Origin of the sequence: Pseudomonas sp. DTU_2021_1001937_2_SI_NGA_ILE_001 (assembly GCF_032463525.1) — a bacterium.
GTDB lineage: Bacteria > Pseudomonadota > Gammaproteobacteria > Pseudomonadales > Pseudomonadaceae > Aquipseudomonas.
On record NZ_CP135971.1, the window covers coordinates 5,101,225 to 5,157,723 of the forward strand.

General features: G+C 63.0%; 51 protein-coding genes and 1 pseudogene (2 of these 52 cut by a window edge). 35 read left to right on the forward strand and 17 right to left on the reverse strand.

Features of this window, described 5'->3' with window-relative positions; translation table 11 throughout:
• Positions 1-119 carry the 3' portion of a 5-guanidino-2-oxopentanoate decarboxylase gene (locus tag RRX38_RS22380; protein ID WP_315960708.1) on the forward strand. Its footprint begins 1,474 nt before the window's first position, so only the last 119 of its 1,593 coding nucleotides appear in the window; its start codon lies beyond the left edge, outside the window; the stop codon is at positions 117-119.
• Between the two features lie 200 nt (positions 120-319).
• On the opposite strand, the gene RRX38_RS22385 is transcribed toward RRX38_RS22380, so the two are convergent.
• Positions 320-1,768, reverse strand: a complete 1,449-nt coding sequence (locus RRX38_RS22385; RefSeq protein ID WP_315960709.1) for an alanine/glycine:cation symporter family protein — start codon at positions 1,766-1,768, stop codon at positions 320-322.
• Between the two features lie 165 nt (positions 1,769-1,933).
• Here RRX38_RS22385 and RRX38_RS22390 point away from each other — a divergent pair, with 165 nt between their 5' ends.
• The 3 genes from RRX38_RS22390 to purT all read left to right on the forward strand — a co-directional run bounded on the left by RRX38_RS22390 (position 1,934) and on the right by purT (position 4,585).
• Positions 1,934-2,746 (forward strand): helix-turn-helix domain-containing protein, encoded by an 813-nt coding sequence (locus tag RRX38_RS22390; RefSeq protein WP_295478961.1) that lies wholly within the window; start codon positions 1,934-1,936, stop codon positions 2,744-2,746.
• Positions 2,747-2,832: 86 nt separating this feature from the next.
• Positions 2,833-3,300 carry a VUT family protein gene (locus RRX38_RS22395; protein WP_315960710.1) on the forward strand — a complete coding sequence of 156 codons (468 nt, stop codon included), beginning with the start codon at positions 2,833-2,835 and terminating at the stop codon, positions 3,298-3,300.
• A 103-nt stretch (positions 3,301-3,403) separates the two neighbouring features.
• Positions 3,404-4,585 carry a formate-dependent phosphoribosylglycinamide formyltransferase gene (purT, locus tag RRX38_RS22400; RefSeq protein ID WP_295478958.1) on the forward strand — a complete coding sequence of 394 codons (1,182 nt, stop codon included), beginning with the start codon at positions 3,404-3,406 and terminating at the stop codon, positions 4,583-4,585.
• Positions 4,586-4,708: 123 nt separating this feature from the next.
• Here purT and RRX38_RS22405 read toward each other — a convergent pair whose 3' ends face one another.
• The 3 genes from RRX38_RS22405 to RRX38_RS22415 all read right to left on the reverse strand — a co-directional run bounded on the left by RRX38_RS22405 (position 4,709) and on the right by RRX38_RS22415 (position 8,332).
• Positions 4,709-6,016 (reverse strand): MFS transporter, encoded by a 1,308-nt coding sequence (locus RRX38_RS22405; RefSeq protein ID WP_315960712.1) that lies wholly within the window; start codon positions 6,014-6,016, stop codon positions 4,709-4,711.
• A 287-nt stretch (positions 6,017-6,303) separates the two neighbouring features.
• The gene (locus tag RRX38_RS22410; RefSeq protein WP_315960713.1) at positions 6,304-7,506 is read right to left on the reverse strand and encodes a transporter associated domain-containing protein; all 1,203 of its coding nucleotides are present in this window, start codon (positions 7,504-7,506) and stop codon (positions 6,304-6,306) included.
• A 13-nt stretch (positions 7,507-7,519) separates the two neighbouring features.
• Positions 7,520-8,332, reverse strand: a complete 813-nt coding sequence (locus RRX38_RS22415; protein WP_295478952.1) for an inner membrane protein YpjD — start codon at positions 8,330-8,332, stop codon at positions 7,520-7,522.
• A gap of 276 nt (positions 8,333-8,608) precedes the next feature.
• On the opposite strand from RRX38_RS22415, the gene ffh reads away from it, so the two are divergent.
• The 11 genes and pseudogenes from ffh to RRX38_RS22470 all read left to right on the forward strand — a co-directional run bounded on the left by ffh (position 8,609) and on the right by RRX38_RS22470 (position 20,043).
• A complete protein-coding gene (gene ffh / locus RRX38_RS22420) occupies positions 8,609-9,985 on the forward strand; it encodes a signal recognition particle protein (RefSeq protein WP_295478950.1) in 1,377 nt (458 codons plus the stop codon).
• 252 nt (positions 9,986-10,237) lie between these two features.
• Complete coding sequence (gene rpsP, locus RRX38_RS22425; protein WP_295478948.1) at positions 10,238-10,495, forward strand: 30S ribosomal protein S16; 258 nt, start codon at positions 10,238-10,240, stop codon at positions 10,493-10,495.
• Positions 10,496-10,500: 5 nt separating this feature from the next.
• On the forward strand, positions 10,501-11,040 hold the full coding sequence (rimM, locus tag RRX38_RS22430; RefSeq protein WP_295478946.1) for a ribosome maturation factor RimM: 540 nt from the start codon (positions 10,501-10,503) through the stop codon (positions 11,038-11,040).
• A gap of 5 nt (positions 11,041-11,045) precedes the next feature.
• Complete coding sequence (gene trmD, locus RRX38_RS22435) at positions 11,046-11,813, forward strand: tRNA (guanosine(37)-N1)-methyltransferase TrmD (protein ID WP_315960714.1); 768 nt, start codon at positions 11,046-11,048, stop codon at positions 11,811-11,813.
• A gap of 29 nt (positions 11,814-11,842) precedes the next feature.
• Positions 11,843-12,193 (forward strand): 50S ribosomal protein L19, encoded by a 351-nt coding sequence (rplS, locus tag RRX38_RS22440; protein ID WP_295478941.1) that lies wholly within the window; start codon positions 11,843-11,845, stop codon positions 12,191-12,193.
• Between the two features lie 115 nt (positions 12,194-12,308).
• Complete coding sequence (gene xerD, locus RRX38_RS22445; protein ID WP_315960715.1) at positions 12,309-13,205, forward strand: site-specific tyrosine recombinase XerD; 897 nt, start codon at positions 12,309-12,311, stop codon at positions 13,203-13,205.
• A 314-nt stretch (positions 13,206-13,519) separates the two neighbouring features.
• Positions 13,520-14,260: a thioredoxin fold domain-containing protein gene (locus tag RRX38_RS22450; RefSeq protein WP_295478934.1), complete on the forward strand. Its 741-nt coding sequence runs from the start codon at positions 13,520-13,522 to the stop codon at positions 14,258-14,260.
• 79 nt (positions 14,261-14,339) lie between these two features.
• On the forward strand, positions 14,340-15,644 hold the full coding sequence (locus tag RRX38_RS22455; protein ID WP_295478931.1) for a homoserine dehydrogenase: 1,305 nt from the start codon (positions 14,340-14,342) through the stop codon (positions 15,642-15,644).
• Positions 15,645-15,749: 105 nt separating this feature from the next.
• Positions 15,750-17,159, forward strand: coding sequence for a threonine synthase (thrC, locus tag RRX38_RS22460; protein ID WP_315960716.1), 1,410 nt, complete (start codon positions 15,750-15,752; stop codon positions 17,157-17,159).
• Between the two features lie 178 nt (positions 17,160-17,337).
• Positions 17,338-19,557, forward strand: a pseudogene (locus tag RRX38_RS22465) (transporter substrate-binding domain-containing protein); the annotation flags it as partial.
• Between the two features lie 189 nt (positions 19,558-19,746).
• Complete coding sequence (locus RRX38_RS22470; RefSeq protein ID WP_295478925.1) at positions 19,747-20,043, forward strand: DUF3509 domain-containing protein; 297 nt, start codon at positions 19,747-19,749, stop codon at positions 20,041-20,043.
• 162 nt (positions 20,044-20,205) lie between these two features.
• Here RRX38_RS22470 and RRX38_RS22475 read toward each other — a convergent pair whose 3' ends face one another.
• Positions 20,206-21,036: a TIGR02285 family protein gene (locus RRX38_RS22475; RefSeq protein ID WP_410524929.1), complete on the reverse strand. Its 831-nt coding sequence runs from the start codon at positions 21,034-21,036 to the stop codon at positions 20,206-20,208.
• Positions 21,037-21,248: 212 nt separating this feature from the next.
• Between RRX38_RS22475 and RRX38_RS22480 the strand changes: the two genes are divergently transcribed.
• Both RRX38_RS22480 and recJ read left to right on the forward strand, forming a co-directional pair.
• The gene (locus tag RRX38_RS22480) at positions 21,249-21,791 is read left to right on the forward strand and encodes a YaeQ family protein (protein WP_295478922.1); all 543 of its coding nucleotides are present in this window, start codon (positions 21,249-21,251) and stop codon (positions 21,789-21,791) included.
• A gap of 222 nt (positions 21,792-22,013) precedes the next feature.
• Positions 22,014-23,723, forward strand: coding sequence for a single-stranded-DNA-specific exonuclease RecJ (gene recJ / locus RRX38_RS22485; protein ID WP_315960717.1), 1,710 nt, complete (start codon positions 22,014-22,016; stop codon positions 23,721-23,723).
• Between the two features lie 14 nt (positions 23,724-23,737).
• Here recJ and RRX38_RS22490 read toward each other — a convergent pair whose 3' ends face one another.
• From RRX38_RS22490 to RRX38_RS22510, 5 genes are all read right to left on the reverse strand, one after another.
• On the reverse strand, positions 23,738-24,661 hold the full coding sequence (locus tag RRX38_RS22490) for a GGDEF domain-containing protein (RefSeq protein ID WP_315960718.1): 924 nt from the start codon (positions 24,659-24,661) through the stop codon (positions 23,738-23,740).
• 217 nt (positions 24,662-24,878) lie between these two features.
• Positions 24,879-25,619, reverse strand: coding sequence for a YciK family oxidoreductase (locus tag RRX38_RS22495; protein ID WP_315960719.1), 741 nt, complete (start codon positions 25,617-25,619; stop codon positions 24,879-24,881).
• Positions 25,620-25,632: 13 nt separating this feature from the next.
• Positions 25,633-26,304, reverse strand: coding sequence for an N-acetylmuramic acid 6-phosphate phosphatase MupP (mupP, locus tag RRX38_RS22500; protein WP_295478910.1), 672 nt, complete (start codon positions 26,302-26,304; stop codon positions 25,633-25,635).
• Between the two features lies 1 nt (position 26,305).
• Positions 26,306-27,004: a bifunctional 2-polyprenyl-6-hydroxyphenol methylase/3-demethylubiquinol 3-O-methyltransferase UbiG gene (ubiG, locus tag RRX38_RS22505; protein WP_295478908.1), complete on the reverse strand. Its 699-nt coding sequence runs from the start codon at positions 27,002-27,004 to the stop codon at positions 26,306-26,308.
• A gap of 76 nt (positions 27,005-27,080) precedes the next feature.
• Positions 27,081-28,412, reverse strand: a complete 1,332-nt coding sequence (locus tag RRX38_RS22510) for a TRZ/ATZ family hydrolase (RefSeq protein ID WP_315960720.1) — start codon at positions 28,410-28,412, stop codon at positions 27,081-27,083.
• 202 nt (positions 28,413-28,614) lie between these two features.
• Between RRX38_RS22510 and mtnA the strand changes: the two genes are divergently transcribed.
• The 14 genes from mtnA to RRX38_RS22580 all read left to right on the forward strand — a co-directional run bounded on the left by mtnA (position 28,615) and on the right by RRX38_RS22580 (position 47,250).
• On the forward strand, positions 28,615-29,691 hold the full coding sequence (gene mtnA / locus RRX38_RS22515) for an S-methyl-5-thioribose-1-phosphate isomerase (RefSeq protein WP_295478900.1): 1,077 nt from the start codon (positions 28,615-28,617) through the stop codon (positions 29,689-29,691).
• Positions 29,692-30,003: 312 nt separating this feature from the next.
• A complete protein-coding gene (gene gyrA, locus RRX38_RS22520) occupies positions 30,004-32,637 on the forward strand; it encodes a DNA gyrase subunit A (RefSeq protein ID WP_315960721.1) in 2,634 nt (877 codons plus the stop codon).
• 169 nt (positions 32,638-32,806) lie between these two features.
• A complete protein-coding gene (gene serC, locus RRX38_RS22525; protein WP_295478895.1) occupies positions 32,807-33,892 on the forward strand; it encodes a 3-phosphoserine/phosphohydroxythreonine transaminase in 1,086 nt (361 codons plus the stop codon).
• The gene (pheA, locus tag RRX38_RS22530; protein WP_295478892.1) at positions 33,892-34,986 is read left to right on the forward strand and encodes a prephenate dehydratase; all 1,095 of its coding nucleotides are present in this window, start codon (positions 33,892-33,894) and stop codon (positions 34,984-34,986) included. Before serC ends, pheA begins: the two co-directional genes overlap by 1 nt.
• A 27-nt stretch (positions 34,987-35,013) precedes the next feature.
• The gene (locus RRX38_RS22535) at positions 35,014-37,221 is read left to right on the forward strand and encodes a bifunctional prephenate dehydrogenase/3-phosphoshikimate 1-carboxyvinyltransferase (protein ID WP_315962730.1); all 2,208 of its coding nucleotides are present in this window, start codon (positions 35,014-35,016) and stop codon (positions 37,219-37,221) included.
• Positions 37,218-37,907, forward strand: coding sequence for a (d)CMP kinase (cmk, locus tag RRX38_RS22540; protein ID WP_295478890.1), 690 nt, complete (start codon positions 37,218-37,220; stop codon positions 37,905-37,907). Before RRX38_RS22535 ends, cmk begins: the two co-directional genes overlap by 4 nt.
• Before the next feature lie 123 nt (positions 37,908-38,030).
• Positions 38,031-39,716 (forward strand): 30S ribosomal protein S1, encoded by a 1,686-nt coding sequence (rpsA, locus tag RRX38_RS22545; protein ID WP_295478887.1) that lies wholly within the window; start codon positions 38,031-38,033, stop codon positions 39,714-39,716.
• Positions 39,717-39,989: 273 nt separating this feature from the next.
• Entirely contained in the window at positions 39,990-40,307 is a 318-nt protein-coding gene (ihfB, locus tag RRX38_RS22550) for an integration host factor subunit beta (protein ID WP_295478884.1), read from the forward strand.
• Complete coding sequence (locus tag RRX38_RS22555; RefSeq protein WP_295478882.1) at positions 40,308-40,550, forward strand: LapA family protein; 243 nt, start codon at positions 40,308-40,310, stop codon at positions 40,548-40,550.
• A 508-nt stretch (positions 40,551-41,058) separates the two neighbouring features.
• Positions 41,059-42,039, forward strand: a complete 981-nt coding sequence (locus RRX38_RS22560; RefSeq protein ID WP_315962731.1) for an SDR family oxidoreductase — start codon at positions 41,059-41,061, stop codon at positions 42,037-42,039.
• Complete coding sequence (locus RRX38_RS22565; protein WP_315960722.1) at positions 42,032-43,048, forward strand: glycosyltransferase family 4 protein; 1,017 nt, start codon at positions 42,032-42,034, stop codon at positions 43,046-43,048. Before RRX38_RS22560 ends, RRX38_RS22565 begins: the two co-directional genes overlap by 8 nt.
• Positions 43,049-43,166: 118 nt before the next feature.
• On the forward strand, positions 43,167-45,161 hold the full coding sequence (locus RRX38_RS22570) for a polysaccharide biosynthesis protein (protein ID WP_410524845.1): 1,995 nt from the start codon (positions 43,167-43,169) through the stop codon (positions 45,159-45,161).
• A 148-nt stretch (positions 45,162-45,309) separates the two neighbouring features.
• Complete coding sequence (locus tag RRX38_RS22575; RefSeq protein WP_295478876.1) at positions 45,310-45,642, forward strand: ComEA family DNA-binding protein; 333 nt, start codon at positions 45,310-45,312, stop codon at positions 45,640-45,642.
• A 330-nt stretch (positions 45,643-45,972) separates the two neighbouring features.
• Positions 45,973-47,250 (forward strand): aromatic amino acid transport family protein, encoded by a 1,278-nt coding sequence (locus RRX38_RS22580; protein ID WP_315960723.1) that lies wholly within the window; start codon positions 45,973-45,975, stop codon positions 47,248-47,250.
• Positions 47,251-47,330: 80 nt separating this feature from the next.
• Here RRX38_RS22580 and RRX38_RS22585 read toward each other — a convergent pair whose 3' ends face one another.
• From RRX38_RS22585 to RRX38_RS22595, 3 genes are all read right to left on the reverse strand, one after another.
• Positions 47,331-47,528 carry a hypothetical protein gene (locus RRX38_RS22585; protein ID WP_295478870.1) on the reverse strand — a complete coding sequence of 66 codons (198 nt, stop codon included), beginning with the start codon at positions 47,526-47,528 and terminating at the stop codon, positions 47,331-47,333.
• Positions 47,529-47,641: 113 nt separating this feature from the next.
• The gene (locus RRX38_RS22590) at positions 47,642-48,124 is read right to left on the reverse strand and encodes a GreA/GreB family elongation factor (protein ID WP_315960724.1); all 483 of its coding nucleotides are present in this window, start codon (positions 48,122-48,124) and stop codon (positions 47,642-47,644) included.
• Positions 48,125-48,127: 3 nt separating this feature from the next.
• Entirely contained in the window at positions 48,128-48,511 is a 384-nt protein-coding gene (locus RRX38_RS22595; RefSeq protein WP_315960725.1) for a hypothetical protein, read from the reverse strand.
• A 116-nt stretch (positions 48,512-48,627) separates the two neighbouring features.
• Between RRX38_RS22595 and earP the strand changes: the two genes are divergently transcribed.
• Positions 48,628-49,761 carry an elongation factor P maturation arginine rhamnosyltransferase EarP gene (gene earP, locus RRX38_RS22600; RefSeq protein ID WP_315960727.1) on the forward strand — a complete coding sequence of 378 codons (1,134 nt, stop codon included), beginning with the start codon at positions 48,628-48,630 and terminating at the stop codon, positions 49,759-49,761.
• A gap of 100 nt (positions 49,762-49,861) precedes the next feature.
• Positions 49,862-50,431, forward strand: coding sequence for an elongation factor P (efp, locus tag RRX38_RS22605; RefSeq protein ID WP_315960728.1), 570 nt, complete (start codon positions 49,862-49,864; stop codon positions 50,429-50,431).
• 70 nt (positions 50,432-50,501) lie between these two features.
• Here the strand turns inward: efp and RRX38_RS22610 are convergent, their stop codons facing one another.
• The 3 genes from RRX38_RS22610 to RRX38_RS22620 form a co-directional block, all read right to left on the reverse strand.
• Positions 50,502-50,921, reverse strand: a complete 420-nt coding sequence (locus RRX38_RS22610) for an organic hydroperoxide resistance protein (protein ID WP_315960729.1) — start codon at positions 50,919-50,921, stop codon at positions 50,502-50,504.
• Positions 50,922-51,139: 218 nt separating this feature from the next.
• On the reverse strand, positions 51,140-53,239 hold the full coding sequence (locus RRX38_RS22615; protein WP_315960730.1) for a TonB-dependent siderophore receptor: 2,100 nt from the start codon (positions 53,237-53,239) through the stop codon (positions 51,140-51,142).
• Between the two features lie 188 nt (positions 53,240-53,427).
• The gene (locus RRX38_RS22620) at positions 53,428-53,880 is read right to left on the reverse strand and encodes a MarR family transcriptional regulator (RefSeq protein WP_315960731.1); all 453 of its coding nucleotides are present in this window, start codon (positions 53,878-53,880) and stop codon (positions 53,428-53,430) included.
• Positions 53,881-54,005: 125 nt separating this feature from the next.
• Between RRX38_RS22620 and RRX38_RS22625 the strand changes: the two genes are divergently transcribed.
• The gene (locus RRX38_RS22625; RefSeq protein ID WP_315960732.1) at positions 54,006-54,752 is read left to right on the forward strand and encodes a sulfite exporter TauE/SafE family protein; all 747 of its coding nucleotides are present in this window, start codon (positions 54,006-54,008) and stop codon (positions 54,750-54,752) included.
• A gap of 18 nt (positions 54,753-54,770) precedes the next feature.
• On the opposite strand, the gene RRX38_RS22630 is transcribed toward RRX38_RS22625, so the two are convergent.
• Positions 54,771-56,117, reverse strand: coding sequence for a class II 3-deoxy-7-phosphoheptulonate synthase (locus RRX38_RS22630; RefSeq protein ID WP_295478844.1), 1,347 nt, complete (start codon positions 56,115-56,117; stop codon positions 54,771-54,773).
• Between the two features lie 156 nt (positions 56,118-56,273).
• Here RRX38_RS22630 and RRX38_RS22635 point away from each other — a divergent pair, with 156 nt between their 5' ends.
• A protein-coding gene (locus RRX38_RS22635; protein ID WP_315960734.1) for a spermidine synthase crosses the window boundary here: on the forward strand, positions 56,274-56,499 show its 5' portion. Its footprint extends 530 nt past the window's final position; the window shows 226 of its 756 coding nt (coding positions 1-226); the start codon lies at positions 56,274-56,276; its stop codon lies beyond the right edge, outside the window.

The following is a 56,499-nucleotide window of genomic DNA, read 5'->3' on the forward strand; positions in this document are numbered from 1 at the left end:
TCGGCTGCCAGGCCGAACGCGCCCGCGACCACGCCCACCTGCAAGCCTTGTTGCGCGAAGCACCGCAGGATCGACCGTTGCTGATCGAGGTACTCGAAGCGCCGCCGTTTGCGCCGTGAGATCGGGCTAAGGTCCAGTGCGGTCCGATCAGGTCTTGGCACCGGCTTTGGCTGGCAAGAGCTTCCCGGCTGAAGCCGGTCCTACCGGGATGTCGGCAGGCTGGGGTGTGGCGGCGTTCACGCTGTAGAGCGGCTTCAGCCGCGAAGGGAGGAGCAGAAGTGCGAACGGCCCGTGGAGGGCCGTTCGACTTGCGGGGGACTCAGCGCTGAGGTTGCAGTTGCGCTTCGGTGCGGCTGGCCATCTCGGCTTCTGCCGGTTTGGCGGTTGGCCAGGCGGCGGTGTCGAGGTCCAGGTCGGCGAACTTGGAACCGTCGAACACCGGCTGGTCGATACCGGCGGCGCGCTGGGCGTCGTAGTCTTTCATCACCCGCAGGCCGACCTTGATCAGCAGGGCCAGGGCGGTGAGGTTGACGAAGGCCAGGCAGGTCATGGTGATGTCGGCGAAGGCGAACACGGTGCCCAGGTTCTGCATCGAACCCCAGCAGATCAGCGCCAGGACCAGGGCGCGGTAGCCGATCAGGGCAGTCTTGCTGCGGCCGACCATGAACTGCAGGGCGTTCTCACCGAGGTAGTAGTTGTAGAGGATGCAGGTGAACACGAACAGGCTCAGGGCCACGCTGACGAAGGTACGACCCCAGTCACCGACCACGGCGGCCAGCGAGTTCTGGGTCAGGACGATGCCGTCGCCTTCGAAGCCAGGGGTGTAGAAGCCCGACAGCAAAATCAGCAGTGCGGTGCAGGTGCAGATCACGAAGGTGTCGAGGAACACGCTGAACGCCTGAACCACGCCCTGGGCGGCCGGATGCTTGACCGAGGCCACGGCGGCGACGTTCGGTGCGCTGCCCAGGCCCGCTTCGTTGGCGAACACGCCACGTTTCACGCCCATCACGATGGCGCTGCCCAGCAGGCCGGCAAACGCTGGCTCCAGGCCGAAGGCGCTCTTGACGATGGTCACCAGCATGCCGGGCACCAGCTCGATCTGGGTGACGATCACGTACAGGGTCACGGCGATGTAGGCCAGGGTCTTGACCGGTACCAGCAGGTCCGAAACCGAGGCGATGCGCTTGATGCCGCCGATGAATACCAGGCCCAGCAGCACGGCCAGGGCAATGCCGCTGTACTGCACGGGGATGTCGAAGGCGTTCTGCAGCGAGTGGGTCACGGTGTACGACTGCAGGCCGTTGAAGGCGAAGCCGTAAGTGACCAGCAGCAGCACGGCGAAGACCATCGCCATCCAGCGCAGCTTCAGGCCGTGCTGAATGTAATAGGCCGGGCCGCCACGGTACAGGCCGTCACCGTCGCTCTGCTTGTAGACCTGCGCCAGGGTACATTCGAAGAAGCTGCTGGACATGCCCACCAGTGCGGTGACCCACATCCAGAACACTGCGCCTGGGCCGCCCAGGGTCACAGCGATACCCACGCCCGCGATGTTGCCGGCACCGACCCGGCCGGCGAGGCTGAGCATCAGGGCCTGGAACGAGCTGAGCTGGCCGCCGCTGGCACGCAGCGATTCCTTGAACACGCTGAACATGTGGCGGAAGTGGCGGAATTGGACGAAGCGCGAGCGCAGGGTGAAGTAACTACCCAGGCCGACGATGAGTACGATCAGCACCTTCCCGGACAGGAAGTCGTTCAGTACTTCGAGCATGATGAGAATCCTCGGTTTTTCTTGTGATTGTTCGCACGCGAACCATGACGCGGTATGCGGTGGCTGATTTTTGAACATGACATTTGTAGATACAATTTCGCGGGTCGATACGATGTGATGCGACTTGATGCTATATTCGCGTCACTCGCATCTTCAGAGCCTTCCATGTCCAGTCACCTCGGTGAGAACCTCCGGCTCCTCTGCAGCCATTACCGCTCCATTGCCCTGGTTTGCAGGCAGATCGGCATCAACCGTGGGCAGTTCAACAAGTACCTGTCCGGGGACAGCCAGCCCACCGCCTTCAACCTCAAGCGCATCGGCGATTTCTTCGGCGTAGAGAGCTTCGAACTGGTATTGCCGCCAGAGCAGTTCGCCCGCCTGATCGGCGCCCGTGGCCTGCAGGTCGACGCCTCGGCCCGCCAGGATCCGCTCACGGAGTTGCTCAAGCCATTGCGCGAACGCTCCGGCGACTTGTCGCGCTACTGCGGTTATTACTTCGAATACGCCAACTGCATGTCGGTGCCGGGCACCATCCTGTTGTCGCTGGTGCACATGCGCGAAGAGGGCGGGGTGTTCATGTTCGAGCGTCAGGAACGCCAGGTGCTGGCCGGTGTGGGCCCGGCCGAGGACTCTGCGCGCTGCCGCTATCTGGGCGCGGCGTTCCAGCTGCACGACCGCCTGTTCCTGATCGACTACGAGTCGCTGACCTTCAACGAGGTCAGCCAGACCATCCTGATTCCCAGCTTCAAGAGCCGCATCACCCGTCTCAACGGCCTGAAGACCGGAGTGTCCAGCGGTGACCGGCGTACCCCGGCTTGTACCCGTGTGGTGTGGGAGTTCCTAGGCACGGAGATCAACCGCATCAATGCCTACCGCCAGGTGATGCTCTACCGCCCGGACGACCCGCGCATCGACGAGGACATCCGCCAGATCCTCGCCCACGGCCCGGTGCGCGACGGGCTGTTCGAGGTGGAGTGAGGCGCGGCGCATGCCATAGGAAAACACTCGGGTAAAGGGCGATTCTGTTACCATGCGCGGCTGTCATTACCCGCCGTTCGTGTCCCATGCTCTTTCTCATCGCTTACATTGCCAGCGTCGTGCTGATCAACTTCGCCTTTTCCGCGGCGCCGCATCTGGACATTATCTGGTCGGCCTGGGGCGGCCTGGTGTTCATCCTGCGCGACATGGTGCAGACCCGTTTAGGCCACGGCGCCTTGCTGGCCATGCTGGCGGCGCTGCTGCTGTCATATTTCACCAGCGAGCCGGCCATCGCATTGGCCAGCGCGACGGCCTTCGCGGTGTCGGAGCTGATCGACTGGCTGGTGTTCAGCATCACCCGTCGGCCGCTGCATGACCGGCTGTGGATCAGTTCGGCACTGAGCATTCCTCTCGATACCTTCATCTTCTTCGGCATGATCGACGCTTTTACCGCGCCGGTGCTGCTCACCGCGCTGGGCTCCAAGTTCGCCGGCGTCACCGCCGTGTGGCTGATCATGGCCTGGCGCATTCGTCGCCAGGGCTGCCCGGGATAACCCTGCAGGGCGCAGGGCTTCGTGGTAAATTGCGCGCCTTTCTTCCACGTGGCTGCTCGTGACTGCCGGGCTGCCCTCGACATCTGCTTCACGAGGACCTGAGATGACGCAAATCGGAACCCCACTGTCGCCCACCGCGACCCGCGTACTGCTGTGCGGCAGCGGCGAGCTGGGCAAGGAAGTCGTGATCGAACTGCAACGCCTTGGGGTCGAGGTCATCGCCGTCGACCGCTATGCCAATGCACCGGCCATGCAGGTCGCGCATCGCAGCCACGTGATCAACATGCTCGACGGCGCCGCCCTGCGTGCGGTCATCGAAGCGGAGAAACCGCACTACATCGTGCCGGAAATCGAAGCCATCGCCACCGCCACCCTGGTGGAGCTGGAAGCCGAGGGTTTCACCGTGGTGCCTACCGCGCGTGCCGCGCAGCTGACCATGAACCGTGAGGGCATCCGGCGTCTGGCCGCCGAAGAGCTGGGCCTGCCGACTTCGCCGTACTTCTTCGCCGACACCTTCGAAGACTACAGCAAGGCCGTCGAGAGCCTGGGCTTCCCGTGCGTGGTCAAGCCGGTGATGAGTTCGTCGGGCAAGGGCCAGAGCCTGCTCAAGAGCGCCGCCGACATTCAGAAGGCCTGGGACTACGCCCAGGAAGGCGGACGTGCCGGCAAGGGCCGGGTGATCATCGAGGGCTTCATCGACTTCGATTACGAAATTACCCTGCTGACCGTGCGCCATGTGGGCGGCACCACCTTCTGCGCGCCGGTCGGCCACCGTCAGGAGAAGGGCGATTACCAGGAGTCCTGGCAGCCCCAGGCGATGAGCCCGGTCGCGTTGGCCGAGTCGGAGCGGGTCGCCAAGGCGGTCACCGAGGCCTTGGGCGGGCGTGGTCTGTTCGGCGTGGAGCTGTTCATCAAGGGCGACCAGGTGTGGTTCAGCGAAGTCTCGCCGCGCCCGCATGACACCGGCCTGGTGACCCTGATTTCCCAGGACCTGTCGCAGTTCGCCCTGCATGCCCGGGCGATTCTCGGCCTGCCAGTACCGGCGATTCGCCAGTTCGGCCCATCGGCGTCGTCGGTGGTGCTGGTCGAAGGCCAGTCGACCCAGACCGCCTTCGCCAACCTCGGCGCCGCCCTGGCCGAACCGGACACTGCGTTGCGCCTGTTCGGCAAGCCGGAAGTCAACGGCCAGCGCCGCATGGGTGTGGCCCTGGCCCGCGACGAATCCATCGAGGCCGCCCGCGCCAAGGCCAACCGGGCTTCCAGCGCGGTGAAGGTCGAGCTTTAAGCTCGGCAGCCACAAGCCACAAGCGAGAAAACCCCTCGCTTGTGGTCATTTGCTTCAGGTCCCAAGCAGCAAGTCGGCGCTACGCATTCAACTTGCCGCTTGGAACTTGCCGCTTGCAGCGCTTCAAAGCTCGGTATCGCGGGTTTCCTTCAAGGCCAGCACCGCCAGCACGCTCAGCAGCGCCGCTGCCGAGACATAGCCCCCCACCCAGCTCAGGCCGCCCATGGCCACCAGCTTCTGCGCAAAGAAAGGTGCCACCGAGGCGCCGACGATGCCACCCAGGTTGTAGGCCGCCGAGGCCCCGGTGTAGCGCACGCGGGTCGGGAACAGTTCCGGCAGCAGCGCACCCATCGGTGCGAAAGTCACGCCCATCAGAAACAGCTCGATACTCAGGAACAGCGCCACGCTCCAGGTAGAGCCGTGGGTCAGCAGTGGCTCCATGAGAAAGCCCGAGACAATCGCCAGCACCCCGCCCACCACCAGCACCGGTTTGCGCCCGAAGCGGTCACTGGCCCAGGCCGACAGCGGTGTGGCCAGGGCCATGAACAGCACGGCGAAGCACAGCAGGCCGAGGAAGGTTTCGCGGCTGTAGCCCAGGGTCGAGACGCCGTAGCTGAGCGAGAACACCGTAGAGATGTAGAACAGCGCATAGCACACCACCATCGCCGCAGCGCCCAGCAGCATCGGCTTGCCGTGCTGGCCGAAGGTTTCCACGATGGGCAGGCGCAGCTGTTCATGACGGGCCAAGACCTTGGCAAAGGCAGGGGTTTCTTCCAGCTTCAGGCGTACGTACAGGCCGACCAGCACCAGCACGGCGCTGAGCAGGAACGGCACGCGCCAGCCCCAGTCGCGGAACTGCTGGTCGTCGAGCAGCATCGCCAGGGTCAGGAACAGGCCGTTGGCGGCCAGGAAGCCAATCGACGGGCCCAACTGCGGGAACATGCCGAACCAGGCGCGCTTTCCTTTCGGGGCGTTCTCGGTGGCCAGCAGCGCAGCACCGCCCCATTCACCACCCAGCCCCAGGCCCTGGCCGAAGCGCAGCAGGCACAACAGGATCGGCGCCCAGACACCGATGCTGGCGTAGCCAGGCAGCACGCCGATCAGCGTAGTGCTGATGCCCATCAGCAGCAGCGAGGCGACCAGGGTCGATTTGCGCCCGATGCGGTCGCCGAAGTGACCGAACAGGGCCGAGCCCAGTGGACGGGCGAGAAAGGCGATGCCGAAGGTGAGGAACGACGAGAGCATCTGCGCCGCGCCCGAGGTCTGCGGGAAGAACACCGGGCCGATCACCAGCGCGGCCGCCGTGGCGTAAACGTAGAAGTCGTAGAACTCGATGGCGGTGCCGATGAAGCTGGCAGTGGCGACGCGCGCGGCGGAGTTGGCCGGCGGCGGCGAGGCGGTGTCGGTGTCGGCAAAGGTCGTGGAAGTCATGCGGAATATCCCTGTAATGGCGTCTGGTGCTGCACGGGCAGCCACAGGCTTTCATTATTGTGTGGCGGGTTATCGGGGCAGCGCTGAGCTGGGCGGCGCGGTAGGCCGGCGGGACAGGGGCAGGGCGCCAGGGTGGCGGGCCATGCCGGAGATGAGGCGTGGGGCGTTCAGGGCTGTGCTTGGCCGGACCCTGGGCGTGCGGGTAGCAACGGGGTCGGCCGGGCTGGGTAAGCCCAGGGATTATAGAAAGGCGTTTCGGCTTGAAACAAGTGGTAACAGGACTCCGCTCAGCGCAACGAGCGCAGGGGTGTCTGCTTCCACATCAATACACGGGTAATCCGGTTTTCTTCGGTTTCGAGGATTTCCAGGCGGTAAGGGCCGATCTTCAGGCACACCGGGCCCTCTGGAATGGTTTCCAGGGCTTCGGTGACCAGGCCGTTCAGGGTGCGCGGGCCGTCGGACGGCAGGTGCCAGCCCAGGCTCTTGTTCAGGTCGCGGATCGACGCCGCGCCGTCGACTTCAAGCTGGCCGTCGGCCAGATGGGTGATGTGCGGGTTGTCCAGGTGCTGGCTTTCGAATTCGCCGACGATCTCTTCGAGGATGTCTTCCAGGCTGACGATGCCCAGCACTTCGCCATATTCATCGACCACCACGCCAAGACGACGCTGCTGTTTGTGGAAATTCAGCAGTTGCAGTTGCAGTGGCGTGCTTTCAGGGACGAAGTAGGGCTCGTAGCACACCGCCAGCAGTTGTTCCTTGGTCAGCTCCGCCTCCGGCAACAGGTGGCTGATCTGCCGGGTGTTGAGCACGCCCTGAATCTGGTTGATGTCGTCGTGGTAAATCGGCAGGCGAGTGTGGCGCGAGCCTTTCAGCCGCTCGATGATCTGCTCGATAGGGTCGTCGAGGTTGATGCCGTCCACTTCGTTGCGCGGGACCAGGATGTCGTTGACGGTCATCCGGTCCAGGGCCTGCAGACCGGCCAGTACGCCACTGGGCAGCGAAGGGCTGGCTTCATTCGGGTGTGCGCTGCTGGACGCCGGCTCGTCGTGCTGTACCTGGCCTGGCGGAGCCGGGCGGCGTACGAACGGGCGCAGCAGCAGGCGGGCGATGCCGTCGAGCAGCCAGGTCAGTGGCCGCAACAGGCGCAGGGGGCCGGCCAGGCCTGCGCCCAATTGCAGGGTCGCCTGCGGGTAGCGAGCGGCCAGGTGTCGCGGCAGGTATTGGACGAACACCAGCAGCAGGGCGCTGCTGCCCAGCCAGGCCAGCAATGGCCACTGGTTATAGCCCTGGCGCACCACCAGCAGCAGGCTGAGGACGACCAGCAGGGCTTTGCACAGGGTATTGCCGAGCACCAGAGTAGGCAGATCGAGGTCGTTTTTCCCGCGCTTGGGGGCCTGGCCGAGGACCGCTTCCACGGCAGTGAAGAGTCCCGACCAGAGGGTCAGGAGGATCAGCGCACCGAGCAAGGGGCCGACGGGCAGCGTATCCATGGTGTGTGGCCTGTCAGATGTGCAGGATGAATTCGCGGACCAGCTTGCTGCCGAAATAGGCCAGCATCAGCAGGCAGAAGCCGCCGAGGGTCCAGCGGATCGCCTTGTGCCCGCGCCAGCCCAGACGCGTACGACCCCACAGCAGCACGCTGAACACCACCCAGGCCAGGCAGGCCAACAGGGTCTTGTGTACCAGGTGCTGGGCGAACAGGTTTTCGACGAAGATCCAGCCCGACACCAGCGACAGCGACAGCAGTGTCCAGCCGGCCCAGAGGAAGCCGAACAGCAGGCTTTCCATGGTCTGCAGCGGCGGGAAGTTGCGGATCAGCCCCGAAGGGTGCTTGTGCTTGAGCTGATAGTCCTGCAACAGCAGTAGCAGTGCCTGGAATACCGCGATGGTGAACATGCCGTAGGCCAGGATCGACAGCATCACGTGGCTGAGGATGCCGGGCTCTTCGAGCACCGGCTGCACCGTGCCGCTGGGCACGAATTGCGCCAGCAGGGCGGTGACCATGCCCAGGGGGAAGAGCAGCGCAAGCAGGTTTTCCACCGGAATACGGATGGTCGCCAGCAGGGTCAGGACGATCACCGACAGGGCGATCAGGCTGGCGGCGTTGAAGAAGTCCAGGCCCAGGCCGGTCGGGCGCAGCAGTTGCGAATACAGGCCGATGGCGTGGGCAATGACCGCCAAGGCGCCGAGCAGACCGAGCAGGCGTTTGTCCGGGCGGATCGCCTGGCGCAGGCGCAGACCTTGATAGACGGTCGCGGCGGCGTACAGGCCGGCGGCGGCGAGAGTGGGAAACAGGCTGGCTGGCAAAGGGAACATAGATCCTGACGGGCGGGCCCTGAAAGGCGCTGAGTTTGGCATACAACCGGCGTGACACGAAAGAGCGCTCGAGACTCCGCAGGGCGCGGTGTCGCTGGCTGGCCAGCGCCGCCATGGCGCCGGTGGACGCGGCGCCGCATGGCTGGTGTCCGTGTGCCGGACTCTCGGCTATAATCGGCGCCCTGTTCAGGCCGCAGGCTTGCCGCGCGCCATTCATCTGCATCTCGGGCCGGACCGCACAGTACCGCTGGCGGCCGCAGCCTCAAAGGAACGCGCATGTTTGAAAACCTAACCGAACGCCTTTCACAGACGCTGCGCCACGTCACCGGCAAGGCCAAGCTGACCGAAGACAACATCAAGGACACGCTGCGCGAAGTGCGCATGGCGTTGCTCGAAGCCGATGTGGCGCTGCCGGTGGTCAAGGACTTCGTCAACAACGTCAAGGAACGCGCCGTCGGCACCGAGGTGTCGCGCAGCCTGACACCAGGCCAGGCGTTCGTGAAGATCGTCCAGGCCGAGCTGGAAAGCATCATGGGCGCGGCCAACGAGGACCTGACCCTCAACGTCGCGCCGCCTGCCGTGGTACTGATGGCCGGCCTGCAGGGTGCGGGCAAGACCACCACCGCCGGCAAGCTGGCCAAGTTCCTCAAGGAGCGCAAGAAGAAGTCGGTGATGGTGGTGTCGGCCGACGTCTACCGTCCGGCTGCGATCAAACAGCTGGAAACCCTGGCCAACGACCTGGACGTGACCTTCTTCCCGTCCGACATCAGCCAGAAGCCGGTGGCCATTGCCCAGGCGGCAATCCAGGAAGCCAAGCTCAAGTTCATCGACGTGGTCATCGTCGACACCGCCGGTCGCCTGCACGTCGATGCCGAGATGATGACCGAGATCCAGGCCTTGCATGCTGCGGTCAAGCCGGTCGAAACGCTGTTCGTGGTCGACGCCATGACCGGCCAGGACGCCGCCAACACCGCCAAGGCCTTTGGCGATGCCCTGCCGCTGACCGGCGTGATCCTTACCAAGGTCGACGGTGACGCGCGTGGCGGTGCCGCGCTTTCGGTGCGAGCCATCACCGGCAAGCCGATCAAGTTCATCGGTATGGGCGAGAAGAGCGAAGCCCTCGAGCCGTTCCACCCCGACCGTATCGCCTCGCGCATTCTCGGCATGGGCGACGTGCTCAGCCTGATCGAGCAGGCCGAGCAGACCCTGGACCGCGAAAAGGCCGACAAGCTCGCCAAGAAAATCAAGAAAGGCAAGGGCTTCGACCTCGAAGACTTCCGCGACCAGCTGCAACAGATGAAGAACATGGGCGGCCTTGGCGGCCTGATGGACAAGCTGCCGAGCATCGGCGGCATGAACCTCTCGCAGATGGGCAATGCCCAGGGCGCGGCCGAGAAGCAGTTCAAGCAGATGGAAGCCATCATCAACTCCATGACCCCGGCCGAGCGCCGCGACCCCGAGCTGATCAGCGGTTCGCGCAAGCGCCGTATCGCCATGGGCTCGGGCACTCAGGTGCAGGACATCGGCCGGCTGATCAAGCAGCACAAGCAGATGCAGAAGATGATGAAGAAATTCTCCAACAAGGGCGGCATGGCCAAGATGATGCGCGGTCTGGGCGGCATGTTCCCCGGCGGCGGCATGCCGAAGATGTAACCCGAACAACCGGGCATGGCGCAGGCCATGCCCGTTCGTCGTGCAGCCTCAAGGCTGCGCGCCTTCCCGGGAGGGAAGGAAACGTCCGGCCACTGCGGTGGCCGCCCCATGCAGATCGGCACCGCGGGCTCTCGGGCAGCGGAAAAAGGCTTTGCAAAACTCAGGATATTCCTTGAGAATATGCGGCCTTTTGGGCACCCGTGCCCATTGTGCAACAAAGATTTGCAGCACCATTAACAGGAACGATGTTCAATGCTAACCATTCGTCTTGCCCTTGGCGGCTCCAAGAAGCGCCCTTTCTACCATGTGACTGTTACAGACAGCCGCAACGCCCGTGACGGCTCCCACAAAGAGCAGATCGGTTTCTTCAACCCCATCGCTCGTGGTCAGGAAGTTCGTCTGTCCATCAACGAAGAACGCCTGAACTACTGGCTGGGTGTTGGCGCTCAGACCTCCGAGCGCGTTGCTCAGCTGATCAAAGAGCACAACAAGACCAAGGCCGCGGCCTGAGTCTTATGAACGCGACGCCTGCATCTGCCGACGACCTGATCGTCATTGGCAAGATTTTTTCGGTTCATGGCGTTCGCGGCGAAGTGAAGGTGTACTCCTTCACGGATCCGATTGACAACCTGCTGGACTACCCGACCTGGACGCTGCGGCGCGAAGGGCGTGTGGAAAAACAGGTAGAGCTGATCAGTGGACGCTTGCAAGGCAAGTTCCTGGTCGCGAAGCTCAAGGGTCTCGACGATCGCGACGAAGCACGTCTTCTGTCCGGTTGCGAAATCTGCGTGCCGAGCAGCCTGTTCCCTGATCTGGATGATGGCGAGTACTACTGGTATCAACTGGAAGGCCTCAAGGTCATCGATACGCACGGGCAATTGCTCGGTCAGATCGATCACCTGCTTGAAACCGGCTCGAACGATGTAATGGTGGTAAAGCCCTGCGCGGGCAGCCTGGATGATCGCGAACGCCTGTTGCCCTATACGGAGCACTGCGTGTTGGCCGTTGACCTTGCAGCCGGCGAGATGAAGGTGGATTGGGATGCGGACTTCTGAATGCCATGGCTAGCCTGCGCATAGAGGTCATTACGCTGTTTCCCGAGATGTTCTCCGCCATCAGCGAATACGGCATAACCAGCCGTGCGGTGAAGCAGGAGCTGTTGCAGCTCACTTGCTGGAATCCGCGGGATTACACCACGGATCGCCATCACACTGTTGACGATCGCCCTTTCGGCGGCGGCCCCGGCATGGTGATGAAGATCAAGCCCCTGGAAGATGCACTGGCCGAGGCCAGGCAGGCAGCCGGGGACAAGGCGAAGGTGATCTACCTTTCGCCGCAAGGCCGCAGGCTGAATCAGCCGGCGGTGCGCGAACTGGCGCAGGAGAATGCTCTGATTCTCATCGCTGGTCGTTATGAAGGCATCGATGAGCGTTTCATTGAAGCGTACGTGGATGAAGAGTGGTCGATCGGGGACTATGTCCTGTCCGGTGGCGAGCTGCCGGCGATGGTACTGATCGATGCGGTTACACGACTGCTGCCTGGAGCTTTAGGGCATGTGGACTCTGCGGAGGAAGACTCCTTCACGGACGGTCTGCTGGATTGCCCGCACTACACCCGACCTGAGGTGTATGCGGATCAGCGTGTTCCCGACGTATTGCTAAGTGGCAATCACGCACACATCCGGCGTTGGCGTTTGAAACAGTCCCTTGGGCGGACGTTCGAACGACGCGCTGATCTTCTGGAAAGTCGCTCGCTTTCTGGAGAAGAGCAGAAGCTGCTCGCGGAATACATCCGTGAGCGGGACGATAGTAAACGTATCGATGGTTGATCCGGGAGGATCACCTTAGGAGCACAAGCATGACCAACAAAATCATTCTGGCCCTCGAAGCCGAGCAGATGCAGAAAGAAATCCCGGCCTTCGCCCCGGGCGACACCGTTGTCGTTCAGGTGAAAGTGAAGGAAGGCGATCGTAGCCGTCTGCAAGCCTTCGAAGGCGTTGTCATCGCCAAGCGTAACCGCGGCGTGAACAGTGCTTTCACCGTTCGCAAGATCTCCAGCGGCGTTGGCGTTGAGCGTACCTTCCAGACCTACAGCCCACAGATCGACAGCCTGTCGGTCAAGCGCCGCGGCGACGTTCGCAAGGCCAAGCTGTACTACCTGCGCGACCTGTCCGGCAAGGCAGCCCGCATCAAGGAAAAACTGTCCTGATACAGTTTTTCGGTCCACGAAAAAGCAGCCTTCGGGCTGCTTTTTTGTTGCCTGGCGTTTATCCCTCGGCGCGTCTGTAGTAGGTTCTGGCATCCCGATGCCTGACCGAGTCACCATGCCTGCGCTTGAACACCCCCTGGTCGATCGCTTTCTCGATGCCTTGTGGCTGGAGAAAGGCCTTTCCGACAATACCCGCGAGTCCTATCGCAGTGACCTTGAACTGTTCAATGGCTGGCTGCAGGAGCGCGGCGTCGAGCTGTCCGCTGCCGGGCGCGAAGTGATCCTCGATCATCTGGCCTGGCGTCTGGAGCAGGGCTACAAGCCACGCTCCACGGCGCGTTTTCTCTCCGGGGCCAGAGGCTTTTACCGCTATCTGCTGCGCGAGAAACTGATTGCGACCGACCCGACCTTGCAGGTGGAAATGCCCCAGCTGGGCAAACCGCTGCCCAAGTCCTTGTCGGAAGCCGATGTCGAGGCCTTGCTGGCGGCACCGGATCTTGGCGAAGCCATCGGTGAGCGTGACCGCGCCATGCTGGAAGTGCTCTATGCCTGTGGTTTGCGGGTGACCGAACTGGTGGGCCTGACCCTGGAGCAGGTCAACCTGCGTCAGGGCGTGTTGCGGGTGATGGGTAAGGGCAGCAAGGAACGCCTGGTGCCAATGGGCGAGGAGGCCATTGCCTGGGTCGAGCGCTACCTGCGCGGTGCCCGCCAGGAACTGCTCGGTGGTCGGCCCAGCGACGTATTGTTTCCCAGCCTGCGCGGCGAACAGATGACCCGCCAGACCTTCTGGCACCGCATCAAGCAGCATGCCATTACGGCGGGCATCAACAAGTCGCTGTCGCCGCATACCCTGCGGCATGCCTTTGCTACCCATTTGCTCAACCACGGCGCCGACCTGCGCGTGGTGCAGATGCTGCTGGGGCACAGCGACCTCTCGACCACACAGATCTACACCCACATCGCCCGCGCTCGTCTGCAGGAGCTGCATGCCACCCATCACCCACGTGGCTAGAGGCCGCGTGGGATCGAGTGGAACTGCAGTCGCGAAGGCGCCCGGCTACAGCCAATACTGGTCAACGAGACCGTTGGAGCATCTCAAGCCGGTCCTACCGATCGAAGGCAACTGCTGATGCTCACGGGTAGGCTTGCATCGCGAATGGCCATGCCCCCCGAATTCGTTACAGCGGTGTAAAAGCGATGCAATTTGCCCGACGGTACGGGTCCGTCTTGCCGGGGGAATATGGTAGGCTTTGCCGGTTTCGCGGAACGAGGTGTACCCGGCAGGGTCGCATGCCCTCGAACCCGTCCGCCGTCATAGGAGTTTCCATGCGCTTGCCTTCCATTTTCGCTGTCGCTTCCCTGGTGCTGGCCAGCACATTCAGCCTTTTCGCCCAGGCCGATGCCGGTGCCGAGCAGGCCATTCGCAAGACGCTCGACTCGCTGGATCTCGAACTGCCGGTAGAAAGCATCGCCAGCAGCCCCTTCAACGGCCTCTATGAAGTCAAGCTCAAGGGCGGTCGCGTGCTGTATGCCAGCGCCGACGGCCAGTTCGTGGTGCAGGGCTACCTGTTCCAGATCCAGGACGGCAAGCCCGTCAACCTGACCGAGAAAACCGAACGCAAGGCCATCGCCCAGACCATCAACGGCATTCCGACCACTGAAATGGTCATCTACCCTGCCGTCGGCGAGGCCAAGTCGCACATTACCGTGTTCACCGATACCACCTGCCCGTACTGCCACAAGCTTCACGAGGAAGTCGGCCAGCTCAACAAGCTGGGCGTCGAGGTGCGTTACGTTGCATTCCCACGCCAGGGCCTCGGCTCGCCGGGTGACCAGCAGCTGCAGGCGGTGTGGTGCTCCAAGGATCGCAAGTCGGCCATGGACCAGATGGTCGAAGGCAAGAACATCAAGGCGCCCAAGTGCGACAACCCGGTCCGCAAGCAGTTCGAGATCGGCCAGTCGATCGGTGTGAACGGCACGCCGGCCATCGTCCTGGCCGACGGCCAGGTGATCCCGGGGTATCAGCCGGCGGCCCAGGTGGCCAAGCTGGCCCTGGGCGCCAAGTAATTCATCTTTCCAGCTGCATGCATGTGGCTGTATTAGTGCGGCTGCCCGAGGGGGTGGCCGCTTTACGGGGAGTTCATCAGTGAAACCGGTCAAAGTAGGCATCTGTGGGCTGGGTACCGTAGGTGGCGGTACCTTCAACGTGCTTCAGCGCAACGCCGAGGAAATTGCCCGTCGTGCCGGGCGTGGCATCGAAGTCGCGCAGATTGCTGTTCGTACACCAAACCCCAACTGCCAGATCGCCGGAACCCCGACCACCTCTGACGTGTTCGAAGTCGCCAGCAACCCCGAGATCGACGTGATCGTCGAGCTGATCGGCGGCTACACCGTGGCCCGCGAGCTGGTGCTCAAGGCCATCGACAATGGCAAGCACGTGGTCACCGCCAACAAGGCGCTGATTGCCGTGCATGGCAACGAAATCTTCGCCCGTGCCCGCGAGAAGGGCGTCATCGTCGCCTTCGAGGCTGCCGTGGCTGGTGGTATCCCGGTGATCAAGGCGATCCGTGAAGGCCTGTCGGCCAACCGCATCAACTGGGTGGCCGGCATCATCAATGGCACGGGCAACTTCATCCTCACGGAAATGCGCGAGAAGGGCCGCACCTTCCCAGACGTGCTGGCCGAAGCCCAGGCGCTGGGTTATGCCGAAGCCGACCCGACCTTCGACGTCGAAGGCATCGACGCGGCGCACAAGCTGACCATCCTGGCCTCCATCGCCTTTGGCATTCCGCTGCAGTTCGACAAGGCCTACACCGAAGGCATCACCAAGCTGACCACCGCCGACGTGAACTACGCCGAAGCGCTGGGCTACCGCATCAAGCACCTGGGCGTGGCGCGCAGTACCGAGCAGGGCATCGAGCTGCGTGTGCACCCGACGCTGATCCCGGCCGACCGCCTGCTGGCCAACGTCAACGGCGTGATGAACGCCGTGATGGTCAACGGTGACGCTTCGGGCTCCACGCTGTTCTACGGTGCCGGTGCCGGTATGGAGCCGACCGCTTCCTCGGTGGTCGCCGACCTGGTCGACGTGGTGCGGGCGATGACTTCCGACCCGACCAACCGCGTGCCGCACCTGGCCTTCCAGCCCGACTCGCTGTCCGCACATCCGATCCTGCCGATCGAAGCCTGCGAAAGCGCTTACTATCTGCGCATCCAGGCCAAGGATCACCCAGGCGTGCTGGCCCAGGTCGCGAGCATCCTGTCCGAGCGCGGCATCAACATCGAATCGATCATGCAGAAGGAAGTGGAAGAGCAGGACGGCCTGGTGCCGATGATCCTGCTGACCCATCGGGTCGTGGAGCAGCGCATCAACGATGCCATCCAGGCCCTGGAAGCCCTGCAGGATGTCGTCGGCCCCGTGGTCCGCATCCGTGTCGAACACCTGAATTAACCAGCAGCGGCACGCTGTCAGCTTCGAGCTGCAAGAACAAGCCGTCCCCGCTTTACTTGCCGCCTGGAACTGGCCGCGTGCCGCTCAAATCAAAGGTTTGCACCCATGCGTTATATCAGTACTCGCGGCAAAGCCCCGGCGTTGAACTTCGAAGACGTGCTGCTGGCTGGCCTGGCCAGTGACGGCGGCCTGTACGTGCCGGAAAACCTGCCGCGCTTCACCCAGGAGGAGATCGCTTCCTGGGCCGGCCTGCCGTATCACGAGCTGGCGTTCCGAGTGATGCGACCCTTCGTCGAAGGCAGCATCGCCGACGCCGATTTCAAGAAGATCCTCGAAGAAACCTACGGCGTATTCGCCCACAGCGCTGTCGCACCGTTGCGTCAGCTCGACGGTAACGAATGGGTGCTGGAGCTGTTCCACGGCCCGACCCTGGCGTTCAAGGACTTTGCCCTGCAACTGCTCGGCCGCCTGCTCGATCACGTGCTGGCCAAGCGCGGCGAGCGCGTGGTGATCGTCGGCGCCACCTCCGGTGACACCGGCTCGGCGGCCATCGAAGGCTGCCGTCGTTGCGACAACGTCGACATCTTCATCCTGCACCCGCACAACCGCGTGTCTGACGTGCAGCGTCGCCAGATGACCACCATCTTCGGCGACAACATCCACAACATCGCTGTGGAAGGCAACTTCGACGACTGCCAGGAAATGGTCAAGGCCAGCTTCGCCGACCAGGGCTTCCTCAAGGGCACTCGCCTGGTGGCGGTCAACTCGATCAACTGGGCGCGGATCATGGCCCAGATCGTCTACTACTTCCATGCCGCACTGCAGCTTGGCGGTCCGGCGCGCTCGGTCTCCTTCTCGGTGCCGACCGGCAACTTCGGCGATATCTTCGCCGGCTACCTGGCTCGCAACATGGGCCTGCCGGTCAACCAGCTGATCGTGGCGACCAACCGCAACGACATCCTGCACCGCTTCATGAGCGGCAATCAGTACGTCAAGGATGCCCTGCACCCGACACTGTCGCCGTCCATGGACATCATGGTGTCGTCGAACTTCGAACGCCTGCTGTTCGACATGCACGGTCGCAATGGTGCAGCCATCGCCGAGCTGATGGACACCTTCAAGCAGGGTGGCGGCTTCAGCGTCGAGCAGGATCGCTGGACCGAAACCCGCAAGCTGTTCGACTCTCTGGCGGTCAGCGACGAGCAGACCTGCGAAACCATCGCCCAGGTCTTCGCCCGTACCGGTGAAGTGCTCGACCCGCACACGGCCATCGGCGTGCGTGCTGCTCGCGAATGCCGCCGCAGCCTGGACATCCCGATGGTGGTGCTGGGCACCGCGCATCCGGTCAAGTTCCCCGAGGCGGTGGAGAAGGCCGGCGTCGGCAAGGCGCTGGAGCTTCCGGCGCACTTGTCCGACCTGTTCCAGCGTGAAGAGCGTTGCACCGTACTGCCGAACGACCTCAAGGCCGTACAGGCCTTCGTCAGCCAGCATGGCAACCGCGGCAAGCCGCTGTGACCGAATAGTCGTGTAACAACTTGGGCCCGCCTTCTGGCGGGCCTTTTCGTTCCTGCATGCCAAACTCTGCCGCTTGATTCACCAGGCAAGAGTGATGGTCGTGAAGCAGGCAAGCAAGGAAGGACCGTTCGCCAGGGCGGTCAGGGGGCACAGGCACTGGAGGTGGCAGACATGGCCGCTGCTGCTGCTGGTGTGGTTCGTTCAACCGGTGGGGGCGGCGCAGAGCCTGCCTTTCACCCTGGCACCACCGTTCGTGAAGGTCGAGCGACTCGAGTTGGCCGACAGCGATCGCCGCTGGCTGGAGGGGCGTGGCGCCTTGCGGGTCGGTATCGTGATCGCCGAGAACGAGCCGGTCGATATCACCACCGACCGCAATCGCTACCAGGGCATCAGTGCCGACTACCTCGCCCTGCTTGAGCAGAAGCTGGGCGTGCCGCTGTCATTGACCGGCTTCAACCAGCATGACGAAGCCATTAACGCACTGCGCGTTGGCGCCATCGACCTGCTCAGCAGTGCTGGCGGTTTCGAAAGGGGTCAACCAGGCCTGGCCCTCTCGCGTGACTACATGCCGGACCGTTCAGTGGTGGTGGTCAGGGGCAAGGCGCTGCCGCCGTCCCATGCCCTGGCGGGCTGGAAGATCGCCCTGCTGGACGATTACGCCGACCTGCGCACCGTGCAGCGCACCTACCCCGACAGCGAAGTGCTGCTGGCCCCCAATCTCTACAGCGCCATGGAGGCCCTGAGCCAGGGTGACGTGCAGGCGTTCATCGGCAGCGAGCTGGTGGTGCGGGCCTTTCTGGTGACGCGCCCTTACCTCGACCTGCAGATCCACTCCGAGAGCGCGCTGCCGCCGCATGGCCTAGCCTTCGCGATGCGTGCCGGCGAACGGCGCCTCAAGGCCTTGGTGGACCAGGCCCTGGACAGCCTGGAGCCGTCCGTGCGGCGCGAGGTGCTGGGGCGTTGGACCTCGGGATTGAACAGCCAGATCGGTGAACAGCGCATTCCCCTGAGCAGTGTCGAACGACGCTGGCTGGCCCGCCATCCACAGGTCAGCGTGGCGACCTCCCAGCAGCCGCCGTTCATTTATCGTGACAAGCAGGGGCAATGGGTCGGGCTCAATGTCGACGTATTGGCGCGCATCTCGCGTATGACCGGTCTGCAGTTCGTCTACCACGAAGCGCCTTCCACCCAGGCCAGCCTGGAGCTGCTACGCAGCGGCGAGGCGCAGATGAACACCACCCTGGCGGAGAATCCCGAGCGAAAGCTGTTTCTGAATTTTACTTACTCCTTCGGCGGCAACACCTGGGTGTTCGTGGTCAGGGCCGGAGAGCCTTCCCCGGACAGCCTGGCTGCCATGAGTGGTCAGGTGCTGGCCCTGCCGGCACGGCACGCCCTGGAAGGCGAGATTCGTCGACACTACCCCGATATCCAGTTGCGCCTGGTCGACACCTACGCGCAGGCCCGTGAGCTGGTAGAAAGCGGCCAGGCGTACGCGACCATCCAGAACGAGGCGGGCGCCTACCTGTTCCCGTCCGAGGCCCTGAAAGTGGGCCGCGGCGTGGAAGGCAAGTGGTCGCCCGACCGCTTCTCGGTAATCAAGACCCAGCCTGAACTGCTGAGCATCCTCAACAAGGCGCTGGAAGAGTTTCCGATCTCCGAGATGCGCGCCATCCGCATGAAATGGCTGGGCACGACGCTGCCACAGCCTGGTCTGTGGAGCCGTGTGCCGTCCTGGCTGGTCTGGAGTGCGATTCTGGCGCTGATGCTGGTCCTGGTGTCGCTGGCCTGGGACAGCCGCCTGCGCATCCAGATCCGTCAGCGGCGCCAGGCCGAAGCCATGCTCAACGACCAGCTGGCTTTCAAGCAGGCGCTGTTCGATGCGCTGCCCATGCCGGTCTATGTGCTCGATCTGGAAGGCCGGCTGGTGTCGTGCAATCGCAGCTACGAGCATTTCTTCGACATTGGTGTCGAGCACATGCAAGGTCGGCGGCTGATCGACGTGGAACTGCTGCCCGCTGCCCTGGCCGCCGAGCTGCATGCCGATTGCATGCGCCTGCTTGGCAGCGGCGAACCGGTGTTCGCCGGGCGCACCCTGGACCTGCCTGGCCGGCGTGTCGAGGCTTGGCAATGGAGTGTGCCGTTATGTGCCGCCGATGGTCAGCGTCAGGGAGTACTGGGCGGCTGGGTCGACCTGAGCGAGCGTCGGCGGTTGGAAAGCCGGCTGGAGCAGGTGGCCCAGGTGCATGGCTGCATGAGTCGGGAAATCCGTGCGCTGATCGACACCCTGGCCTGCGAGTGTGAACGCAGCACCGGCCAGGGCGGGGTGCCGGTGGAACGGCTGTTGAGCGTGCAGCGTTCGATCCTGCGCCTGGCCCTGCTGCTCGATCAGCCTATCGAGGCTGGCGACCATGCTCAGGAGGCCTCTTGCAGTTGTAACTGAGCGGCTGGTTTTTTCCCTGTCATCTTTACCAGGCATGCTCGGTGCAGAGGATGTTCATGGGTTGGCAAGCCACTTGCAGAACTTTCTGCGATCTGGGCAGGTCAGTGGTAGACATCTTGTCGTTCAATAAAATGAGGGGTGATCCATATGGAAAATATCAGCTTGCTGCTGGGTGAAGCACTGGCGCCCTATCAGGTCGGTATCGGGGCGGCCGGTTCGGACGGTGAATGTCTGGTGACCCTCAAGGATGTTTCTGGCGCCGTGGTGATCGAGCGCCGCTTCAAGGTCGACCAGCTGCGTGACAAGCACCAGCTCACCGATGTCGTCGACGGTCTGCACCGCGACCTGATGGTGGCCGAAGGGCGTCTTGAGCCCTGCATGATCGCGGCGATGCGCAACGCCGCTGCCCGCCAGCCGCTCGTCGCCTCGGGGCCGTTCGCCTGACATCCGGGGTGCCGGCCAGGAACCTTGTGCCGTTGGCGGGTTCCTATCAGGTATGGCAGGAACGTTCATTGTGCTCCGGTGAACGCCGCCTGCCGTCCGGCCCAAGGGCCAAGGTTGACCCCGATCAGTCATCCCCGCTGTTCGGGGTTTCTTTTTGCCCGCTCAATCCTTGAAGAAGCCTGCCGAGTCCTGCAGATACTCGGCACGCCGCACAGGGTCCAGCCATTCGGCGTAGAGTGACTTGAGCGACTCGCGCAGTTCGCGCATTTCCCTGTTGATCACGACCATGGCCGCGCGTCCCTGCTCGGTGTTCGAGCAACCGATATGGGTGTACTGGTACTTGGGTACGTCGTTGATCGGCAGGAAGGTCAGTTCGCTTTCGTCGATACCCTGCTGCAACGCCTGGTAGCGGGCTTCCGGCCAGTACGCGAGCATGGCTTGTAGCCGTCCCAGGCGCTCCATTTGCAGCATGCTGCCGATCGCGCTGTTGCCGTAGTGCTGCTTGAGCTCATCGGCCGGCGCCTTGCTGAGGATTTCGTCGATGACCGTGCCATAGCTGCGTTCGGCGACGATGCCGAGCTTGAGGGTCTGGCTGGCCAGCAGGGTGCGCAGATCGACCTGGCCGTCGCTGACGAAGGGCGCGATCTGGGGCATTTGCTCCTTGCGTACGATCAGGCCGTTGCTGAACACCACGTAGGTAGGAATGGAAAACAGGATGGTCTTGGCCCGCGCGGCGGTCCACAGCAGGGTCGGGTCGCAGGTGAAACCCGGTTCGTTGAGCATCTGCAGGCCACGGGCACGGTTGACCTGCATCAGCGTGTGGTCGTACTGCGGCATGCGGGCGATCAGCAGCGGCATCATCCGATCGATGGCCCCCTGGCCCTGGTAGGGGCCGGCGGCAATGGTCACGGGGGGCATGTCGCGCATCAGCCAGGTCAGGGTGTCCTTGGCCTGGCTGGATAACGGAAAGGCACACAGGCCGGTGATCATCAGCCAGGCCGACAGGCGCAGGCATGCTAGAGAGCGGCACATGCGTAGAAATCGTCCATGGGAAGGGGCTTCAAATTGCACCATAAAGGCGCATTTCGCCAGTATATTTTGTGAAGGTTGCCTGACAATTTTCCGTAACGCCGGGCAGTCCCGTCGTTCGGGCAGCGCGCAATCGGTTAAACTTGCCGGCTTTCTCCTGCTCCGGAAGCCCGTCCATGGCCCAGCCGTCGACCACCTACAAGTTCGAACTCAACCTCACCGACATCGACCGGGGGGTCTACGAAAGCGTCAAGCAGACCATCGCTCGGCATCCCTCTGAAACCGAAGAGCGCATGGCCGTGCGCCTGCTGGCCTATGCCCTGTGGTTCAACGAGCAGCTGGCGTTCGGTCGTGGCCTGTCGGACGTCGACGAGCCGGCCCTGTGGGAAAAAAGCCTGGATGATCGCGTGCTGCACTGGATCGAAGTCGGCCAGCCAGACCTTGAGCGCCTGACCTGGTGTTCTCGGCGCACCGAACGCACCAGCCTGCTGGCCTACGGTAGCCTGCGGGTGTGGGAAGGCAAGGTGGTGCCCGGCGCCAGGCAGTTGAAGAACGTCAGCATTGCTGCAGTGCCCCAGGACGTGCTCGAAGTGCTGGCCCATGACATGCCGCGTGCCATCAAGTGGGACGTGATGATCAGCGACGGTACGGTGTTCGTTACCGATGACCGGGGTCAGCACGAAGTGCAACTGCAATGGCTGGTGGGTGAGCGCGGCTGAAGCTGCTTCTGGTCCTTATTCACCTGTATTGGCCCTAGGCTCAATACTGTTCGATTAAGCGGCAGGTGGCCCGGTGGGAGCGGCTTTAGCCGCGAAAGCGCCAGGAAACTCACTGCATCTGTTGTGAACAGGCGATTACTTCGCGGCTGAAGCCGCTCCCACCCGGTCTAACTGACCAGTATTGGCCCTAGGCTGAAATACGACACGAGACACTGAATCACCATGCGTATCGAACACCGCCCGTTACCCGATCCCCTGCCGCTGCTTGGCGACCTGCCCCCTCTGCTGACCCGGCTTTACGCCTCGCGGGGCGTGAGTTCGGCGCAGGAGCTGGACAAGGGGCTGGCGCGACTGATTCCGTATCAGCAGCTCAAGGGCATCGAGGCGGCGGTGGAGCTGCTGGTCGACGCCTTACAGCAAGGTCAGCGCATCCTCATCGTCGGCGACTTCGATGCCGACGGCGCCACCGCCAGTACCGTCGGCGTGCTGGGCCTGCGCCAGCTCGGCGCTGCCCACGTGGATTATCTGGTGCCCAACCGCTTCGAGTACGGCTACGGGCTGACCCCGGAGATCGTCGAAGTGGCCCTGCAGCGCTCGCCACAGTTGCTGATGACCGTCGATAACGGCATCTCCAGTGTCGAGGGCGTGGCTGCGGCCAAGGCGGCGGGGCTCAAGGTGCTGGTTACCGACCACCACCTGCCGGGCCACGAACTGCCAGCCGCCGACGCCATCGTCAATCCGAACCAGCCGGGCTGCGAGTTCCCCAGCAAGTCCCTGGCCGGTGTTGGCGTGATGTTCTATGTGCTGATGGCCTTGCGTGCGCGGCTGCGTGGTCTTGGCTGGTTCGCCAGCCGTGCCGAGCCCAACCTGGGTGACCTGCTCGACCTGGTGGCGCTGGGCAGCGTGGCCGACGTGGTGCCGTTGGATGCCAACAACCGCATTCTGGTCCATCAGGGGCTGATGCGAATCCGCGCCGGCCGCGCCCGGCCAGGCCTGCGCGCCATCTTGGAGGTGGCGCGTCGCGATCCGTCGCGCATCACTTCGACCGACCTGGGCTTCATCCTGGGCCCGCGCCTCAATGCCGCTGGCCGCCTGGATGACATGAGTCTAGGCATCGAATGCCTGCTCTGCGAAGACCCGGTGCTGGCGCGAGAAATGGCCACCCAGCTTGACGAACTCAACCAGGACCGCAAGAACATCGAACAGGGCATGCAGCGTGAAGCGCTGGCCCAGCTCAAGGACCTGGCCGAGGATTCGCTGCCCTTCGGCCTGTGCCTGTTCGAGCCGGACTGGCACCAGGGGGTGATCGGCATCCTCGCCTCGCGTCTTAAAGAGCGCTATCACCGCCCAGCCATCGCTTTCGCCAGCGCCGGCGAAGGCATGCTCAAGGGCTCTGCCCGCTCGGTGCCGGGCTTCCACATTCGCGATGCGCTGGACGCCGTGGCGGCGCGGCATCCAGAGCTGATCAGCAAGTTCGGCGGCCACGCCATGGCGGCTGGCCTGTCCTTGCCGGAAGCCAACTTTCCGGCCTTTTGCCAGGCCTTCGATGAAGAAGTGCGTCGACAACTCAGCGAGGATGACCTGACCGGACGGCTGCTGTCCGACGGCGCCCTGGCGGTCGAGGAGTTCCACCTGGAGCTGGCTCGCGCCCTGCGCAACGCCGGCCCTTGGGGGCAGCATTTTCCCGAGCCGTTGTTCCATGGGGTGTTTCAGCTGGCCGAGCAGCGGGTGGTGGGTGAGCGGCACCTGAAAATGGTGCTCAAGACCGAATGTGGCAGCGTGCGCCTGGAGGGTATCGCGTTCGGGGTGGATCGCGAGGTGTGGCCCAACCCCAACATTCGTTGGGTGGAGTTGGCCTACCGGCTGGATCTCAACGAATTTCGCGGCAACGAGACCGTGCAGTTGCTGGTGACCCACATCGCGCCGCGCTGAGGCCGCCGGTTTTCTCAGCCGGCCATCATCATGCGGTTACGGCCTTCACGCTTGGCCACGTACAGGGCAATGTCGGCGCGGCGCAGCAGGCTGTCGGTGGATTCGCCCGGCAGCAGGGTCGAGCAACCCAGGCTGATGCTCGGCCGCAGGTTGCCCAGGGCGCTGAAGTCCAGCTCCTGGATAGCCTGGCGCAGGCGTTCGCCAATCAATGCCGCGGCGTCCTGGCAGGTATTGGCGAGGATGACCACGAACTCTTCGCCGCCATAGCGAAACACCCGATCGACCGTGCGGAGCTGATGTTTCAGCGTCTGGGCAATGCTTTGCAGGACCAGATCACCGTTGGCGTGGCCGTGGGTGTCATTGATCCGCTTGAAATGGTCGATGTCCAGCATCAGCAGCGACAGCGGCTGCCGATAACGCAGTGAGTCGTCTGCTTCGCGCGCCAGCACCTGATCCATGGCCACACGGTTGCCGGTATCGGTCAGCGGGTCGCGCAGCGAACTCTGCAGTGCCATGCGGTACAGCAAGGCGTTGCGCAACGGATACAGCAGGCAGCCGACCAAGTGCTGCAGTTCGGCGAGCAACCGGGTGTCGGCGGCCCGGCCATGGTGCAGCGTCAATTGGCCGAGCGCTTCGTCCTTGTGGCTGAGTTCGTAGCAGGTGCTGTCGGCAACCGGGTTGCCTATGCAAAGCTGCAGGTCGCTGGCTGCGTGGAGGTAATTCAGCCCTTCGAGGGGCAGGGCCTGGCGCAGCGTATTGAAGAACAGCTGCAGAATGCGCTCGGCCTCCAGGCTGGTTTGCAGCTGTTGGGCGAGCCGGTAGGCGAGGCGCCTGGGAGCGGGGCGAGAGCCGGTCAAGCATGCATCCGCGCCGACCAGCGCAGGCTGCATGCTGCGGGTGTCGATCTGCACGGTGTCGATTCGTGGGGGCGAATTCATCTGTTCACTCCTCAGCTCTTTCCTTTGCGGCTGGTTTTTTATAGAGCGAAATGCATGCCAACGGTTCATAAAACCTGAACGCGATGAAAATCAATGGCTTGCAAAAGGATGCTGCGGAAGCGGCAGCGACGGCTGCTTGACGTGGGCGACTTTTTACCAGAAGCGGGCGCCACGGGCAGGTATTTCGCCCGCCAATGTGACGTCCCGCACACTCCGGTTACTGGGCGTTGAAGGCCTGGCCGTTGACGCCGGCACTGTCCGGCCCCATGAGATAGAGGTACACCGGCATGATCTCCTCGGGTGCCGGGACGTCCTGTGGATTTTCCGCCGGGTAGGCCTGGGCACGCATGCTGGTGCGGGTGCCGCCGGGGTTGACGCTGTTGGCGCGCACCGGCGCGACGCCGTCCAATTCGTCGGCCAGGGTCTGCATCAGCCCTTCGGTGGCGAACTTGGAGACCCCGTAGGCGCCCCAGTAGGCGCGACCCTTGCGGCCCACGCTGCTGGAGGTGAATACCACCGAGGCATCTTTGGAGCATTTGAGCAGCGGCAGCAGAGCCTGGGTGAGCATGAACATGGCGTTGACGTTAACGTGCATCACGCGCATGAAGTTTTCACCGGACAACTGATCCAGCGGGGTGCGCGGGCCGATGATCGAAGCGTTGTGCAGCAGACCGTCGAGCCGGCCGAACTCGCCTTCGAGCATGGCCGCCAGTTCGTCGTACTGATGCGGCAGGGCGGTTTCCAGGTTGAACGGAATGACCGCCGGACGCGGGTGGCCGGCGGCTTCGATGTCATCGTAGACCTGTGCCAGGCTGGCTTCGGTGCGGCCCAGTAGCAGCACGGTGGCGCCATGTGCGGCGTAGGTCTTCGCGGCGGCGGCGCCGATACCGCGTGCGGCGCCGGTCACCAGGATCACCCGGCCTTCGAGCAGGCCGGGGCGTGCGCTGTAATCGAACATGGCAGGGCCTCCTTCAGCAGCTGCACAGGGCGTTGTCGAGCACCTGGCGCAGCTCCAGCGGATGATCGACCACTACGTCGGCACCCCAGTGGCCGGGATTGTCGTTGGGGTGGATGTAGCCGTAGCGCACGGCGGCCGTGCGCGTGCCGGCATCGCGGCCCGACTCGATGTCGCGCAGGTCGTCGCCGACGAACAGCACGCTGGCCGGGTCCAGGTCGAGACGGCTGCAAGCCAGGATCAACGGCTCCGGGTGCGGCTTGCTGTGGGTCACGTGGTCTGGGCAGATCAGCAGCGCCGAACGCTCGGCCAGACCGAGCTGCTGCATGATCGGCTCGGCGAAGCGCAGCGGCTTGTTGGTCACCACGCCCCAGATCAGGCCGGCTTTCTCGATGTCGGCGAGCAGTTCGGCCATGCCATCGAACAGGTGGGTATGCACGGCACAGGCCTGTTGATAGCGCTCCAGGAACTCCAGGCGCAGGGCCTCGAATTCCGGCGCGTTTGGCGACATCGCGAAGGTGGCGGCGACCATGGCCTTGGCGCCACCGGAAATCTCGTCGCGGATCAGTTTGTCGGCGACCGGCGGGAAGCCGCGTTCGGCGCGCATCGCCTGGCAGACGGCGATGAAGTCCGGTGCGGTATCCAGCAGAGTACCGTCCATGTCGAACAGGACCGCTCTCAGGCGCATGTCAGGCCTCCTTGACGGTCTGGATCATGTAGTTGACGTCCACGTCGGCCGCCAGCTTGTAGTGCTTGGTCAGCGGGTTGTAGGTCAGGCCGATGATGTCCTTGACCTGCAGGCCGGCCGCACGGCTCCAGGCGCCCAGCTCGGAGGGGCGGATGAATTTCTTGAAGTCGTGGGTGCCGCGCGGAAGCATGTTGAGGATGTACTCGGCGCCGACGATGGCGAACAGGTACGCCTTGGGGTTGCGGTTGATGGTGGAGAAGAACACCTGGCCGCCGGGCTTGACCATGCGGCAGCAGGCGGCGATCACCGAGGACGGATCCGGGACGTGTTCGAGCATCTCCAGGCAGGTGACCACGTCGAACTGCTCGGGCATTTCCTTGGCCATGTCTTCGGCAGTGGTCTGCCGGTATTCGACTTCGACGCCCGACTCCAGCTGGTGCAACTGGGCCACGGCCAGCGGCGCCTCACCCATGTCGATGCCGGTGACGGTGGCGCCGCGCAGGGCCATGGCCTCGCTGAGGATGCCGCCGCCGCAGCCGACGTCGAGGACTTTCTTGCCGGCCAGGCCGACGCGTTCGTCGATCCAGTTGACGCGCAGCGGGTTGATGTCGTGCAGGGGTTTGAATTCGCTTTCACGGTCCCACCAGCGATGGGCCAGGGCCTCGAATTTGGCGATTTCGGCGCGGTCGACGTTGCTCATGGATATCCCTCTTGAACTCAGAATTCGGTGTGGTCCGGCGCCCGGCGGCAAGCCGTGGCTGGCGGTCGCCGGTGCATCATTCGGGCTGGCCGGCGATTCGCCGGCCCCAGGCCATGGCGGTGTCGCGCAGGGCCTGTTCGTCCAGGCGGGTCAGGCGGCCATCGTCGAGCAATGGCTTGCCGGCGACCCACACGTGGCGCACGCAGTCGCGGCCACAGGCATAGATCAATTGTGACACCGGATCATAGACAGGTTGCACGGCCAGGCCGCTCAGGTCGAAGGCGACCATGTCGGCGGCCTTGCCGATTTCCAGCGAGCCGGTGTCCTGCTGGATGCCCAGTGCCCGGGCGCCGTTGAGCGTGGCCATGCGCAGCGCGCGATGAGCATCCAGGGCGCCTGCGGAGCCGGCGACCGCCTTGGCCAGCAGCGCGGCGGTGCGGGTTTCGCCCAGCAGGTCCAGGTCATTGTTGCTGGCCGCGCCATCGGTGCCGACCGCGACGTTCACGCCAGCCTGCCACAGGCGCTCGACCGGGCAGAAGCCGCTGGCCAGCTTGAGATTGGATTCGGGGCAATGAATGACACTGGTGTTGCTTTCTACCAGCAGTGCCAGGTCGTCATCGCTGATCTGGGTCATGTGCACGGCCTGCAGGCGCGGCCCCAGAAGACCCAGGCGCTGCAGGCGGGCCAGCGGTCGTTGGCCCTGCTGTTGCACGGCCTGTTCGACTTCGCCGGCGGTTTCATGGATGTGCATGTGGATCGGCGCGTCGAGTTCATCGGCGATGACTCGCACGCGCTCGAGATTTTCGTCGTTCACCGTGTACGGCGCATGCGGCCCGAAGGCCACCTGGATGCGCGGGTGGTGCGCCAGGTCGTTGAACAGCTCGATGCCGACATGCAGGGCTTCGTCGACATTGCGCGCACCCGGCACCGGAAAATCCAGCACGGGTACGCAGATTTGCGCGCGCATGCCGCTGTTATGCACGCGCTCGGCGGCCACTTTGGGGTAGAAGTACATGTCGGAGAAGCAGGTGATGCCACCCTTGAGCTGCTCGGCGATGGCCAGGTCGGTCCCGTCGCGCACGAAGGCTTCATCGACCCAGCGGCCTTCGGCGGGCCAGATGTGCTCCTGCAGCCAGGTCATCAGCGGCAGGTCGTCGGCCAGGCCACGGAACAGCGTCATGGCGGCGTGGCCATGGGCGTTGATCAGGCCGGGAGCGAGCAGCATGCCGGGCAGCTCGCGCACGACCTGGCTGACCAGGCGTGAGGCCTCGCTGCGCGGGCCGATCCAGGCGATGCGGCCGTCGCGAATGCCGATGCCGTGCTCGCGCAGCACCACGCCCGCTGGCTCGACCGGCACCAGCCATTGCGGCAGCAGCAGCAGGTCTAGGGGGGCGGCGGGTGTGGGCATGAGCGGGCTTCCGGAGCATGTGCACGGTGGGCGGAACGGCAGTGTGGATGCGCCTGGCAGGCCCTTGGGGAATGTGGCCCCGGCCTTGCATCGTTCCGCCGCGAGGGTGGTGGCGAAGTATACCCGAGCGTCCCGGTGGTCGGCTCGTTATAATCGACCGCTTTTTGATTCAGGCCTTGGATTGTTGAAGATGGAGTGGGCGATGCGCGAGCAATTGCTGGCAGCTGAGAAAGTGAAAGCCATCGATTGGCGGGAAGACGCTCTATATCTGCTCGATCAGCGGGCCTTGCCGCGGCAGGAGAGCTGGCTGGCCTGTGGTACTGCCGCGGCGGTGGCCGAGGCCATCGCCGGCATGGTGGTGCGCGGCGCGCAGGCCATTGGGGTGAGTGCGGCCTATGGCGTGGTCCTTGCGGCACGTGCCCGACATGCCCAGGGCGGTGACTGGCGGGCAGCGCTGGAGGCGGACTTTGCCGTGCTGGCCGCTGCGCGCCCGACCGCCGCGAACCTGTGCTGGGCGCTGAACCGCATGCGCGAGCGCCTGCAACGCCTGAAGAGCGGCGAAGATCCGCTGCGGGCTCTGGAGGCCGAGGCGGCGGCCATTCACCTGTCCGACCGTGAAGCCAACCTGACCATGGCGCAGCTGGGCGCCGAGCTGATCCGCAAGCACCAGGGCAATCTGCAGACGGTACTCACCCACGGCAATGCCGGGGCGCTGGCCACCGGAGGTTTTGGCACGGCGCTGGGGGTGATCCGTGCGGCGCATCTGGAAGGCATGGTCGAACACGTCTATGCCGATGAAACCCGGCCCTGGCTGCAGGGGTCGCGGCTCACGGCCTGGGAGTTGCTGCACGAGAACATTCCGGTCAGCGTGATCGCCGACTCGGCAGCCGCCCACATGATGCGCACCAAAGGCATCACCTGGGTGATCGTCGGCGCCGACCGTATCGCTGCCAATGGCGATGTGGCCGGCAAGATCGGCACCTATCAGCTGGCCGTTGCCGCCATGCACCATGCGGTGCGCTTCATGGTCGTGGCGCCCAGTTCGAGCATCGACATGGACACCGACAGCGGCGACGACATTCTCCTTGAAGAGCGCGATGTCCGCGAGTTGCTCGACCTTGGCGGGCAGCCTCTGGCGGCCGAGGCGGGCGCGTTCAACCCGGTGTTCGACATCACTCCGGCGGACCTGATCGACGCCATCGTCACGGAGAAGGGCATCGTCGAGCGCCCCGACACCGCGCGCCTGGCGCAACTGATGAGCCGCAAGCACCTGCACTGACCCGAACAGGCCGTTCGTCGGCAGGGGTGGGGCAGATGGTCATGCCGCTGGGCGGCTCTGAGAGCGCGTCTGGCGGGCGCGGCGGGCGAGCGGCTCAGAGCCATTGCTTGCAAGGGATGTGAGCGTAGCGGCGATTGTGGTAACATCCGGCGGTTTTCAGGGGCGCTGATCGCAGTCCCTCTCACTGCGCAGATCCATGGCGTAACCCGTTGATTTGTCGTACGTCGCCTCTGGTCGGTGCCACGGGCGGCGAGCCTTGGTCGTTCCGCATGGAGCGGCGGGGTTTCACCAGAAAAAGGAATCAGGCTTCTCATGGGTGAACTGGCCAAAGAAATTCTCCCGGTCAATATCGAAGACGAGCTGAAACAGTCCTACCTCGACTACGCCATGAGCGTAATCGTCGGCCGGGCACTGCCGGATGCACGCGATGGCCTGAAGCCCGTGCACCGGCGTGTGCTCTATGCGATGAGCGAGCTGGGCAACGACTGGAACAAACCGTACAAGAAATCCGCCCGTGTGGTCGGTGACGTGATCGGTAAGTACCACCCTCACGGTGACACCGCTGTCTACGACACCATCGTGCGTATGGCGCAGCCGTTCTCGCTGCGCTATCTGCTGGTCGATGGCCAGGGCAACTTCGGTTCGGTCGACGGCGACAACGCCGCTGCGATGCGATACACCGAAGTACGCATGACCAAGCTGGCTCACGAGCTGCTGGCCGACCTGCACAAGGAAACCGTCGACTGGGTGCCCAACTACGACGGCACCGAGCTGATCCCGGCTGTCATGCCGACCAAGATCCCCAACCTGCTGGTCAACGGTTCCAGCGGTATCGCCGTGGGCATGGCGACCAACATCCCCCCGCACAACCTGGGTGAGGTCATCGACGGCTGCCTGGCGCTGATCGACAACCCCGAGCTGTCGGTTGATGACCTGATGCAGTACATCCCCGGCCCGGACTTCCCGACCGCCGGCGTGATCAATGGCCGTGCCGGCATCATCGAGGCCTATCGCACCGGTCGTGGGCGCATCTACATGCGTGCGCGCTCCAAGGTCGAGGACATCGACAAGGTCGGTGGCCGCCAGCAGATCGTCATCACCGAGCTGCCCTATCAGCTGAACAAGGCCCGCCTGATCGAGAAGATCGCCGAGCTGGTCAAGGAAAAGCGCCTGGAAGGCATCACCGAGCTGCGTGACGAATCCGACAAGGAAGGCATGCGCGTGGTGATCGAGCTGCGCCGTGGTGAAGTGCCGGAGGTGATTCTCAACAACCTCTACGCCCAGACCCAGCTGCAGAGCGTGTTCGGCATCAACATCGTGGCCCTGGTCGACGGTCGTCCGCGCATCCTCAACCTCAAGGACCTGCTGGAAGCCTTCATTCGCCACCGTCGCGAAGTGGTCACCCGGCGCACCGTGTTCGAACTGCGCAAGGCGCGCGAGCGCGGGCACATCCTCGAAGGCCAGGCGGTGGCGCTGTCGAACATCGACCCGGTCATCGCGCTGATCAAGGCTTCGCCGTCGCCGGCCGAGGCCAAGGAAGGGCTGATCAACACCCCGTGGGAATCCAGCGCGGTCATGGAAATGGTCGAGCGCGCCGGCGCCGACGCCTGCCGCCCGGAAAACCTCGATCCGCAGTACGGCCTGCGTGACGGCAAGTACTTCCTGTCGCCAGAGCAGGCTCAGGCGATTCTCGACCTGCGCCTGCACCGCCTGACCGGCCTGGAGCACGAGAAGCTGCTGGGCGAGTACCAGGAGATCCTCAACCAGATCGGCGAGCTGATCCGCATCCTCAACAGCGCCACGCGCCTGATGGAAGTGATCCGCGAAGAGCTGGAGCTGATCCGCGCCGAATACGGCGACGCGCGCCGCACCGAGATCGTCGAATCCACCGCTGACCTGACCCTGGGTGACCTGATCACCGAGGAAGACCGCGTGGTGACCATCTCGCACAGCGGCTACGCCAAGACCCAGCCGCTGACTGCCTACCAGGCCCAGCGTCGCGGCGGCAAGGGCAAGTCGGCGACCGGCATGAAGGACGAGGACTACATTTCGCACCTGCTGGTCGCCAACAGCCACACCACGCTGCTGATGTTCTCCAGCAAGGGCAAGGTGTACTGGCTCAAGACCTACGAGATTCCCGAGGCGTCACGCGCTGCACGTGGTCGTCCGCTGGTCAACCTGCTGCCGCTGGACGAGGGTGAGTACATCACCACCATGCTGCCGGTAGAGGAGTACACCGAAGGTCACTACATCTTCATGGCCACCGCCAACGGCACCGTGAAGAAAACCCCGCTCGAGCAGTTCAGCCGTCAGCGCAGTGTGGGCCTGATCGCCCTGGAACTGGACGAGGGCGACGTGCTGATCCGCGCCGCGATCACCGACGGCAACCGCGAGGTCATGCTGTTCTCCGACGGTGGCAAGGTGACTCGCTTCAACGAGAACGAAGTGCGTGCCATGGGCCGTACCGCGCGCGGTGTGCGTGGCATGCGCCTGGCTGAAGGGCAGAAGCTGATCTCCATGCTGATCCCGGAAGAGGGCAGCCAGATCCTCACCGCTTCCGAGCGCGGCTATGGCAAGCGCACGGCGATCGACGAGTTCCCCGAGTACAAGCGCGGCGGCCAGGGCGTCATCGCCATGGTCAGCAACGAGCGTAACGGCCGTCTGGTCGGCGCGATCCAGGTGCTCGACGGTGAGGAGATCATGCTGATTTCCGACCAGGGCACCCTGGTGCGTACCCGTGTCGACGAAGTGTCGAGCCTGGGCCGTAACACCCAGGGCGTGACCCTCATCAAGCTGGCCAGCGATGAAAAGCTGGTGGGCCTGGAGCGGGTGCAGGAGCCTTCGGAAAGCGACGATGACATCCTCGACGACGAGTCGGCCGAAGCCGACGATGCGCAGGACGAGCCGTCCGCCGAGGCGGCGGGCGACGATGAGTCCGTGGACTGAGTGATGCGACCGACGGGGGCAGGTACGCCGGTGACGAGCGTGCCAGCCCCCGCTGCTTTTCAGCGGGGCGCTTTGTCGGCCCCGGATTTTCTGCTGGTTGGCAGGCAACACCGCGCCGACCGGCTTGCGATACAGCGCGAACAGACCAACGCATTTGACGAGAGTGGATATGAGCAAGCGAGCCTTTAACTTCTGCGCAGGTCCAGCTGCGCTCCCTGAAGCTGTCCTGTTGCGCGCCCAGGCCGAGCTGCTGGACTGGCAAGGCAAAGGCCTGTCGGTCATGGAAATGAGCCACCGCAGCGACGAGTTCGTTTCCATCGCCAACAAGGCTGAGCAGGATTTCCGTGACCTGCTGAATATCCCGTCCAACTACAAGGTGCTGTTCCTGCAAGGCGGCGCCAGCCAGCAGTTCGCCCAGATTCCGCTGAACCTGCTGCCGGAAAACGGCGAAGCCGACTACATCGACACCGGCATCTGGTCGCACAAGGCCATGGAAGAAGCGGCGCGCTATGGCAAGGTCAATCTGGCTGCCACGGCTAAGCCCTACGACTATTTCGCGATTCCGACCCAGGACCAGTGGACGCTCTCGAAGAACGCGGCCTATGTGCATTACGCGCCCAACGAAACCATCGGTGGCCTGGAATTCAACTGGGTGCCGGACACCGGTGATATCCCGCTGGTGGCCGACATGTCCTCGGACATCCTCTCGCGCCCCGTGGACATTTCCCGTTTCGGCATGATCTACGCCGGTGCGCAGAAGAATATCGGCCCCAGCGGCATCGTCGTGGTGATCATCCGCGAAGACCTGCTGGGCCACGCTCGTGCCCTGTGCCCGACCATGCTCAATTACAAGGTCGCTGCCGATAACGGCTCGATGTACAACACCCCGCCGACCCTGGCCTGGTACCTGTCGGGCCTGGTCTTCGAGTGGCTCAAGGAGCAGGGTGGTGTCGAGGCCATGGCCAAGGTCAACGAACTCAAGCAGCGCACCCTGTACGACTACATCGACGCCAGCGCGCTGTACAACAACCCGATCGCCAAGGCCGACCGCTCGTGGATGAACGTGCCGTTCCGCCTGGCTGATGACCGCCTGGACAAACCGTTCCTGGCCGGTGCCGAGGCCAATGGCCTGCTCAACCTCAAGGGTCACCGTTCGGTCGGTGGCATGCGTGCCTCGATCTACAACGCCGTCGGTCTGGATGCCGTGAATGCACTGGTGGCCTACATGAAAGACTTCGAGAAGGAGCACGGCTGATGTCCGACCAGGAACTCAAGGCGCTGCGCGTACGAATCGACGCCCTCGACGAGAAGATTCAGGAACTGATCAGCGAGCGCGCGCGCTGCGCCCAGGACGTAGCGCGGGTCAAGATGGCTTCGCTGGCCGAGGGCGAGGAACCGGTGTTCTACCGGCCTGAGCGTGAGGCGCAGGTGCTCAAGCGGGTCATGGAGCGCAATCGTGGCCCATTGAGCAACGAAGAGATGGCGCGCCTGTTCCGTGAGGTGATGTCGTCCTGCCTGGCCCTGGAGCAGCCACTCAACGTGGCCTACCTCGGCCCTGAGGGCACCTTCACCCAGGCGGCGGCCATGAAGCACTTCGGTCACGCGGTGGTCAGCCGCCCGATGGCGGCCATCGACGAAGTATTCCGTGAAGTGGTCGCCGGTGCGGTGAACTTCGGCGTGGTGCCGGTGGAGAACTCCACCGAGGGGGCGGTGAACCACACTCTGGACAGCTTCCTCGAGCACGACATGGTCATCTGTGGCGAAGTCGAGCTGCGCATCCACCACCATCTGCTGGTGGGCGAGAGCACCAAGACCCAGAACATTACCCGCATCTACTCCCATGCCCAGTCGCTGGCGCAGTGCCGCAAGTGGCTCGACGCGCATTACCCGAACGTCGAGCGCGTGGCCGTCGCCAGCAATGCCGACGCCGCCAAGCGGGTGAAGAGCGAGTGGAACTCGGCGGCCATCGCCGGGGACATGGCGGCCAACCTCTACGGTCTGACCCGACTGGCGGAGAAGATCGAGGATCGCCCGGACAACTCCACGCGTTTCCTGATCATCGGTAATCAGGAAGTGCCGCCGACCGGCGACGACAAGACCTCGATCATCGTCTCCATGAGCAACAAGCCCGGTGCGCTGCACGAGCTGCTGGTGCCGTTCCATGAGAACGGCCTGGACCTGACGCGCATCGAGACCCGTCCATCGCGCAGCGGCAAATGGACCTACGTGTTCTTCATCGATTTCGTGGGTCACCACCAGGACCCGCTGGTCAAGGCCGTGCTGGAGAGGATTCGCCAGGAAGCCGTGGCGCTGAAAGTGCTGGGCTCCTACCCCAAAGCGGTGCTGTAAGGCATGGCCTTGAATAACGCAGCGCCGTTGGTCGGCCGCCTGGTGGTGGTCGGCCTGGGTCTGATCGGCGGCTCGTTCGCCAAGGGTATTCGCGAGAGCGGTCTGTGCCGCGAGGTGGTGGGGGTTGATCTCGACCCCCTGTCACGCCGCCAGGCCGTGGCGCTGGGGGTGGTCGACCGCTGCGAGGAAGACCTCGCCGTGGCCTGCCAGGGCGCCGATGTGATTCAGCTGGCGGTGCCGATCCTGGCCATGGAGAAAGTCCTGGCGCGTCTGGCACTGCTGGACCTGGGCAATGCCATTCTCACCGATGTCGGCAGCGCCAAGGGCAACGTGGTGCGCGCTGCGTGCCAGGCGTTCGGCGCCATGCCGCCGCGTTTCGTGCCGGGCCATCCCATTGCCGGCTCCGAGCAGAGCGGGGTAGAGGCGTCCAACGCCGAGTTGTTCCGTCGTCACAAGGTCATCCTCACGCCGTTGCCGGAAACCGACGACGATGCGCTGAGTGTGGTGCATCGTCTGTGGGCGGCGCTGGGCGCGGATGTCGAGCACATGCGTGTGGAGCGCCACGACGAGGTGCTGGCAGCGACCAGTCATCTGCCGCACCTGCTGGCTTTCAACCTGGTCGACTCGCTGGCCAAGCGCAACGAGAACCTGGAGATCTTCCGCTATGCGGCGGGCGGTTTCCGTGACTTCACCCGCATCGCCGGCAGCGACCCGGTGATGTGGCACGACATCTTCCTGGCCAACCGCGAGGCGGTGCTGCGCACCCTGGACACCTACCGCAGCGACCTGGATGCCCTGCGCGAAGCGGTCGAGGCTGGCGATGGCCATCAGTTGCTGGGTGTCTTCACCCGTGCGCGCATGGCGCGCGAGCACTTCGGCAAGATTCTTGCGCGGCGTGCCTATGTCGAGCCGCCGGTGACCGCCAACCTGAGCTTCGTGGCCAGCCCCGCTGGTGCGCTGCGGGGCAGCATCCGCGTGCCGGGCGACAAGTCGATTTCGCACCGAGCGATCATTCTCGGTTCGCTGGCCGAGGGCACGACCGAGATCGACGGTCTGCTCGAAGGCGAGGATGCCCTGGCGACGCTGCAGGCGTTTCGCGACATGGGGGTGGTCATCGAGGGGCCGCAGCATGGCCGGGTGACCATCCATGGTGTGGGCCTGCACGGCCTCAAGTCCGCCCCAGGTCCGATCTACCTGGGCAGCTCGGGGACTTCCATGCGTCTGCTGGCCGGTTTGCTGGCGGCGCAGAGTTTTGACAGTACCCTGACCGGCAATGCGATGTTGTCGCGGCGCTCGATGAGTGCGGTTGCCGGCCCGCTGCGGGCCATGGGCGCAGGCGTAGAGACGGCTGGCGAAGGCTGTCCACCGCTGACCTTGCGCGGTGGTCGGCGCCTGGTCGGGCAGCTCTACGAGGCGCCGACCGCCAGCGCCCTGGTCAAATCCTGCCTGTTGCTGGCCGGACTCTATGCCGAAGGTCGGACCACAGTGATCGAGCCGGTGGCGACCCGTGATCATACCGAACGGCTGCTCGAAGGCTTCGGTTACCCCATCGAGCGCGGTGACGGGCGGGTCAGTCTGGAGTCGGGCCATCGCCTGCGCGGCACGCGCATCGCCGTGCCGGCAGACATTTCCTCGGCGGCGTTCTTCCTGGTGGCGGCCAGCATCGCCGAGGGCTCTGAACTGCTGCTCGAACATGTCGGGATCAATCCGGGGCGTACCGGGATCCTCGACATTCTGCGCCTGATGGGCGCCGATATCGTCCTGGAGAACCGTCGTCAGGTCGGTGGCGAGCCGGTGGCCGACCTGCGCGTGCGTGCGGCGCCGCTTTCCGGCATCGAGGTGCCGGAAGCGCTGGTGCCGCTGGCACTCGACGAACTCCCCGCGCTCTTCGTTGCTGCAGCCTGTGCCCGTGGACGCACCGTGCTGCGCGGTGCCGGGCATCTGCGTGGCCGTGACGGCGATCGCATCCAGATCATGGCCGAAGGTTTGCAAGCGCTCGGGGTCAGGGCCGAAGCCACGGCCGACGGCATCAGCATCGAGGGCGGTGCGTTGTCAGGCGGCGATCTCGACGCGCGTGGCGATCATCGCATCGCCATGGCTTTCAGTGTCGCGGCCCTGCGGGCCGAGGCACCGATCCGGATCCGCGACTGTGCCAATGTCGCGACATCCTTCCCCAATTTCCTGGCGCTGTGCGCTCAAGTCGGTCTGTCCGTCGCACAAGAGGAACAATCGTGAAAATCAAAGCACCAGTCATCACCATCGACGGACCCAGCGGTTCGGGCAAGGGCACTATCGCCGGTCTGCTGGCCACCCAGCTGGGCTGGGGCCTGCTCGATTCCGGTGCGCTGTATCGCCTGCTGGCCTTCGCCGCGAGCAATCATGGTGTCGACCTGACCAACGAAGAAGCGCTCAAGCTGCTCGCTGCCCATCTGGACGTTCAGTTCGAGGCGGGTGAGAAGGGCCAGGGCCAGCGCATCATTCTCGAAGGCGAAGATGTGACCCACGCGATCCGTAACGAACACGTGGGCAGCGGCGCTTCCCAGGTGGCCTCGCTGCCGGCGGTGCGCGATGCCCTGCTGCAGCGTCAGCGCGCCTTCCAGGAAGAACCTGGTCTGGTGGCAGATGGCCGCGACATGGGCACCGTGGTGTTTCCCGATGCACCGCTGAAAATCTTCCTGACCGCCAGTGCCGAGGAGCGCGCTCGTCGTCGCTACCTGCAGTTGAAGGCCAAGGGCGATGATGTTAGTCTGTCGAGTCTGCTAGATGAGATACGTGTCCGTGACGAACGCGACACCCAGCGAGCGGTCGCTCCGCTCAAGCCGGCGCAAGACGCCATTCAGCTGGATTCCACCGAGTTGTCCATCGAGCAGGTGTTGCAACGCATCCTGAGTGAAGTCGCCCTGCGCGATCTCGCCGGATGATCAAGGAGCCATGCGGGAGACCAGACAGCATCCTGCAGGCTTCCTTTTACATGAACGAAACCCACGTGGTCTGGAACGTGGCAGATGGGCGTATTCTTCGCCCTTGATCACACAGGAATTAAAATGAGCGAAAGCTTTGCAGAACTTTTTGAAGAAAGCCTGAAAACCCTGAACCTTCAGCCAGGCGCAATCATTACCGGTATCGTCGTCGACATCGACGGTGACTGGGTAACCGTACACGCTGGTCTGAAGTCCGAGGGCGTCATCCCGCTCGAGCAGTTCTACAACGATGCTGGCGAGCTGACCATCAAGGTCGGTGACGAAGTGCACGTTGCGCTGGACGCGGTCGAAGACGGCTTTGGCGAAACCAAGCTGTCCCGCGAGAAAGCCAAGCGCGCCGAGTGCTGGATTGTTCTGGAAGCAGCTTTCGCCGCCGAAGAAGTGGTCAAGGGCGTCATCAACGGCAAGGTCAAGGGCGGTTTCACCGTCGACGTCAACGGCATCCGTGCATTCCTGCCGGGTTCGCTGGTCGACGTTCGTCCGGTTCGCGACACTACCCACCTCGAAGGCAAAGAGCTCGAGTTCAAGGTCATCAAGCTGGACCAGAAGCGCAACAACGTTGTCGTTTCCCGTCGCAGTGTCCTGGAAGCCGAGAACAGCGCCGAGCGCGAAGCCCTGCTGGAATCCCTGCAGGAAGGTCAACAGGTCAAGGGTATCGTCAAGAACCTCACCGACTACGGTGCATTCGTGGACCTGGGCGGCGTCGATGGCCTGCTGCATATCACCGACATGGCCTGGAAGCGCATCAAGCACCCATCGGAAATCGTCAATGTTGGCGACGAGATCGATGTGAAGGTCCTGAAGTACGACCGCGAGCGCAACCGCGTTTCCCTGGGTCTGAAGCAACTGGGCGAAGACCCATGGGTTGCTATCAAGGCTCGTTACCCAGAAGGTACCCGCGTGACTGCACGCGTTACCAACCTGACCGACTACGGCTGCTTCGCTGAGCTGGAAGAAGGCGTGGAAGGCCTGGTACACGTTTCCGAAATGGACTGGACCAACAAGAACATCCACCCATCCAAAGTCGTTCAGGTTGGCGACGAAGTGGAAGTCATGGTTCTGGACATCGACGAAGAGCGTCGTCGTATCTCCCTGGGCATCAAGCAGTGCAAGTCGAACCCATGGGAAGACTTCTCTGGCCAGTTCAACAAGGGCGACCGCATCTCCGGCACCATCAAGTCGATCACCGATTTCGGTATCTTCATCGGTCTGGACGGCGGCATCGACGGTCTGGTTCACCTGTCCGACATCTCCTGGAACGAGCCAGGCGAAGAAGCTGTTCGCCGCTTCAAGAAGGGCGACGAGCTGGACACCGTCATCCTGTCGGTTGACCCAGAGCGTGAGCGCATCTCCCTGGGTATCAAGCAACTGGAAAGCGATCCGTTCTCCGAGTACGTCAACGTCAACGACAAAGGCGCTATCGTTCGCGGTACCGTGAAAGAAGTTGACGCCAAGGGCGCTATCGTGACCCTGGCCGACGACATCGAAGCCACTCTGAAAGCTTCTGAAATCAGCCGTGACCGCGTTGAAGACGCGCGCAACGTCCTGAAGGAAGGCGAAGAGATCGAAGCCAAGATCATCAGCGTTGACCGCAAGAGCCGCGTAATCAGCCTGTCGATCAAGTCGAAAGACGTCGAAGAAGAGAAAGAAGCGATTCAGAGCCTGCGCAACAAGCCAGAAGCTACTGAAAGCACTGGCCCGACCACCATCGGTGACCTGCTGCGTGCACAAATGGAAAAGCAGAACTGAGTTCTGTGATCCATTGAAAAAGGGCGACTTCGGTCGCCCTTTTTTGTGGGCGCTGGAAACATCTGCTCATCATCGCTTCGCCGCACTGTTCATGGCGAGCGGGACGGCTGCAAGCCCGGCGGGCGGCGAACGGCTGCTGCCATGCCTGTGTCTGTGAAATAGGCTGCATCGCGCATGCTTCACATAAGTCAAGATGCAGGCTGTTCAAATTCATCCGGTCATGCTAAAACCTCTGAAGCGCTGATCTAGCTGCTTGAAAAAGAAGGGAAAAACATGACGAAGTCGGAGTTGATCGAACGAATTGTCACCCATCAGGGGCTTCTCTCATCCAAGGATGTCGAGTTGGCCATCAAGACCATGCTTGAGCAAATGTCCCAGTGCCTAGCCACAGGCGACCGTATCGAAATACGGGGGTTTGGCAGCTTTTCATTGCACTATCGCGCACCTCGTGTTGGGCGTAACCCAAAGACCGGCCAGTCCGTCAATCTCGACGGGAAGTTCGTGCCTCACTTCAAGCCCGGCAAGGAGCTGCGTGACCGGGTCAACGACGATGATGAGGCTTCTCATCAGGCAGCCGAAAAGGAGGCGTGAATGCGCAGGTTGAAGAGCGTGCTGGCAGGTTTGGTGATTCTGTCGTTGGTCATTGCAACTGCCGTATTCGTCCTCGAGAATCGTCAGCCGGTCGCATTGGTGTTCTTTGGCTGGTCAGCGCCTGAGCTCTCTATTGCTGTGCCCGTGATCCTTGCCTTGTTGCTTGGCATGCTCATCGGGCCGGTGCTCGCTTGGTTCGCCACGCTCAGAAAACGTCCGCGGGGGCCGGCAGCAAAGTTCTGATTCTCTCTCGTCATGTGGGGGGGGGGTGCCGAAGGCCGATGTCCCGGACTCATCTGTCCTGTGCTTCTTTCCATGTGCCCTGACTTGAGCGGACTTGCCTGGCGCGTCTCCTTGAGTCACATCCTATCTATGTAAGTGTTGTTTCCATCTTCCGTAGGAAACTTCGCTTTACTTCGAAGAATTTTCTGCAGCGCGTTCTCGTTGCGCGAAAAACTCACAATCTCTCAGCAAGTATCGGGAGTTTGTAGCGAATTAGAAGAAAAATGAATTCAACGTTCGTTTTTTGAAATCCGTCGATACAGGTGCAAAATGCTCCCTCGACGCTTGCGCGCGTTGCGCCGTGCGCAGGTTTCCTTGGTGCGGTGGGGTGGGAGCCCGAGCGCGCAGGCGGAGAATGCCTGGGCCCAATGAGCCCGACATGCCACAGGACCTTGATGTTAGACTCGCGTATTGATTGTCAGTGAAAGTTTCCAACGTGACCGAAGACCCGTGTAACCCTACCCAGCAAATGGCACGCCCCGCCTTGTCCATTGGCATTACGGGGGCTACGGGGTTCGTAGGCGATGCCTTGGTCAGACACCTTGCTCAAACCAGCACGCACCGGCTGCGCGTCGCAGTTCGTGGTCGCTACGATACGACTGATAAATCGATCGAGGTGCTGAGCGCACAGCAGTTGACGGCAGATCATGCATGGCAGCCCTTCGTGACGGGCCTCGACGTGATCATCCACTGTGCGGCTCGCGTGCATGTTCTGCACGATACCAGCACAGATCCTCGAGCCGAGTATTTCGAGGCCAATGTCGCCGCGACCCTCAATCTGGCTGAACGGGCAGCCGCTGCGGGTGTCAAACGCTTCGTCTTTGTAAGTTCGATAAAGGTCAATGGCGAGTTTTCACGCCCAGGCTCGCCATTCACGGCTGATGCAGTGGGTGAGCCCAGCGATGCATATGGACAGTCCAAGCAGGCTGCCGAGCAGGGTCTGCGCGACCTGGCGCTGCGCACCGGCATGGAGGTGGTGATCATTCGTCCGGTGCTGGTCTACGGCCCCGGGGTAAAGGCAAATTTTCTGAGCATGTTGCGCTGGTTGGACAAGGGGGTGCCAATGCCGCTGGGTGCGATTCACAACCGCCGTAGCCTTGTGGCACGGGGCAACCTCGTCGACCTGCTGGTAACCTGCGTCGATCATCCAGCCGCCGCGAACCAGACCTTTCTGGTCAGCGACGGTGAAGACCTTTCTACCACGCAATTGTTACAACGGATGGGCAGGGCATTGGGCAGGCCAGCTCGTCTGTTGCCCATACCGGCATGGCTGCTAAGTGGGCTGGCCATTGCCTTGGGCAAGCGGGCTTTCGCGCAACGCCTGTGCGGTTCGCTGCAGGTGGATATCGACAAGACCCGTAAGCAGCTGGGCTGGACACCGCCCGTGAGTGTCGAACAGGCGATGCAGGAAACCGCCGACCATTATCTGGAAACAAAACGAAATGCTTGAGTGGTGGTGGATTGTCGGTTTTGCCCTGCTGTCCCTGATGTTGACCGCCGTGCTGCGTCGCTACGCGCTGGCCAGGAGTCTGATGGACGTACCCAATGCTCGCAGCTCTCATTCGGTGCCGACGCCCCGCGGTGGGGGGGTGGCCATCGTCGTGGCGTTCCTGTTGGCGACGGCCTGTCTGGGTGCCACGGGACGCCTGTCGGCGGATCTGTTGATGGCCATTACTGGCGCTGGCGGGCTGGTAGCGGTGATCGGCTTCATGGACGATCACGGCCATATCGCCGCGCGCTGGCGCCTGCTGGGGCATTTTCTGGCGGCTGTGTGGGCACTGGTGTGGCTGGGTGGTCTGGCGCCGCTGGACCTCTTCGGGTGGCGTGTCGATCTTGGGCTGTTTGGCAGCGTGCTGGCGGCGTTCTATCTGGTATGGATGCTCAATCTGTACAACTTCATGGACGGCATCGACGGTATCGCCAGTGTCGAGGCGGTCAGTGTCTGTGTCGGCGCCTGCCTGGTCCATACCTTTGCCGGAGCCGGCGAACAGGTTCTGGCGCCCGCGTTGCTGGCGGCTGCGGTGGCCGGTTTTCTGTACTGGAACTTCCCGCCGGCGCGGATCTTCATGGGCGATGCGGGCAGCGGCTTTCTAGGCCTCGTGTTGGGCGTGCTGTCGCTGCAGGCCGGTTGGCTCTTGCCAAATCTTTTCTGGGCCTGGCTGATTCTGCTCGGGGTGTTCGTGGTGGATGCCACTGTCACCTTGCTGCGTCGCCTGCTTCGCGGCGAGAAGGTCTATGAGGCGCACCGCAGTCATGCCTATCAGTACGCCTCGCGACGGTATGGCAGACACTTGCCGGTGACCCTGGCCGTGCTGGCGATCAACATGGTGTGGCTGATGCCCTGGGCGCTGGCGGTATCCGTCGGCTGGCTGGACGGGGTGAGTGGAATCCTGATCGCTTACCTGCCGTTGGTGCTGCTGGCGATGAAATTTCATGCGGGAAAGGCTGAACGGCCATGAAGGAACTGCGCTGACCCAGGCTTTTCATATAGATTGAAACAATTGCCCTGTGTGCCGTACGGGCTTGGTAGGTTGCGGTATGAATCTAAGAGGGTGGCAAGGATTGATCGAAGGCATCATGGACAAGATACGGGCTTTTTTGCTGGCGCTGCCGCGCCGCCAAAAGCGGATCATTCAGGTCGCGGCCGACGTCCTGCTGGTCTGGTTCGCCCTGTGGATGGCCTTCGTGGTGCGGCTGGGTGTCGATGACCTGATCAACCCGCTGGAAAAGTTCACCTGGCTGTTCATCGCCGCCCCTCTGGTCTGCATTCCGCTATTCATACGCTTCGGCATGTATCGGGCCGTGATGCGTTATTTCGGCAACGACGCGTTGATCGCCATCATCAAGGCCGTGACTCTGTCTTCGCTGATCCTTGGCTGCGTCGTGTATGCCTACAGCAATCATCAGCAAATCGTACCGCGCTCCATCATGTTCAACTATTGGTGGTTGAGTATGGTCATGATCGGTGGCCTGCGCCTGGCCATGCGCCAATACTTCCTGGGGGACTGGTTCGCTGCCGTGCAGCATGTGCCCTTCACCAGTCGTGACGACGGGCTGCGCAAGGTTGCCATCTATGGGGCAGGGGCCGCAGGCAACCAACTGGTCGCCGCACTGCGAATGGGGCGCCTGATGCGTCCGGTGGCCTTCATCGACGACGACGAGTCGATTTCCAACCGGATCATTTCCGGCCTGCAGGTCTACAAGCCCAAGCACATTCAGCGGATGATCGAAGTCACTGGCGCGCAGGAGATTCTCCTGGCGATTCCGTCCTCGACCCGTGGCCGACGGCGCGAAATCCTCGGTTACCTGGAGGGTTTCCCGCTGCATGTGCGCAGTGTGCCCGGCGTGATGGACCTGGCGGCAGGACGGGTCAAGGTCGACGACCTGCAGGAAGTGGATATCGCCGACCTGCTGGGGCGTGACCCGGTCCCCGCGCGGGAGAACCTGCTGGAGCACTGCATCAAGGGGCAGACGGTGCTGGTCACCGGTGCCGGCGGCTCGATCGGCTCCGAGCTGTGCCGGCAGATCCTGCTGCTCAAGCCTTCTACGCTATTGTTGTTCGATCACAGCGAATTCAATCTCTACACCATCCTCAGCGAACTGGAGCAACGCCTCGCCCGCGAAGCGCTGGCGGTCAAGCTGCTGCCGATCCTCGGCTCGGTACGCAACCACCCGCGGCTGCTGGATGTGATGAAAACCTGGAAAGTCGATACCGTCTACCACGCCGCCGCCTACAAACATGTGCCAATGGTCGAGCACAATATCGCCGAAGGCGTGGTGAACAACGTGGTCGGCACTCTCAATACGGCCCAGGCGGCACTGCAGGCCGGGGTTGCCAACTTCGTGCTGATCTCAACCGACAAGGCCGTACGGCCCACCAACGTGATGGGCAGCACCAAGCGCCTTGCCGAGATGATCCTGCAGGCGCTCAGTCGGGAGACGGCGCCGGTGATGTTCGGTGACCAGTCGAATGTCTATCAGGTCAACAAGACACGCTTCATCATGGTCCGTTTCGGCAACGTGCTGGGTTCGTCAGGTTCGGTGATTCCGCTGTTCCACAAGCAGATCCAGACAGGTGGGCCGCTGACCGTCACGCACCCGAAGATCACCCGTTATTTCATGACCATTCCCGAAGCTGCGCAACTGGTCATCCAGGCCGGTTCGATGGGGCAGGGGGGCGACGTGTTCGTGCTGGACATGGGTGAGCCGGTGCGGATCATCGAGCTGGCCGAGAAAATGATCCATCTGTCCGGCCTGAGCATCCGCTCGGACAAGAATCCACACGGCGACATCTCCATCGAGTTCACCGGTCTGCGGCCAGGCGAGAAGCTCTATGAAGAGCTGCTGATCGGTGACAACGTGGTTGCCACCGACCATCCGATGATCATGAGTGCCAACGAAGACTACCTGAGCTGGGAAAACCTCAAGGTTCTGCTGACCCGGCTGCTCGCCGCTGTCGACAATGATGACTATCAAACGGTCAGGCAGTTGTTACGGGATACGGTCAGTGGTTACGCCCCGGATGGCGACATTGTCGACTGGATCCACCAGGAGCGTCGCCAGGAGACTTGAGTTTCCCGGTCGTACGGGCGTTTTTGTAAGCGTTTATCGCGTCACGCGCCGATACGTTCCGGCGCTTCAATCGGTATGTGCCCTGGACTAAGTTTCAGCGGCGGCACCTCGCTGCCGCACCGACTTGTCAATCCAAGGAGCATCGACCATGCGCAATGCGCTGTTTTCTTCCCTTCTGGCTGCTCTGGTGGCCTGTACCTCTCTCACTGCTAGCGCCACCACGGCCAGTATGTCGGATCCTGAACCGATCATGGCCAGCATGACCGAGATGCAGGCGCCTGACGCCCGCATCAATATCAATTCGGCGGATGCGCTGACCCTGCAGAAGGAGTTGTCGGGCATCGGCCTGAACAAGGCCAATGCCATCGTGGCCTACCGCGAAGCGAACGGTAACTTCACCTCGGTCGATGAGCTGCTTGAGGTCAAGGGCATCGGCAAGACCCTGCTGGACAAGAACCGCGACAGGCTGGCTATCGAATAAGCGTCCCTCAGGCCGTTGAGCGCAGACATGGATGCCTGCCAGGCACGGTGAGCTATGGAAAGCTCGCCGTGCCTCTGTGTTCCTCTATCGCTGGCAGCAATGAAATTGCAGGTGGTGGCACATTGATGCGCAAGTCGCGCCATTTTTCTGCAATGCATGCGCTGGAATTCCCGTACAACCGTTGTTTTTCGCACGTTTGATCCGATAAACCTTGCTTTCCGTGCTTGATCCCGGAGAATCGCGACCTGCTTTTCAGGACGGGCGCCGCGCTGCCAAGACCCTACGTGGTGCCTTTGCTTGTGCAATTACCGGAAACGGAGACACGACCGGATGAACGATCAGGCCAATAGCGTCGCAGAACGCCTGGACCCCGAAATCGCGGAAAACACCGCGTGGAATCGTCACGACACCACCTGGATGCTTGGCCTGTTCGGCACCGCCATCGGTGCTGGCACCCTGTTCCTGCCCATCAGCGCTGGTATCGGCGGCTTCTGGCCGTTGTTGGCCCTGGCTTTGCTGGCGTTCCCCATGACCTTCTTCGCTCACCGCGGGCTGACCCGCTTCGTGCTGTCGGGACGCAGCGGCGGTGATATCACTGAGGTGGTCGAGGAGCACTTCGGCAAAGGCGCCGGGGCAATCATCACCCTGCTGTACTTCTTCGCGATTTTTCCGATCCTGCTGATCTACAGCGTCGGCCTGACCAACACCGTCAGCAGCTTCCTGGAGCATCAGCTGCACATCCAGCCGCCGCCTCGAGCGTTGTTGGCGTTCGTGCTGATCCTCGGCCTGCTGGCCGTAGTACGTTGCGGTGAGCGGGCCATCGTCAAGGTGATGAGCCTGATGGTCTATCCGTTCATCGTTTCGCTGCTGTTCCTGGCCGTGTTCCTGATCCCGCACTGGAACGGTGGCATCCTGACCACCGCCAGCGCGTTGCCGGAGCCGTCGAGCTTCCTGCCGGCGCTGTGGCTGGCCATTCCAGTGATGGTCTTCTCGTTCAACCACACGCCGATCATCTCGGCGTTCGCCGTGGACCAGAAGCGTCTGTATGGTGAGCAGGCCGAAGCCCGCAGCTCGAAGATCCTGGCGCGGGCGCACCTGCTGATGGTGTCGATGGTGCTGTTCTTCGTGTTCAGCTGCGTGCTGACCCTGTCGCCAGCCCAACTGGCCGAGGCCAAGGCGCAGAACCTTTCCGTGCTGTCGTACCTGGCCAACCACTTCAGCAACCCGACCATCGCCTTCGCCGCCCCGTTGATCGCGCTGGTGGCAATTTCCAAGTCGTTCCTGGGCCACTACATCGGTGCCAGTGAAGGCTTCAAGGGATTGGTATTGAAGTCGGGCGCGCGCATTGGCAGCAAGGCGCTGGATCGCCTTACCGCTCTGTGCATGCTGCTGGTGTGCTGGATCGTGGCAACCCTCAACCCGAGCATCCTGGGCATGATCGAAACCCTGGGTGGGCCGGTGATCTCGGTGCTGCTGTTTCTCATGCCGATGTATGCCATCCGCAAGGTACCGGCCATGCGTCAGTATGCCGGCAAGCTCTCCAATGTCTTCGTGGTGGCGTCTGGCGTGGTGGCCATCTCGGCACTGGTCTGGTCGCTCAGCCATTGATGAAACGGCGACGGGCACAGGCTCGATGAGTCTGTCTGCGTCGCCGCATGGCTTGCATCGTGAAGGCCCGGCGCTGCGCCTCAGGAGGGATGTAGAGGCCGGGTCAGTTGCATGAGGCGGGCATAGTCGTAGATGTACTGACGGCCCGCATGGCTGGTCAGGCGCAACTGCTCGATCAGTTGCCGTTCTTTCTTGCTCAGGTACTTCAACGCCGGACTCTCACTGGACCTCAGGCGATCACGTTCATGTGCGTCAGGAAAAGCGATGACGTTCGTCATGAAAATCTCCTTGGGTAACGGGTCCTGGGTACTGCTCCTGTCGCCGCCTGGCAGCGAAACTGCACCTTACTCACAAAGCGCTGGGCCCGGCAACCCCGTACCGCCCAGGCGTCTTACTGCACCTGCAGCACTTCGAAGGCCTGGCGCTGCCCGGCCACGCCGATCGCCACCTCGTCGCCTTCGGTCTTGCCCAGCAGATTCTGGCCCAGTGGCGCGCGGGCGGTGATTACCGTCACCGCGCATTCGCCCGCCTGCACCTTGAGCCCCGCAGCATCCGGGCCGAGAAACAGGTGGCGCTGCTCGCCACTGCCAGCCTCCAGGGTGACCAGGTCGCCGACCTGGATACCGCGAGCCTCGTCGAAAGACCGCAAGGTGAACTGCCGGTACAAACCCAGGGCGTGGCGGATTTCCTCGACCCGACGGGCCTGTCCGGCGGCCAGATAAGAGGCCTCAAGTCCCAGGGTGTCGTACTTGTTCTCGGCGATGCTCTCTTCGTGAGTCGCGGCCTCGTAGGCCGTCTGCGCGGCGCGCTGGGCGACTTCCAGGTCGTGCGCCAGGCGTTGCTCGATCAGTTGCAGTACCTGCTGCTTGTTCATGGCTTATCCGCAGAATTCGTTGACACTGGCCCGGCTCTTTTCGCTCGGTGCGGTGCGGTCCTGTTGCAGCCAGAAATCGCACTTGGCGCGGTTGAACTGACGGTTCTGCCGCGCCTGTTCGTATTCCTGAGCCTGGCGGGCTTCGCTTTCACGCAGGTTCTGCTCGAACTTGCGCAGCATGGTGTCCGGTTGTTTGGCGGCCGGGGGCGGCGGCGGGGCGATCCGTGCGCTCGCTTCGGCCAGGGCCTGGGTCTGTGCGGCGGGGAGGGCCTTGATCAGCAGCGGTCCGGTGAGGATCACGGCGACGGCGCCCAGCCAGATACCCAGGGCGATGCACAGGATCAGTTTGAGCGACACGTAGAGTTCGTGGCGGCGGCTGGAGGACATGGCGACACTTCCTTGCGTGGACGACCCGGTCATTGTGCCACGTTGCTGTCTCGCTGGTGGAAGACTCGGGTTCCGCGCGACAATCGCGCCTTTGCAAGCGGTGTGCTGGAGCGGTGATGCGAGTCGATTGGGACATTTTCTGTGATGTCGTGGATAACTACGGTGACGTAGGGGTGACCTGGCGCCTGGCTCGGCAACTGGTGGCCGAGCACGGTGTCGCGGTGCGCCTGTGGATCAACGACCTGGCCGCATTCGTGCGCCTGTGCCCCGAGGCCGATCCGCAGGCCGCCCGGCAGCAGCAGGCCGGTGTGGAGATCCGGCACTGGGCTGCGCCATGGCAGCCAGAGCCGGTAGCCGATGTGGTCATCGAGGCGTTCGCCTGTACCTTGCCGGCCGCTTATGTCGAGGCCATGTGCCAGCGTGAAACGCCGCCGTTGTGGCTGAATCTCGATTACCTCAGTGCCGAGGCGTGGGTAGGCGGTTGCCACGGCCTGCCATCGCCGCAGGCCAACGGGCTGAAGAAGTGGTTTTTCTTTCCTGGCTTCGACGAGCGCACCGGTGGCTTGCTACGCGAGCAGGGGCTGGTTGCACAGCGCCAGGCCTTCCAGGCCGACCCGGCAGCCCGCCAGGCCTTTCTCGCCTCGCTGGGTGTGCAGCCTGCAACGGGGGCCAGGCTCATTTCGCTGTTCGCCTATGAGAACTCCGGCCTGGGGAGCTGGCTGGATGCCTTGGTGGCAGAAGGGCGGGCCACTCATCTGCTGGTGCCCGAAGGGCGCATCCTCGGCGACCTGCAGGCCTGGCTGGGCGAGCACGGGCTGACGGCCGGTGCCATTCGCCAGCGTGGCGTCCTGACCGTGCAGGTCTTGCCGTTCATCCGCCAGGAGCAGTACGACCGTCTGCTATGGAGCTGCGATTTCAACGTGGTGCGCGGCGAGGATTCCTTCGTGCGCGCGCAGTGGGCCGGGCGACCGATGCTCTGGCACATTTACCAGCAGGACGAAGGGGCACACTGGCCCAAGCTGGACGCATTTCTGCAGCTTTATCTGGATGGCCTGCCGGCGCCGGCCGCCGAGGCGACCAACGGCCTGTGGCGTGCCTGGTGTGCCGGTGAAGAGCTGGCCAGCCATTGGCGGCAGCTCCAGGCGCATTGGTCACAAGTCGTCGAGCATGCTGAACATTGGTGCCAACGTCAGGCTGCGCGGAGCGATCTTGCCACGGCGCTGGTGCAGTTTTATCGAAATTCGCTATGATACGCGGCCTTGATATCAGGCTCTGTACGGAAAGCGGCCTGCGTAGGCTATTTCTCGTACAGAGCCTTCTGCTAATTCCATCCAAATTCGGATATATGCAATGAAAACTGGTAAAGAGCTGAAACCCGGTACCGTGATCCGTATCGACAACGATCCTTGGCTGGTACAAAAGGCCGAGTTCACCAAGTCCGGTCGTAACAGCGCGATCATGAAGACCAAGCTGAAGAACCTGCTGACCGGCTACAAGACCGAGACCGTATACGGCGCAGACGACAAGCTGGACGACGTGATCCTGGATCGCAAGGAAGCCACCCTGTCCTACATCAGCGGTGACAGCTACACCTTCATGGACACCACCGACTACACCATGTACGAGCTGAACGCCGAAGATATCGAGGCCGTTCTGCCGTTCGTCGAAGAAGGCATGACTGACGTCTGCGAAGCCGTGTTCTTCGAAGAGCGCCTGGTTTCCGTAGAGCTGCCGACCACCATCGTGCGTCAGGTCGACTACACCGAGAACGCCGCTCGTGGCGACACCTCCGGCAAGGTCATGAAGCCTGCCAAACTGAAGAACGGCACCGAGCTGCAGGTTGCCGACTTCATCGAGATCGGCGACATGATCGAGATCGATACCCGCGATGGCGGTTCTTACAAAGGCCGCGCCAAGTAATTTCGGCGCTGTCCTGGTTGCATGAAAAAGCCCGCGCATTTGCGCGGGCTTTTTCGTTGCTGCCGGTTTGTTACACGGTTACGTGCAGGCGTACATCGACATTGCCACGGGTGGCGTTGGAGTACGGGCAGACCTGGTGAGCTGCATCGACCAGTTCCTGCGCCTGGGCCTGGTCCAGGCCGGGCAGGTTGATGTGCAGGTCGATATCCAGACCGAAGCCACCCGGAATCTGACCGATACCGACGTGCGCGGTAATCGAGGCGTCGGCCGGGATGCTGCGCTTGCTTTGGCTGGCGACGAATTTCAGCGCGCCGATGAAGCATGCCGAATAGCCAGCGGCGAACAGCTGCTCAGGGTTGGTGGCCTCACCACCGGCACCGCCCAGCTCTTTGGGGGTGGCCAGTTTCACGTCGAGGATTTTGTCGCTGGAAATCGCACGGCCGTCACGGCCACCGGTGGAGGTTGCGACTGCGGTGTAGAGCGCTTTCATGGTGTTACCTCTCTGAGTGAAATGTCGCGCATTTATCTTGCGCGCTAACTAATGTGGGTTGAAATGTAGCTCGCAATAATTTTGTGCGCAAGTTAAATGTTGAAAATTTTTTCAGCCTGAGAACTCGCACGCCTTGCAGCTGCACCGCTGAAGCCGCTTTGCCGGGTCAAGAACACAGGGCCCGGTAGGCGCGACTTCAGTGGCGAGAAGCGGTCGATCTAGAAACTGTAGGTGCCTGTGACCACCAGGCTGCGCGGATCGCCTACGCGGATCTGTGCGGCACTGGTGGCTGAGCTGTAGTAGGTGCGGTCAGTGAGGTTGCTCAGCGCCGCGCGCAGGTCCCATTCCTTCTGGCGGTAACCGGCCAGGACATCCCAGCGCCCATAGCCGGGCAGTACCGTGGTGTTCTGGTTATCGGCATAGCGCTGTCCGACCAGGGTTACGCCGGTTTCGGCATACCAGCCGCTTTCCGGTTTCCAGGTCAGGAACAGACTGCCGTTGCGCTTGGCCACGTTGCTCACGCGGTTACCGGCCAGGCCGTTGTTGTCTTCGACGATAGTGGCGTCCTGAATGCCGACACCACCGCGCAGGTACCAGTTGCCCACCAGTTGGCCACTGGCGGTCAGCTCTACGCCACGTGAGCGTTGCAGACCGGTGAGGATCGTCAGGCTCGGGTCGTTCGGGTCAGTGGTGCGGCGGTTGTAAAGCTCCAGCTCGTAGAGGGCCAGCGTGGTGCTCAGGCGGTCGCCCAGCCAGTCGCTCTTAACGCCGACTTCCTTCTGTTTGGTCAACTCCGGGCTCAGTTCGTTGGCGTTGCCGCTCGTCCCAGGGGTGATGCCGATCAGGCCGCCGCCGACCGGTGAGAAGGTTTTGGTCCAGGATGCGTAGAAGGAGTGCTCCGGCAACGGCGTCCAGACCACGCCCACTCGTGGGCTGGTGCTATGGCTGTCGCGCGCTTCACTGATGCCGCGAACACGGTTGGTGGTTTCCACCTCGAAGCGGTCGTAGCGCAGGCCGCCGAGCAGTTGCCATTGGTCATTGAGGCGCAGCTGGTCCTGGACGTACAAGGCGCGGCTGTCTACCTCGGTGTAGTTGTGGCTGGACAACGTCATGCGGCCGGTGTGGCTCTGGCGCCGGTCCGGGTTGTAGAGGTCCAGGGTTGGTACGGTCTGGCTGCCCGCGCCACTGGTCGCGGCGGTGTAAAGCCTGGGGTCACGGCGCTGGCTGCCAACCTCGACGCCAGTCAGCAGGCGATGCTCCAGGCCAAAGGTCTCGATGCGACCTTCCAGTTCCAGGTTGTTGAAGACGTTGCGGGTGCGCAGGTCTTGTTGCCAGCGCTGGCGCGTCACACGATTGGTGGCGGCGGTGTAGCCAGTCAGGTAGGTGTTGTCGAAATCGCTGTCGAGCTGGAATACCCCCAGGGTCTGGCGCAGTTGCCAATCGAGGTTGATGTCGTAGCTGAGCCTGGAACGCAGTGATTGCGCCTTGTCATCGATGTAATCGCGGTTGTCGCCGTAGGTGGTGTCGCGACCGACGTCAGCCGGGCGGCCGCCGACCCCGGGGATGCCGCGATCCGGGGTGCGATCAAAACGGCTGTATTCGTACTGCACCAGCCAGTTCAGCGCCGGGGTGAGCTGCCAGCTCATCGAGGGGGCGAACAGCTGGCGATGGCTGGAAATACCGTCACGAAAGCTGTTGGCATCCATGTTGCCCATGTTCAGACGCAAACTCAGGGTATCAGTCGGGTCCGTGCTGAGGTCGGCGTACAGGCTGCGCAGGTCGTTGCTGCCGCCCTGGGCTTCGATACTGGATCGGCGGCCGACCTGCGGTGCCTTGCTGACCCGGTTCACGATGCCTCCCTGGCTGCCACGGCCGTACAGCACGGCGGCCGGCCCCTTGAGCACTTCCAGACGTTCGATGTTGTGCAGGTCACGCACGTACTGGCTGTCGTCGCGGATGCCGTCGAGGTAGAAGTCGTTGCTGGCATCGAAGCCACGAATACGCAGGCCATCGAAGCGTGTATCGGAACTGTCGCTGACGTTGGGCAGCCCGTTCAGGGCGGCTCCCAGGCTCTGCGTTCCGTAGTCCAGCACGTTGCTGGTCTTTACCGTATCGATGGCCTGCGGCACATAGCGTACCGGGGTGTTGGTGCGGGTCGCCGTACTGACGTCCTTGACCCGTGGGTTGGTCTCTTCCTGTTCATTGCTGGCGTTGATGGCGGTTTCTGGCAGCGTGGTGGAGGCGGCGCAGGCGAAGCCGGCCCCGAGCAGGGCAGAGATGCCGAAGGCCAGGGGCGACAGACGCGATGGGGCAGACATGGGGGTGAGCATCCTAAGGTGATGGCAGTGTGTTATTAAAAGGATGCGAATGTTAATGCTTGCTATTTACTGTTGCGAAAGCATTCTAGGCCATTCGGCCATGAAGTCGTTTCAGGATGTGTCAGCCTGGATTTGCGGTTATTCTGCCCGGCCTGGCTTGCAGGTTGCCAGGCCGGGCAGCGGAGTGGTCAGAGATGTTCCTGAAGGCTGTCGCGCAGTGCGAGCAACTGGCCTTGTAACTGGCGCAGCCGTTCCATATCCAGACCGCTGGCGGCGAGGATGCAGTTGGGGACTTCCTTTGCCTGGGCCTGCAGGTCGCGGCCTTTCTGGGTGAGGTGCAGCAGCACCACACGCTCGTCCTGCTTGCTGCGCACCCGGTCGAGCAGGCCTTCGCCTTCCAGGCGCTTGAGCAAGGGCGTCAGCGAGCCGGGATCGGTGAGCATCCGTGTGCTGACCTCGCCCACGGTCAGGCCATCGCGCTCCCAGAGCACCAGCATCACCAAGTACTGCGGGTAGGTCAGACCCAAGGCCTGCAGCAAGGGCTTGTAGGTCTTGGTCATCATCAGCGATGTCGAATACAGCGCGAAGCACAGCTGGTTGTCGAGCTGCAAGGCGTCGCAGCCAGCGGGTGTGTCGGTCATGGGTACTCCTGATGGATCGAGGCAGTGGGGTAATTTAGTGTTGTGATCTTTAATGCGCCAGATGATTCGTGCAGGTCGCTGACCTCAGGGTCTTGTGGAAGCTTGGGCCCAGTCGAGGAGTGTGTGTGATAGAGGTGTTGATCTACGTGTTGTTGGGCGCTGCCATGGGCACATTGGGTGGCCTGTTCGGCATTGGCGGCGGGCTGGTGGCCATTCCGGCGCTGGGCGTGCTGTTCGGCCTGGACCAGCAGTTGGCCCAGGGCACAGCGCTGTTGATGGTCCTGCCCAACGTGCTGCTGGCCCTGTGGCGCTACAACCAGCGCAATCGCATCCACCTCAGACACGCCCTGATGCTCATCGTGCCCAGTTTCATCTTCGCCTGGCTGATGTCGCTCTGGGCAGTAGGCCTGGATCCGCAAGTCATGCGCCTGGGTTTCGTGGGGTTCCTGGTGGTGCTGATCCTGTTCAACCTGATGCAGATGCTGCGCCGCAGCCCACGGCTCGGCAGCGGGCTGCAACGCGAGAACTGGCTGTGGCTGCTGGGGGTGGGGTCCGGCATCGCCGGCGGACTGTTCGGGGTCGGGGGCGGAGTGGTCGCTACGCCGATCCTTACCAGCCTGTTTGGTGCCAGCCAGGTGGTGGCTCAGGGGCTGGCGCTGTCACTGGCGGCACCCAGCACGGGCATTACCCTGCTGACCTACGCCTGGCACCACCATGTTGACTGGCACATGGGCGTGCCGCTGGCGGTGGGTGGTCTGGCCAGTATCAGCTGGGGGGTCAAGCTGGCGCATTCGATGCCTGAGCGTCTGCTGCGCCTGCTGTTCTGCCTGTTTCTGGTGGTCTGCGCGGTGATCCTGGCGCTCAAGGTCTGAGCCGCGGCGCCAGTGGCATCAGCGCTTGACCTGCTTGAGGGTCTCGGCAATCAGGAACGCCAGTTCCAGCGACTGGTCGGCGTTCATGCGCGGGTCGCAGTGGGTGTGGTAGCGATCCGACAAGCCATCTTCGGTGATCGGTCGTGCACCGCCGATGCATTCGGTGACGTTCTGCCCGGTCATCTCGATGTGAATACCCCCGGCATGCGTCCCTTCGGCCTGGTGGACTTGGAAGAACTGCTTCACTTCGCTGAGGATCTGCGCGAAGTCGCGGGTCTTGTAGCCGCTGCTGGCCTTGATGGTATTGCCATGCATCGGGTCTGAACTCCACAACACCTGACGGCCTTCACGTTGCACCGCGCGGATCAGCCCCGGCAGGTGATCGCCGACCTTGCCGGCGCCCATCCGCGCGATCAGGTTCAGGCGGCCCGGGTCGTTGTCCGGGTTGAGGATGTCGATCAGGCGGATCAGGTCGTCGGTGTTCATGCTCGGGCCGACTTTCACCCCGATGGGGTTGTGCACGCCGCGCAGGAATTCCACGTGCGCACCGTCCAGCTGCCGGGTGCGGTCGCCGATCCACAGCATGTGCGCCGAACAGTCGTAGTAATCCTGGGTGAGGCTGTCGCGGCGCACGAAGGCTTCTTCGTAATTGAGCAGCAACGCCTCGTGGGCGGTGAAGAAGCTGGTTTCGCGCAGTTGCGGCGCGCTGTCCAGGCCGCAGGCACGCATGAAAGCCAGGGTTTCGTCGATGCGGTCGGCCAACTGGCTGTATTTTTCAGCCAGCGCCGAGTTGGCGATGAAGTCCAAGTTCCACTGGTGTACCTGATGCAGGTCGGCGAAGCCGCCCTGGGCGAAGGCGCGCAGCAGGTTGAGGGTGGCAGTGGACTGGTGGTAGGCCTGCAGCAGGCGCTCGGGGTCCGGCACCCGGCTGGCGGAGTCGAAGCCGATGCCGTTGACGATGTCACCGCGGTAGGCGGGCAGGGTCACACCATCAATGGTCTCGTCGTTGGCCGAGCGCGGCTTGGCGAACTGCCCGGCCATGCGTCCGACCTTGACCACCGGACAGCCGGAGGCGAAGGTCATGACGATAGCCATTTGCAACAGCACCTTGAAGGTGTCGCGGATCTTCGCCGCAGAAAACTCGGCGAAGCTCTCGGCGCAGTCACCGCCCTGCAGCAGGAAGGCCCGGCCCTGGGTCACTTCGGCGAACTGGCGGCGCAGTTCGCGTGCCTCGCCGGCGAACACCAGCGGCGGAAAGCCGGCCAGGGTGCTTTCCACGCGTTGCACCTTGGCGGCGTCAGGGTAGAGAGGTTGTTGCTGGATCGGCAAGGCCCGCCAGCTGTCCGGGCTCCAGGGTCGGTTCATTATTGGCTCTTGTGAGGGCAGATCGGAGGCCGCATGGTAGCAGTTCCTGCATCGGCGACCGTTGCGGCGGCGCCGATAATTGTGACAAAGCCGCCCGCTTGGCCGACAATCCGCGCCTGTGCCGTCAGGCGCATCCGCCAGCCGCCAGGAGAAAGCATGAGTCAGGAGCGTGAAGAACGGGTCCTCGCCGAAGTCCATGATGATTTCGGTGTGATCCGTGTACTGGAAGTCGAGGATTACCGCTTTCTCGAGTTCGGCGAAGCCATCGAGCAGAGCTGTACCTTCACCGCCGACCCCAGCTGGCTGGAGTACGACTACACCCGCGCCATGCTGATCGGCGCGCTGTGCCACGAGGCGCCGGAAAGTGCGCTGTTCCTCGGCC

What these genes read in the sequence shown, in the direction of transcription:
- RRX38_RS22385 (WP_315960709.1), bottom strand. Translation starts at nt 1,768, where the DNA reads ATGCTCGAAGTACTGAACGACTTCCTGTCCGGGAAGGTGCTGATCGTA.
- RRX38_RS22390 (WP_295478961.1), top strand. Translation starts at nt 1,934, where the DNA reads ATGTCCAGTCACCTCGGTGAGAACCTCCGGCTCCTCTGCAGCCATTAC.
- RRX38_RS22395 (WP_315960710.1), top strand. Translation starts at nt 2,833, where the DNA reads ATGCTCTTTCTCATCGCTTACATTGCCAGCGTCGTGCTGATCAACTTC.
- purT (WP_295478958.1), top strand. Translation starts at nt 3,404, where the DNA reads ATGACGCAAATCGGAACCCCACTGTCGCCCACCGCGACCCGCGTACTG.
- RRX38_RS22405 (WP_315960712.1), bottom strand. Translation starts at nt 6,016, where the DNA reads ATGACTTCCACGACCTTTGCCGACACCGACACCGCCTCGCCGCCGCCG.
- RRX38_RS22410 (WP_315960713.1), bottom strand. Translation starts at nt 7,506, where the DNA reads ATGGATACGCTGCCCGTCGGCCCCTTGCTCGGTGCGCTGATCCTCCTG.
- RRX38_RS22415 (WP_295478952.1), bottom strand. Translation starts at nt 8,332, where the DNA reads ATGTTCCCTTTGCCAGCCAGCCTGTTTCCCACTCTCGCCGCCGCCGGC.
- ffh (WP_295478950.1), top strand. Translation starts at nt 8,609, where the DNA reads ATGTTTGAAAACCTAACCGAACGCCTTTCACAGACGCTGCGCCACGTC.
- rpsP (WP_295478948.1), top strand. Translation starts at nt 10,238, where the DNA reads ATGCTAACCATTCGTCTTGCCCTTGGCGGCTCCAAGAAGCGCCCTTTC.
- rimM (WP_295478946.1), top strand. Translation starts at nt 10,501, where the DNA reads ATGAACGCGACGCCTGCATCTGCCGACGACCTGATCGTCATTGGCAAG.
- trmD (WP_315960714.1), top strand. Translation starts at nt 11,046, where the DNA reads ATGGCTAGCCTGCGCATAGAGGTCATTACGCTGTTTCCCGAGATGTTC.
- rplS (WP_295478941.1), top strand. Translation starts at nt 11,843, where the DNA reads ATGACCAACAAAATCATTCTGGCCCTCGAAGCCGAGCAGATGCAGAAA.
- xerD (WP_315960715.1), top strand. Translation starts at nt 12,309, where the DNA reads ATGCCTGCGCTTGAACACCCCCTGGTCGATCGCTTTCTCGATGCCTTG.
- RRX38_RS22450 (WP_295478934.1), top strand. Translation starts at nt 13,520, where the DNA reads ATGCGCTTGCCTTCCATTTTCGCTGTCGCTTCCCTGGTGCTGGCCAGC.
- thrC (WP_315960716.1), top strand. Translation starts at nt 15,750, where the DNA reads ATGCGTTATATCAGTACTCGCGGCAAAGCCCCGGCGTTGAACTTCGAA.
- RRX38_RS22470 (WP_295478925.1), top strand. Translation starts at nt 19,747, where the DNA reads ATGGAAAATATCAGCTTGCTGCTGGGTGAAGCACTGGCGCCCTATCAG.
- RRX38_RS22480 (WP_295478922.1), top strand. Translation starts at nt 21,249, where the DNA reads ATGGCCCAGCCGTCGACCACCTACAAGTTCGAACTCAACCTCACCGAC.
- recJ (WP_315960717.1), top strand. Translation starts at nt 22,014, where the DNA reads ATGCGTATCGAACACCGCCCGTTACCCGATCCCCTGCCGCTGCTTGGC.
- RRX38_RS22490 (WP_315960718.1), bottom strand. Translation starts at nt 24,661, where the DNA reads ATGAATTCGCCCCCACGAATCGACACCGTGCAGATCGACACCCGCAGC.
- RRX38_RS22495 (WP_315960719.1), bottom strand. Translation starts at nt 25,619, where the DNA reads ATGTTCGATTACAGCGCACGCCCCGGCCTGCTCGAAGGCCGGGTGATC.
- mupP (WP_295478910.1), bottom strand. Translation starts at nt 26,304, where the DNA reads ATGCGCCTGAGAGCGGTCCTGTTCGACATGGACGGTACTCTGCTGGAT.
- ubiG (WP_295478908.1), bottom strand. Translation starts at nt 27,004, where the DNA reads ATGAGCAACGTCGACCGCGCCGAAATCGCCAAATTCGAGGCCCTGGCC.
- RRX38_RS22510 (WP_315960720.1), bottom strand. Translation starts at nt 28,412, where the DNA reads ATGCCCACACCCGCCGCCCCCCTAGACCTGCTGCTGCTGCCGCAATGG.
- mtnA (WP_295478900.1), top strand. Translation starts at nt 28,615, where the DNA reads ATGCGCGAGCAATTGCTGGCAGCTGAGAAAGTGAAAGCCATCGATTGG.
- gyrA (WP_315960721.1), top strand. Translation starts at nt 30,004, where the DNA reads ATGGGTGAACTGGCCAAAGAAATTCTCCCGGTCAATATCGAAGACGAG.
- serC (WP_295478895.1), top strand. Translation starts at nt 32,807, where the DNA reads ATGAGCAAGCGAGCCTTTAACTTCTGCGCAGGTCCAGCTGCGCTCCCT.
- pheA (WP_295478892.1), top strand. Translation starts at nt 33,892, where the DNA reads ATGTCCGACCAGGAACTCAAGGCGCTGCGCGTACGAATCGACGCCCTC.
- rpsA (WP_295478887.1), top strand. Translation starts at nt 38,031, where the DNA reads ATGAGCGAAAGCTTTGCAGAACTTTTTGAAGAAAGCCTGAAAACCCTG.
- ihfB (WP_295478884.1), top strand. Translation starts at nt 39,990, where the DNA reads ATGACGAAGTCGGAGTTGATCGAACGAATTGTCACCCATCAGGGGCTT.
- RRX38_RS22555 (WP_295478882.1), top strand. Translation starts at nt 40,308, where the DNA reads ATGCGCAGGTTGAAGAGCGTGCTGGCAGGTTTGGTGATTCTGTCGTTG.
- RRX38_RS22560 (WP_315962731.1), top strand. Translation starts at nt 41,059, where the DNA reads ATGGCACGCCCCGCCTTGTCCATTGGCATTACGGGGGCTACGGGGTTC.
- RRX38_RS22565 (WP_315960722.1), top strand. Translation starts at nt 42,032, where the DNA reads ATGCTTGAGTGGTGGTGGATTGTCGGTTTTGCCCTGCTGTCCCTGATG.
- RRX38_RS22570 (WP_410524845.1), top strand. Translation starts at nt 43,167, where the DNA reads ATGGACAAGATACGGGCTTTTTTGCTGGCGCTGCCGCGCCGCCAAAAG.
- RRX38_RS22575 (WP_295478876.1), top strand. Translation starts at nt 45,310, where the DNA reads ATGCGCAATGCGCTGTTTTCTTCCCTTCTGGCTGCTCTGGTGGCCTGT.
- RRX38_RS22580 (WP_315960723.1), top strand. Translation starts at nt 45,973, where the DNA reads ATGAACGATCAGGCCAATAGCGTCGCAGAACGCCTGGACCCCGAAATC.
- RRX38_RS22585 (WP_295478870.1), bottom strand. Translation starts at nt 47,528, where the DNA reads ATGACGAACGTCATCGCTTTTCCTGACGCACATGAACGTGATCGCCTG.
- RRX38_RS22590 (WP_315960724.1), bottom strand. Translation starts at nt 48,124, where the DNA reads ATGAACAAGCAGCAGGTACTGCAACTGATCGAGCAACGCCTGGCGCAC.
- RRX38_RS22595 (WP_315960725.1), bottom strand. Translation starts at nt 48,511, where the DNA reads ATGTCCTCCAGCCGCCGCCACGAACTCTACGTGTCGCTCAAACTGATC.
- earP (WP_315960727.1), top strand. Translation starts at nt 48,628, where the DNA reads ATGCGAGTCGATTGGGACATTTTCTGTGATGTCGTGGATAACTACGGT.
- efp (WP_315960728.1), top strand. Translation starts at nt 49,862, where the DNA reads ATGAAAACTGGTAAAGAGCTGAAACCCGGTACCGTGATCCGTATCGAC.
- RRX38_RS22610 (WP_315960729.1), bottom strand. Translation starts at nt 50,921, where the DNA reads ATGAAAGCGCTCTACACCGCAGTCGCAACCTCCACCGGTGGCCGTGAC.
- RRX38_RS22615 (WP_315960730.1), bottom strand. Translation starts at nt 53,239, where the DNA reads ATGTCTGCCCCATCGCGTCTGTCGCCCCTGGCCTTCGGCATCTCTGCC.
- RRX38_RS22620 (WP_315960731.1), bottom strand. Translation starts at nt 53,880, where the DNA reads ATGACCGACACACCCGCTGGCTGCGACGCCTTGCAGCTCGACAACCAG.
- RRX38_RS22630 (WP_295478844.1), bottom strand. Translation starts at nt 56,117, where the DNA reads ATGAACCGACCCTGGAGCCCGGACAGCTGGCGGGCCTTGCCGATCCAG.